Genomic DNA, 57,671 nt, shown 5'->3' with positions numbered 1-57,671 from the left:
AAGTCAGAGTGAGGGGGGGATGTTGGCGAATGTTGGCTTAGTGCCCAGGGTTCCCTCTCACCCTAACCCTCTCCCCGGTGGGGCGAGGGGACTGACCGAGCGCGTTGATAGCATTTGTAGGCCGGATAAGGCGTTCACGCCGCATCCGGCACTCTTTCAGCAACATGGTTAGCGGAGGCCAAGATGTTTGATTCACTGGCAAAAGCCGGAAAATATTTAGGTCAGGCGGCGAAGCTGATGATTGGTATGCCTGATTACGACAACTATGTCGAACATATGCGGGTTAACCATCCCGATCAAACGCCGATGACCTACGAAGAGTTTTTCCGTGAGCGGCAGGACGCGCGCTACGGTGGAAAAGGCGGCGCGCGCTGCTGCTAAATTTGTACGTCAGGCTTTAAACGATTCCACTTTTTTGAACGCTGCACGCAACGTATCTGGTGTCAGCGTGACTGGCAGGTAATGAATGGACTCCACCGGACGCAGGGTGTGGGCAATCACTTTGTCGATCTCCGCCTGATTATTGATATCCACTTCCAGCTCCGCCAGTGTAGTCGGCAGATGAAAACGCTGATACGCTCCAGTTAATTGCGCCAGCACATCATCCTGACCCAGCAAGGCGCTTTGCACCAGAATTCCGTAGGCGACTTTGGTGCCGTGGAGAAACTTCTCGGTTTGCGGCAGCACGGTCAGACCGTTATGCACGGCATGAGCTGCCGCCACACGCGTAAAACGATCGCCCAGACCACCAACCATCCCACCACCAGCAATAATAGCATCCACCACATCGCAAAATGATTGCGTTAACTGTTGATTTTGCTGATCGCTCAGCGCCTGTTCGCTACTGTTTAACAAGACGTCGCGAATGGCTTGCGCATTATTGATCCCCAGTCGCACGGTTAGCGGCAACGTTTCTGGTTGCGGAGCCAGCACCACCGCTTCATACCATTTCGCCAGCGTGTCACCGATCCCCGCCAGCAGATATTGTTGCGGTGCATTGAGGATAATCTCCGGTTCCACCAGCACCATAAAATTGGCGTCGTCGAAAATCTCATAATGCAGCGCCTGTCCGGCATCATTATACCAGACGGAGAGCGGTGTCCAGGCGGCGCAGGTGGCGGCGATCGTCGGAACGGCAACAAACGGCAGACCGAGACGGCGGGCGAGGGCTTTCGCGGTGTCGAGCAGTGCACCGCCACCGACGCCAATCACCACGCTGCGGTCGTCACCGGACTCAGCCGCCAGTTGTTGTACATCGCTTTCGCTGCAATGACCGCGAAACAAAATATGCTTTGCCCCTGGCAGTCCAAACGCTGGCGGAAGTTTGGTTTGCGCCGCAGCAATGGCGCGTTTGCCGTAGATCCACACCGCGCGAGAAAGTTGTTCATCAGTGAAAAAATCGTGCAGGTGATTGAAACTTCCTGGATGTGAAAAGTAGTTAGCCGGGCCGACGACCACGCGGATAGGATTGTGAGGCATGTTGTGTTGTCCTTATTGTTTTATTTAGACATCTAAACGTCTTGATTGCCAAATACTAGCATCGTGTTATAGTGCCTTCAACACGCAACTTCGTCAGGTACAATAAAAATGACAAATAACCCTCTGATTCCACAAAGCAAACTTCCACAACTTGGCACCACTATTTTCACCCAGATGAGCGCGCTGGCGCAGCAACACCAGGCGATTAACCTGTCGCAAGGCTTTCCTGATTTTGATGGTCCGCGCTATTTACAGGAGCGGCTGGCGCACCACGTTGCACAGGGGGCAAACCAATACGCGCCCATGACCGGCGTGCAGGCCTTGCGCGAGGCGATTGCTCAGAAAACGGAACGTTTGTATGGCTATCAACCAGATGCCGATAGCGATATCACCGTAACGGCAGGGGCGACGGAAGCGTTATACGCGGCGATTACCGCACTGGTGCGCAATGGCGATGAAGTGATTTGTTTTGATCCCAGCTATGACAGTTACGCCCCCGCCATCGCGCTTTCTGGGGGAATAGTGAAGCGTATGGCACTGCAACCACCGCATTTTCGCGTTGACTGGCAGGAATTTGCCGCATTATTAAGCGAGCGCACCAGACTGGTGATCCTCAACACTCCGCATAACCCCAGTGCAACTGTCTGGCAGCAGGCTGATTTCGCCGCTTTGTGGCAGGCGATCGCCGGGCACGAGATTTTTGTCATTAGCGATGAAGTCTACGAGCACATCAACTTTTCACAACAGGGCCATGCCAGTGTGCTGGCGCATCCGCAGCTGCGTGAGCGGGCAGTGGCGGTTTCTTCATTTGGCAAGACCTATCATATGACCGGCTGGAAAGTGGGTTATTGTGTTGCGCCAGCGCCCATCAGCGCCGAAATTCGCAAGGTACATCAGTATCTGACCTTTTCGGTGAATACCCCGGCACAGCTGGCGCTTGCTGATATGCTACGTGCAGAACCTGAGCATTATCTTGCGTTACCGGACTTTTATCGCCAGAAGCGCGATATTCTGGTGAATGCTTTAAATGAAAGCCGGCTGGAGATTTTACCGTGTGAAGGTACATACTTTTTGCTGGTGGATTACAGCGCGGTTTCTACCCTGGATGATGTTGAGTTTTGCCAGTGGCTGACGCAGGAGCACGGCGTAGCGGCGATTCCGCTGTCGGTGTTTTGCGCCGATCCCTTCCCACATAAACTGATTCGTCTCTGTTTTGCCAAGAAGGAATCGACGTTGCTGGCAGCAGCTGAACGCCTGCGCCAGCTTTAGCTATTTAACCGTCCAGGCGCGGGAATATTGACGGTCGGCAAACAACTCTTGCAGGCCGTTAATTTGCTTCAGGCGCAGCACTTCGTCGCTGTCCATTCCCAGCTCTTTGCCAATTTTATTATCGTCCCATCCCAACTGGCTAAGTTCACGGACGATTTCCGACATGGCGGTGATTTGATGGCGTCCACGAGCGCGATTATGACGAATAGTCGCGGCGATGCGTTGATTACGCGTACCTTCCAGACAGGTCACCGGCAAATAACCTTTTAAGCGTAATTTTAATGATGATGAGCCTTTACCAATTTCATGGCGGTGAAAACCATCCACGATTTCCATGGCATTTTTATCCGTATGTGTGACCACAATGGGTTGGGTAAAACCATCTATTTCAATGGATTTTTGCAGCAGTTTTTTTTCGGGTGGTGCCACGTTGTTTGGGTTGTAATCATTAGGCATAAGTTGGCTGTTTTTAACCCACAGAACGCAATCCACTGGCTCTTCACGAAAGGGGCTAACCTGATGGATCGCCATGCGGATTTCATTAATCGCTTTGATGCGATCATCTTCCGGCAAGCTGGCGAGAAATTGCGTTAAATCCTGCGTTAATCGTTGTTGCATAGTATCCCCCATTCCTGACGTTTTCCTTTTATCCGTTCGTTATAACGCTGATAGTTCTTCGATTTTGTGGGGCTAAATGATAATGCCCGACACCAGTAATCGTTATTGAGTAAAACTTTGCATATCCGCCGCCAGGAGGGGATATCTTTCGCGCCAATGTCCCCTTGCTGGGTTTGTGGAACCTCGATGCCTTTTTTCTGATACCAGTGCAAATAAATGGCGATTTTATTGCGGTAATGCTCAGCTGTTTTTTCCGGCATGCTATTGAGCAGCAATAATGCATATTCTTGCCAGTCTAAATGTTCTGGCTTGAGGATTTTCCGATGCCCATAGAAATGATTGTCATGTCCGGCGTAAATGCCGCCACTTTTTACCCCGCTGACTCGTGCGCACATAGCAGCCCAGCGATCCGGTTCGATAACGTGATAGAGCCATAATCCTTGTCGTTGCTCCGGGCCAAAAGGTTCGCAAATTCGCATATGACGCAGAGGAACGCCTGCCTGATACATTAGGTTATACAGTGGGTTGCAGAGACTTTGATGATTTGCATACCAGGTCCAGATATCAGCCACTTTCCAGTCGTAAATGGGGTAAATGTACCAGCTATGACCGCCTGGTGCGGCCGTAGTCCAGGGTTTATCGTCGGCAAAACGTTGTTTATTTAAACTGGCGATGGCGACAAAACGGTTGTAGGACTCATCCGCACGGATGCCGATCATCATCGCCGCCGGACGTTTTTGTGAAAACCATTCGGCAAACTCACGTACAAATTGTTCGAAGGTCATGCCTGGCTGGTAAAAGGAGAAAAAGTCAGGGTCGGTTATCGCATCTTGGAGAGGTTGACGTACCCATTCGACATCAGGTTCCCAGCACTGCCATTCGGGTTGGTATTGTGAAAGGGAATTTTGCGTCGTAAGCGGGAGCGCAACCCAGTAAAACTCTTCGATGACATCGGTGTACAACTCGCGCAGGGACTGAACATAGTTAATGGTGCAAGAGAATTGCGCCTCCCAGTCGATAAACAAAACGCAGATTTTTTTGCCCATTTGTCGGGCAAGTTCGGCTGTCAGATGCAGCATTAAACCAGAGTCTTTGCCGCCAGAAAATGAGACACAAACGCGGGGTAGGGTATTGAGTGTCCAGGTAATACGCTCTCGTGCAGCTTCCAGAATATTGAGCGGAAGAGGAATTTTATAAATAGACATCTGAAGACGCTCTCTGAACGTTACAGGGTGATCAGTGAGATAAGTCTGTTAATTATAAAGTAAACACTGTAAAGCAGAGTGTTTTATTTTTCATTCGCGCTGTGAATAAATAGATGAAAGTTATAGTAGCTGTCTGTAGTTATATATCAAAAACTCTCATTTAGACGGTCAATAAATCGGGAGAACACCAAATTATTTAAAGAAGATTTATTATAGGAAATGTAAAGCTTTATTGAAGGTAACGGATGTTCTAGTTTTATCTCTTTTAAGTTAAGAAAGTCACGGTAGGAATTATAAAGTTCATAGGGGGCTATTCCCAGTAAATCTGTAACTGCAATGCTATTAATGATTGTCAGCAAAGAGGAACCACGAAATGAGATTTTGCGATTCATAAATCTCTCGTCTATTTCCATTTGAATATCATCAACCCCTGCTGATTTAGATATTAATTGGGTGAACTCTTCTGCCATAATTTGTTCATAAGTGCTATTGTCAGTAATTCGTGGATGCCTATTACTACAAATTAGAGTATTGCGAATCGTATGCAATGGCATGCAAATGACGGAACGGCTGATCACTGGCATTTGGGTGATCACCAGATCGGCTTTGCGGTGAACCAACAGTTCTTCAGCATTCTCTGCTGACATGAGGATATCATGGCACTCAATCTCGACAGAGGAATCTTGCCGTAGGCAGCGGATCAGCATACTATTATTAGAGCAAGAAATGAGCTGAGGGCCGTAGATAATAAAGTTTTTCTTTAGTTCGGACTTATTGACTATATTAATTGTTTGTTCAAGGCCTCTGAGATTTTTCTCAAGATGGTGATGCAGATTTAACCCTGTTGTCGTCGGCGCGATACCTTTTCCTGAGCGAATGAATAAAGGGTCATTAAATTGCGCACGTAAGCGTTGTAACGACTGGCTCACGGCTGATGGGGTGATATATAGTGATTCAGCAGCTTTGCTAATGCTTAAATGCTGGTAAATACACTCAAATATGACAAGAAGATTTAAGTCGAACTTTTTCAAGTCGTAGAGATTGGCCATACACTACTCCGGTTATATTTTTCTTCCATGATATATTCACTTAATCAATGTTTTTTGCGTATATATTTTTATTGATTATGTTTTTTTGCTTAACTCAGGATTAAGTTTTTCTAAAATAGCACAGCCACTTAGGGCAGAGCGAGCAATTCATGCTTTTTTAGGATGGTTGAAAAGCAGGGATATAGTTCAACCATCCATGAATTACCTTTTATTTATTCCCCATAATGATATTAAGCGTTTTCTGATCGGGCAACCCCACGGCCTGTTGTAGCGTATTTTCCTTACTCATGTAATAGATAGCCGGCGTGACATTTGCCCCCAGATCGTCCATCAGTTTCTCATTGTCACTTAACACTTTCATTTGCTCTGTACTTACGTTTGCAGGCACGTTTAGCTTAAGCTTGCCACCAGAGGCTTCATATTGTTGCCAGGTTTTTGCGGGATCTTTGGAGGCAAGAATTGCCGCTGCTGTCGCCGGGCTTTCTGGCTTGATAACCCCAACCAACAATGTTCTTAATTGCACTTTGCCAGAATCTACCCACGGGCGCGCCTGCTGCCAGAACTGTTTACAATATGGGCAGAACGGATCGGCGAAGACGTAGACAATGACCGGCGCATCTTTTTTACCGTCGAGGAGCCAGTGGGATTGTTCCATCCGTTGCCACATTTCGCGTCCGGCTGGTGCGTAAATTTCTTTTTCGATAAGTGTGTTACTCAGGTTTTCACCTTTCTCGTTGTACATGTAACCAGAGATAGCGTGCTTACCATCTGGAGTCAGGTAGATGGTGACGCCCATATCCTGATACTTTCCGAGATAACCTTTCATTCCTCCGGGGGCATCGAATGTTTTGATGATTGTAATGCCCTGTTTTTCAATCGCTTTTACTGGAGCAGGAAGTTCCTCTGCGAAGGCGATTGCAGGAAGCAGAGCCAGTAAAAGTATCTTTTTTAACATTAATTTGTCCTTTTCAGTCAGTGCAAAAGTCGAGTAAAAGGCATAACCTATCACTGTCATAGGTAAGAGCTTAGATCAGGTGATTGCCCTTTGTTTATGAGGGTGTTGTAATCCATGTCGTTGTTGCATTTGTAAGGGCAACACCTCAGCCTGCAGGCAGGCACTGAAGATACCAAAGGGTAGTTCAGATTACACGGTCACCTGGAAAGGGGGCCATTTTACTTTTTATCGCCGCTGGCGGTGCAAAGTTCACAAAGTTGTCTTACGAAGGTTGTAAGGTAAAACTTATCGATTTGATAATGGAAACGCATTAGCCGAATCGGCAAAAATTGGTTACCTTACATCTCATCGAAAACACGGAGGAAGTATAGATGTCCTTGATTAACACCAAAATTAAACCTTTTAAAAACCAGGCATTCAAAAACGGCGAATTCATCGAAATCACCGAAAAAGATACCGAAGGCCGCTGGAGCGTCTTCTTCTTCTACCCGGCTGACTTTACTTTCGTATGCCCGACCGAACTGGGTGACGTTGCTGACCACTACGAAGAACTGCAGAAACTGGGCGTAGACGTATACGCAGTATCTACCGATACTCACTTCACCCACAAAGCATGGCACAGCAGCTCTGAAACCATCGCTAAAATCAAATATGCGATGATCGGCGACCCGACTGGCGCCCTGACCCGTAACTTCGACAACATGCGTGAAGATGAAGGTCTGGCTGACCGTGCGACCTTCGTTGTTGACCCGCAGGGTATCATCCAGGCAATCGAAGTTACCGCTGAAGGCATTGGCCGTGACGCGTCTGACCTGCTGCGTAAAATCAAAGCAGCACAGTACGTAGCTTCTCACCCAGGTGAAGTTTGCCCGGCTAAATGGAAAGAAGGTGAAGCAACTCTGGCTCCGTCTCTGGACCTGGTTGGTAAAATCTAAATTTCCTTCGTCTTTCACGCCATAGCGGCGTTGGCGTCGCCCGCTCACCCCGGTCACTTACTTGTGTAAGCTCCCGGGGATTCACAGGCTAGCCGCCTTGCTCTGACGCGAAATACTTCGGAAATTCACCTAATTCTTCGGGTGCTGCGGCACCCGATTTTCTTCCCCGCACCATGATGCAAGCTGCATCCAGGTAGCCGCAGAGGCCGCTTGCATGATGATGTTTAAAGCCCAGGAGATAAACATGCTCGACACAAATATGAAAACTCAACTCAAGGCTTACCTTGAGAAATTGACCAAGCCTGTTGAGTTAATTGCCACGCTGGATGACAGCGCTAAATCGGCAGAAATCAAGGAACTGTTGGCTGAAATCGCAGAACTGTCAGACAAAGTCACCTTTAAAGAAGATAACAGCTTGCCGGTGCGTAAGCCGTCTTTCCTGATCACCAACCCAGGTTCCAACCAGGGGCCACGTTTTGCAGGCTCCCCGCTGGGCCACGAGTTCACCTCGCTGGTACTGGCGTTGCTGTGGACCGGTGGTCATCCGTCGAAAGAAGCGCAGTCTCTGCTGGAGCAGATTCGCCATATTGACGGTGATTTTGAATTCGAAACCTATTACTCGCTCTCTTGCCACAACTGCCCGGACGTGGTGCAGGCGCTGAACCTGATGAGCGTACTGAACCCGCGCATCAAGCACACTGCAATTGACGGCGGCACCTTCCAGAACGAAATCACCGATCGCAACGTGATGGGCGTTCCGGCAGTGTTCGTAAACGGGAAAGAGTTTGGTCAGGGCCGCATGACGTTGACTGAAATCGTTGCCAAAATTGATACTGGCGCGGAAAAACGTGCGGCAGAAGAGCTGAACAAGCGTGATGCTTATGACGTATTAATCGTCGGTTCCGGCCCGGCGGGTGCAGCGGCAGCAATTTACTCCGCACGTAAAGGCATCCGTACCGGTCTGATGGGCGAACGTTTTGGTGGTCAGATCCTCGATACCGTTGATATCGAAAACTACATTTCTGTACCGAAGACTGAAGGGCAGAAGCTGGCAGGCGCACTGAAAGTTCACGTTGATGAATACGACGTTGATGTGATCGACAGCCAGAGCGCCAGCAAACTGATCCCAGCAGCAGTTGAAGGTGGTCTGCATCAGATTGAAACAGCTTCTGGCGCGGTACTGAAAGCACGCAGCATTATCGTGGCGACCGGTGCAAAATGGCGCAACATGAACGTTCCGGGCGAAGATCAGTATCGCACCAAAGGCGTGACCTACTGCCCGCACTGCGACGGCCCGCTGTTTAAAGGCAAACGCGTAGCGGTTATCGGCGGCGGTAACTCCGGCGTGGAAGCGGCAATCGACCTGGCGGGTATCGTTGAGCACGTAACTCTGCTGGAATTTGCGCCAGAAATGAAAGCCGACCAGGTGCTGCAGGACAAACTGCGCAGCCTGAAAAACGTCGACATTATTCTGAATGCGCAAACCACGGAAGTGAAAGGCGACGGCAGCAAAGTCGTTGGTCTGGAATATCGAGATCGTGTCAGCGGCGATATTCACAACATCGAACTGGCCGGTATTTTCGTCCAGATTGGTCTGCTGCCGAACACCAACTGGCTGGAAGGCGCAGTCGAACGTAACCGCATGGGTGAGATTATCATTGATGCGAAATGCGAAACCAACGTCAAAGGCGTATTCGCAGCGGGTGACTGTACGACGGTTCCGTACAAGCAGATCATCATCGCCACTGGCGAAGGTGCCAAAGCCTCTCTGAGTGCTTTTGACTACCTGATTCGCACCAAAACTGCATAAGAAGAAGTAAGATTCACCTGCAATTGCTTAGCCGCCGGGGTCAAACCTGGCGGCTTTTTTATGGCATTAAAAAGCCCTGCCGGGATGGCTCCGGGCAGGGCGGGATATTTATTCTGGCAATTAACGCACAACCAGCACCGGCAGATTGGCATGGCGGATCACGCTCGAGGCGTTAGAACCTAACAGATGGGTCGAAATCGATGGGTTGCGAGAACCAATAACTACAACATCAGCCCCCAGTTCTTCTGCCAACTCATTGACTTCATCCCGCACGCTACCAAAACGGACATGTTGTTTAATGCGGGAAGGATCGATGGTGAAGTGGCTGACCATCGTTTGCAGACGTTCTTCTGCTTCATGTTGCAGATGCTCTTCAAAACGACGCACATCAGCGGCAAAACGGTGCAGGCTCAGGCTGGCTGACCCGGGTAGTACGTGAAGTAGATGAATAACTCCGTCATCCTGGGCGAGGAATTCAGCGTGGCGAACAGCTTTGTCGCTCAATTCCATTTCAAATACATCAACTGGCATAATGATTGTCTTATACATAACCCTTTCTCCCTGTTAATCATGAACAAATCATTCGCCATGATTATAATATTTATCCCTGATATTTGTCTGGTTCTTTTTCCTTACGAACGGTTTCTGTGATTAATATATTCTCACTGAACACCAGGAATTCTCCCAAAACCTGCGGTACCGCCCGTTTTCCCGCTGTGATAGCTACCCTTAAAGACTGACTCTTTTTTGAACTGTCTCTGGAGGTTGCATGAAAGCATTGACTTATCACGGCCCACATCACGTTCAGGTAGAAAATGTTCCCGATCCGGGCGTTGAACAGGCAGATGATATTATTCTGCGTATTACGGCAACGGCGATCTGTGGCTCTGACCTCCATCTTTATCGAGGCAAAATACCTCAGGTTAAACATGGCGATATTTTTGGTCATGAATTTATGGGGGAAGTAGTTGAAACCGGAAAGGACGTAAAAAATTTGCAAAAAGGCGACCGAGTGGTAATTCCGTTCGTCATTGCTTGTGGCGACTGTTTTTTCTGTCGATTGCAACAATATGCCGCCTGCGAAAATACCAATGCGGGTAAAGGCGCTGCGCTCAATAAAAAACAGATACCAGCTCCAGCGGCATTGTTTGGTTATAGTCACCTGTATGGCGGCGTTCCTGGTGGGCAGGCGGAATATGTCCGCGTCCCTAAAGGGAATGTGGGGCCGTTTAAAGTACCGCCTTTGCTTTCAGATGATAAAGCGCTTTTCCTTTCTGATATTCTGCCAACGGCATGGCAGGCAGCAAAAAATGCGCAGATCCAACAAGGTTCAAGCGTTGCAGTCTATGGTGCTGGTCCTGTGGGATTGTTGACAATCGCCTGTGCACGGTTGCTCGGTGCGGAACAGATTTTTGTTGTTGATCATCATCCCTACCGCTTGCATTTCGCCGCCGACCGCTACGGCGCGATCCCGATTAATTTTGATGAAGACAGCGATCCGGCACAGTCAATTATTGAACAAACGGCAGGTCACCGGGGCGTGGATGCAGTAATAGACGCCGTCGGTTTTGAAGCGAAAGGCAGCACCACGGAAACGGTGCTGACTAACCTGAAACTGGAGGGCAGCAGCGGTAAAGCGTTGCGTCAGTGTATTGCGGCGGTCAGGCGTGGCGGCATTGTTAGCGTACCGGGCGTCTACGCTGGATTTATTCACGGTTTCCTGTTTGGCGACGCCTTTGATAAAGGGTTGTCGTTTAAAATGGGACAGACCCACGTTCACGCATGGCTGGGAGAATTATTACCGTTAATTGAGAAAGGATTACTGAAACCAGAAGAAATTGTTACCCACTATATGCCGTTTGAAGAGGCCGGCCGGGGATATGAGATTTTCGAAAAACGTGAAGAGGAGTGCCGTAAGGTGATTCTGGTACCCGGTGCACAAAACGCAGAGGCGGCGCAGAAGGCGGTTTCAGGTCTGGTGAATGCGATGCCGGGGGGAACAATATGATCGTCAGGAGTGGTTTTCGAGGTAAAGGACAGCCATGACGATAATCGCCGCCATAATCAGAAATCCTATCAGGATGTAAAATGCTTCTGCCATGGTTATTCCCACAAACGAAACGGAATAATTTTGCAGCAAAAGTGAACAGTGAGAACCAGGAAAAATTGCTGATTTTGCGTAAAGAGGATGCGAGTGCATCCTCTGGGCAAAGCGAGTTATCGCTTGTGCAGATGGGATTAAAGCAGGTAGTCGCCAGCAGCTTCTGGCTGGTATTCGAGTTCCAGCACTTCAAGGTGGGTTGCAACGCCGCCCGGAAGTTCCCAGTGAATGGAATCGCCAACGCGCAGCCCCAGCAGTGCGGCACCTACCGGAGCCATAACGGAAAGCTGAGTATTGCTATCGGTCATTTTTGCCGGATACACCAGCGTGCGCACACGCACTTCGCCATCGCTAAGATTGCGGAATTTAACCCGGCTGTTCATTGTCACCACGTCGTGTGGCATCTCTTCTGGCGAACACATTTGGGCGCGATCCAACTCTGCGTTTAACGCGTCGGCGATTGGCAAACCAGCATAGGCGGGTTGCTCCAGCAGAATATCGATGCGTTCGGCATCCAGGTCGTTAATGATGATAGTTGGTCTGGACATTTTTACTCCATGTCGTCGGTACTGCGAGTGTCGCAGATAAACATACCCAAAAGAAAACCCTCACCGTCAGGCGGCGAGGGTTTAACTCACATGATGATACTGACTGTTGCTCACTCTTTGAAGTGATTTGCGTCACATTCAGGGAATTCCTCAATGCAGCGCATTATGTATAATTCTTAATCGTCATGGTTATGGAAGACGAATTAGCGTGTTTTGTAAATCAGAGGATTAATAACCCGCTTTATCAATCACAAAGGTTTTGCCACAGTTACCTGGGTGAGGTTGTGGCAAGAATGAGTTTGCAGAAAGCGGAGCGTTGATGGCGTCAGCTTTGATCGAGATCTGAATTTCAGTCAAATACGCAGGGTTACCCTGGCACGTTAGCTTAACTGCTTTCACGTTCTCTTTTCCCCAGCTTTTGGCAAAGGCGGCGTCAAAGTCACGGCGGCTCACTGTTTTACCGTAATTATCCGCAAGGAATTTTCCGGCTTCGCTCTCTTTAATTTCTTGATTCAGGCGTACCATAGTACCGAAGTATGCGTCCGGATCAAAACCAAAGCAGGCACCGTGTTTGGCATATTCGTAGCGTTCCAGGCAGGAACGTCCGCCAGCTCCTGGCATGACTTCACTTAGTTTAGCAGCCGTTTCCAGTGATAATCCGGTTTCCGGCGATGAACACATCCGGCTGGCGCGCGCTTCTGGTAGATTCGGGATTGGGCGAGTAGCGCAACCGAAGCGCATCCAGCGGCGTTCATCAACACCACGGGCAGCGACCGATTTAGGCAATCCTGGCCACAGACCATGTACGGTCAGAAAATCAGCTTTGTTGGTCGTTTCGGTTTGCAGGCGACATTCATCTCGTTCGTTACGATTTCGATCGTGTTGACTCTGGCAAAATCCGGTTTGCCAGGAGAGGGCCAGGACATAGCGATCAAAATCGCCATACTGTTTTGCCTGCAACGCTATGGCGTTGGCAGAAGAGAAGGGAAGCAGAGAAACCGCGAGCAACGCGGCGTTACGCCAGAATGCTTTCATAATGGGTGTGGAACTCATACATACACTGAATACTATCTATTAAATCATAAAAAAGCCCGCTAGGTGGGCTTACCTGGCGGGCGTGATGATTTATTCAGCGTTTGGCGAACGTATTAGTTCCACATGGCGAGAATCGGCCAGCCAACCAACAGCAACATAGAGATGTAAATCACCCCGAAGATTGCGCCAAGACGCCAGTAATCTTTTGATTTCACATAGCCACAGCCGTAAATAATCACCCCAGGACCGGTTGCATACGGCGTCAGACAGCCCATGATACCGATAGACAGCACCAGCAGGATACACAGTTGTTCCATTGGTACGCCCGGAATACCTTTACCGACGGCCAGAATAACCGGCAGCATGGTTGCGGTGTGCGCAGACAGGCTGGCAAACAGGTAGTGTGCAAAGTAGAACACCAGAACCAGTACAATCACCGTTGCGTTTGGTGAGAATCCTTCCAGGTGCGTACTCATGGTACCGGCGAACCAGTCAATAAAACCAGAACGAGTCAGGCCGTTAGCCATCACAACCAGAGTTGCCAGGTTGACCAGCGTGTTCCATGCGCTGTTATAGCGGGTAATGTCTTTCCACGGCACAACGTGCAGAGCCAGCATTAGCGAAACTGCCAGCAGACCAACCGCAGTAGCATTAATGACTTCACTGCCAAATACCCACAAACCTAAGCTGAGCAATACAAGGCCAATCAGCGTCCACTCTCTGCGTGTCAGCGCACCCATGGTTTTTAGTTCATCACCCGCCCAGGTTGCCACTTCTTCACTGTGTGTGATTTCCGGTTTGTACAGCACGTAGGAAAGCCACGGCGCAATGATAAGCAAGATAACCCCAACCGGCAGGAAGCAGAGGAACCACTGCAACCAGCTAATCTGGATACCGGCAATTTTGCTGACGAACTCCAGACCCAGCACGTTTGGTGCCGCACCGGTGACAAACATGGACGAACTCAGACTGGTACTAATGACCATCATCCACATCAAATAGCCGCCAATACGACGCGCGGACGGATCGTTGGGGAATGATTTAAACAGCGGCGGCAGGTTTTTAATGACCGGAAAAACCGTACCCCCGGTACGCGCGGTGTTGGACGGTGTAAACGGTGCCAGCAGAATGTCGATAATGACAATCGCATAACCCAACGTCAGCGTGCGTTTGCCCATGAATTTCACCAGGAAAAGGGCAATGCGACGACCTAACCCGGAAACTTCATACCCTAATGCAAAAATAAATGCGCCAAATACCAGCCATACCGTGGTGCTGGAAAAACCAGCCAGACCCCATTTCAGCGCCTGTTTTTGCGCATTAAACGCTGGGTCAGCTAATTCTTTGGCATCAAAGAGCAGGTAATTACTGCCAATAACGCAAATAGTAACCGCAATAAAACTGATCGCTGTTGCCGGAATTGGCTCGAGGATCATGCCGACAATCATTGCCACAAACACAGCGAAGTAATGCCATGCCTGTGGTGGCATACCGTCGGGGACAGGGATAAGAAACATGACACCCATCACCACCAGTGGGGCCAATAGTTTCCATATATTATCTTTTGCTAAAGACATACGGGTTCTCCGAAAATTAATATTTCAAAATTTATCAAGTGCTTAAATAATTAAATCTGTGCTAAAAACCAGGTAAGGATCAGCAGGTCGGCGCTGCCGCCTGGACTGAGATTTCGTTCGATACACTCCCTGTCGAACTGCCGGAGATAATCGAGATCGGCGGGGGTTCGAATGCCCCCTTTTTGCAATAATGTTTGCGCCTCGCGCTGTAGCCAGCGCAGGCCCCCCTCGCCACCGCGCGATGCAACGTTGGTATCGCCGTTGATCGCCATCAGTAGGAGCAAGGTATCGAGCAATGCCAGTTCAGGATCTAACCCCTGATCCAGCAGAGTGAGGTAATGCGGCAAGGCGTGATTGATCACCAGTGGATAACCCGCTTCGGCTTCACCGCGTGCGCCGGTAAGGCCAAGCTGTTGGTACAACCGTTGACCTGCCGTCAGTTGTGAATTATTGGTACGCAGTTCGCGATCGGTCAGGCCACGGCAGAAACTTGCCGCCGTAGAACAAACGGTTGTTGGCGTTACCGGTTGGTTGAGTTGAAGCAAACGGCCAATTGCCGCACATAGCAGCCCTAAAGAAAAAATGCTGCCTTTATGCGTGTTTACGCCCGCAGTGGCGCGGAACATATCACCTTCGCAAGCCATACCAATTGGGCGTAATCCGTGGAGTACCGCTTCTGGTGCCATTTCCGCACTACAGGCACCAAATTCAATGAAACGGGGTAGCCAGCCCTGAATCGCCAGCGCGCTGCGGTGGAAATCTTCCAGCGCCATATCTTTGTGCGCACCGCAGTTAATGCGATCCACGAGGCCTGGTTTCGGTGACAGATTGACTTCAGTCAGCATGGCGCGCCAGCCCAGCAGGGCGTACTCATCGATTAATGACGTCGCAAGCTTTGTGGTTTTAGTTGACGTTGCAGGCATCGACATCGTTCAGCAGTGCCTCCATGCGGTTGAGTAAATCGGTCAGTTGATGGGTTTTTCCACGCGCGCAGACGGCTGCGCTTTGCTCGCACAACAGGCAGCGGCGAGGCGGCAGTGAATAGTCGCGGCGGGAGAGAATTTCGCCTTCGGGCGTCAGGACATCGATATCCCATAACCGCCCGAGAGGATGACTATGTTCAAGCTCAATGGTGGCGAGCTTGAGGTCGCGAGCCGGGGCGGCAATGCTCAACATGCCCTCCGGCCCGCTGGCGGAAACCAGTGCAGCCTGCTCCTGAATTTGCCAGCCCTGTTTTGCGGCTAAGGCACGCAAGGCTGTCACGCCATGATTAAAAATTCGGCGTGTGACCTCGCAGTCTTTAATCGGCCCAGGCGCAACCACGGTAAAGGAGACCAGTGGAACAGGATGGCGCTTGAGCCAGACGTGTTGCCGTGCTTGCCTTTCATCCCGGCTGACGAGCAGCTCGGGAATTGATACCGCATGGTGGCTGGCGAGTTCAGGAAGCAGGTGCATGGCTTATTCCTTCACCTGATGCACAACATCGATCACCGAGCCATCGCGGTAACGCACAACGGCAACGACGCGGTCGGTGAATTCAATCGGCTGTGGTTCACCGGTCAGCAGACGCGCACGTTCGCGCAGCCACTCAATGGAAACCACTTTAATGCCCGCTTCCTGCAGACGTTCTGCCAGTTCCGGACGTGCCGGGTTAACTGCGATACCGTGGTCTGTGACCAGAATATCGACACTGGAGCCCGGGGTGATGCAGGTCAGCACGTTATCCACCAGAGTCGGAATACGACCGCGTACCAGCGGCGCGACGATGATGGAAAGCGCAGAGGCAATTGCGGTATCGCAGTGACCACCGGAAGCACCACGCAGTACGCCGTCAGAGCCGGTCAGCACGTTAACGTTGAACTGGGTGTCAATTTCCAGCGCGCTCAGTACCACCACGTCGAGACGATCAACCGATGCGCCTTTCGAACCCCAGTTAGCGTACTGGTTGGCGCTGATTTCGATGTGATTGGGGTTACGGGCCAGCGATTGCGCAGCATGGCTGTCAAAGCTCTGCACATCCAGCAGTTTGCGGATCAGACCTTTTTCGTGCAGGTCAACCATCGTCGCGGTAATACCGCCAAGGGCGAAGTCGGCGCGAATATCGCGGCTACGCATTTTGTCTTCCAGGAAACGGGTTACCGCCAGCGATGCGCCGCCGGTGCCGGTTTGCATGGAGAAACCTTCTTTGAAGTAGCCAGAGTTGACAATCACATCCGCAGCGCTACGGGCAATAAGCAGTTCGCGCGGGTTAGTGGTCATACGGGTAGCGCCAGCGCCGATTTTTGCAGCATCGCCAACGCGATCAACTTTGACGATCAGATCAACCTGATCTTGCTCAATGCTTGCCGGATTATGCGGATAAGGCAGCAGTTCTTCGGTAAGCATCACAACCTGTTTTGCGTTGTCGGCATCAACCATTGCATAGCCGAGGGAGCCGCAGCAGGCTTTACCGGTGTAGCCGTTGGCATTACCGAATTCATCACAGGACGGGACGCCGAGGAAAGCCACGTCGATATTCAGTTCGCCGCTCTGTACCAGATGCACACGTCCGCCGTGAGAGTGGATCTGCACCGGTTCCGCCAGCAGACCACGGGAGATCTCTTCCGCCAGTGGACCACGCAGGCCGGAGGTATAAATGCGGGTAACCACGCCCTGGCGAATGTGTTCTACCAGCGGCGCATGGCAATCACTCAGGGAGCTGGACGCCAGGGTCAGGTTTTTAAAGCCCATCTTCGCGATGACGTCCATCACCATATTGACGGTCAGGTCACCGCCACGGAAAGCGTGATGGAAGGAAACCGTCATGCCGTCCTGTAAACCAGAGCGACGAATCGCTTCTTCCAGGTTGGCGCACAGTTTGCGATCGCGCGCTTTTTCAGCCTGGTAGGTTTGCTTTGGTGAGTTCTGGAAAGCGGCAAGATCGCATTCAGCGCGACGATTCCAGGCCGCTACCCGTTCTTGTCGTTGAGATTGTTCAATTTTCTGCGTCATTTTGATTGCCTTATTCTTCGCGGATGCCGGAAAGTTCTGCACGGGAGAGCACCAGACGGGCGCGATCGATAACCGGACCGTCCACCATCTTGCCGTTCAGGGAAACCACGCCGAGGCCTTCGCGAGCGGCGGCTTCAGCGGCTTCTACGACGCGGCGGGCGTGATCCACTTCTTTCTGGGTCGGTGCGTAGAGGTTGTGCAGCAGATCAATCTGACGCGGGTTGATCAGCGATTTGCCGTCAAAGCCCAGCTGTTTGATGTGGGCGGCTTCTTGCAGGAATCCAGCTTCGTTGTTAGCGTCGGAATAGACGGTATCGAACGCCTGAATACCCGCAGAGCGCGCGGCCTGCAAAATGGAGCAGCGAGCGAACAGCAGTTCAGTTCCTTCCGGGGAGCGTTCTGTACGCAGGTTGCGCACATAGTCTTCTGCACCGAGGGCGATACCGATCAAACGCTCGGAAGCGTGAGCGATTTCCACTGCGCGGGTAATGCCCAGCGGAGATTCAATCGCCGCCAGCAGGCCGGTGCTGCCGGGTTCACGACCACAGGCTTTTTCGATACGCAGGATCTCTTTTTCGATATCCAGAACATCCTGAGCGGTATCGGTTTTCGGCAGACGCACAACGTCCGCACCACCGCGAACGACGGCTTCCAGGTCGTTGACACCCCATTCGGAATCCAGCGCGTTGACACGCACAATGGTTTCAATATCGCGATACAGCGGATGTTGCAGCGCGTGGTAAACCATGCGGCGGGCGGTGTCTTTTTCACGCAATGCTACGGAGTCTTCGAGGTCAAACATCAGGGCATCAGCCGGGTAGATGAAGGAGTTGCTGACCATCGCGGCATTGGCACCAGGCACAAACAACATGCTGCGGCGGGTGCGAGTTTTACGTTGTTGCAGCGAAGCGGAAATCATTGGCAATCCTCCCATGGCAGAGCCGGGATACCGCTGGCGCGTGCCAGCAGGGCTTCCAGTCGTGCACGTAAAATGCAGTCCAGTGCGCCTTTGTCATCGACATTCAGCTGTACGCCGCGCACGTTGTAGCGGGCGAGAACGTCCAGAATGGTGGTGCGAATTGCATCGCCAAACTGTTTCTCAACGCTGCTGTTAATTTGCAGGTCGATATCCTGCGTATCGAGTGGGGCGATGCGTATCATCACATCCCCAGACTCAAGGGTGCCTGCAACGGCGGGCTGGTTTATTTTCATTTTTCACCTGTTTCTCATGCGGGGGTCTTTTGACGAGCTGCCGCGTCCTGGCGGGAGTGCTCAAGCAGGTTCTGCAAATAATGCAGCGTGACTGCAGGGACCAGCGGCGCGATAGCCGTGAGATCGTTTTTCGCCAGCAGTTGACGTACCCGGGAAGCGGATATCGGCATCTCCTGGTAACGCAGCCGCTCAATTTCAACCAGTTCGATGGGCGGTGCGGAGATAGTCGGCGTTTCCAGCCAGTAGCGCATATCCTGGTTGTACTGGGCGGTAACGCGACAAAAGGGTTCAGTACCGACAAAGCGGTGAGTTACACCCAGTGCGGGAGCGAGGTACTGACGGAAAATCTTCAGATCAATTTCGGTGTAACAATGGTTAATGACGCTCTGTTCTTTAATGAAGTAGCAAGGGAACGTAGCGCGGGAGATGATGTATTCGGAGCCGCGATGCACAGTCAGGCGTGGAATATCGGCGGTGCCTTTTAACACCAGATCCAGCCGGTCTTCATAGGGGAAGCGTGAAGAATCTTCTTTGACTAAAAACAGATGCAACCAGTCGCACTGTGCCGCAGCCTGTTGAATCAGATAACGGTGACCATTCGTAAAGGGATTGGCGTTCATCACAATGCAGCCAATCTTGTTCCCTGGATGACGAAATTTTTTCAGCGATTCGGCATAGCGTTTCAGTCGCGTGGCGCTGTTTTCCATCAGCACCATCACGCCGGGTACGCTGGTCAGCGTGGAAAAACCGCACTGGCGGAACAGCGCCTCGTATTCGGTTTTGGTATAAATAAACAGATGCGTGCTGTGCCGCTCATAGGCGAGGTTTATCAGTTCAGTGGCTAATGTCAGCGCCAGTCCTTCACCGCGAACGGATTCACTGATAGCAACGCATTTAATAATATTTCCGGCAATTCCACCGCACGCGATAAGCTTTTCATCGCGGGTTACGGTAATAAATACTTCGACTGTGGTGTCAACGCTCAAATCATTTTCATGCAGGAATTGGGCGATTTCCGCCATTTTTTTATTTTCTGAACGTTTTACGCGGGTGAAAATATCATTGCCGAACATAATAAATAGTATCCTGAAGGTGCATGTTGTTATCGATTTGCAACGAATGTTGTTCAATGTTGCAAACTGATAACTTTTTATTTTCACTTGGGAGAAAGGTGGGTGATCGAGGTATATCTTTTTCTCCTTTCGCTATACATCCTAAGGAGTATTTCGGCGTGAAATTTTGATTTATTTCACATAGAGTTAGTGGTTTTTTATTTATTTAATGGTTTTAAGTTTTTTAATTAATGTAATTACGAAATGACTCGCAGGTTTAAGTGATTTAATTGATTTAATGAATAAAATTTGCCACGATCATAATTAATATCTATGTATTTTGATTCAACATTTTAATTACATCCGTCAAAGAGGCTCGGGACAACCCGCAAGGAAAACAATGTTGCAGCTTAACGAGAATAAACAGTTTGCATTTTTCCAAAGACTGGCATTTCCGCTGCGTATCTTTTTGCTGATTCTGGTGTTCTCAATATTTGTCATTGCAGCCCTGGCACAATATTTTACGGCCAGTTTTGAGGACTATTTAACGCTTCATGTACGCGACATGGCAATGAATCAGGCGAAAATTATTGCCTCCAATGACAGTGTCATCTCTGCGGTGAAAACGCGTGACTACAAACGGCTGGCGACCATCGCTAACAAATTACAAAGAGATACCGATTTTGATTATGTGGTGATTGGGGACCGGCACTCGATCCGCCTTTACCATCCTAATCCGGAGAAAATTGGTTATCCTATGCAGTTCACCAAACAGGGCGCGCTGGAGAAAGGGGAGAGCTACTTCATTACCGGGAAAGGGTCAATGGGGATGGCGATGCGCGCCAAAACGCCAATCTTTGATGACGATGGAAAAGTCATCGGCGTGGTGTCGATTGGCTACCTGGTGAGTAAAATCGATAGCTGGCGGGCTGAGTTTTTATTACCGATGGCAGGTGTGTTTGTCGTGCTGTTAGGGATTCTGATGTTGCTGTCGTGGTTCCTGGCCGCGCATATCCGTCGGCAGATGATGGGCATGGAGCCAAAGCAAATCGCACGCGTGGTCCGTCAGCAAGAGGCGCTGTTTAGTTCGGTTTATGAAGGGCTGATTGCGGTGGATCCGCACGGTTACATTACCGCCATCAATCGTAACGCAAGAAAGATGCTGGGGCTGAGTTCCCCCGGACGGCAATGGTTGGGTAAAACCATTGCTGAAGTGGTCAGGCCCGCCGATTTCTTTACCGAACAGATTGATGAAAAACGTCAGGATGTGGTGGCTAACTTTAACGGTCTGAGCGTTATTGCCAATCGGGAAGCTATTCGTTCAGGTGATGATTTGCTGGGGGCCATTATCAGCTTTCGCAGTAAAGACGAAATTTCCACCCTCAATGCGCAACTGACGCAAATAAAACAATACGTTGAGAGCCTTCGTACATTGCGACACGAGCATCTCAATTGGATGTCGACGCTCAATGGTCTGTTGCAGATGAAAGAGTATGATCGCGTGCTGGCGATGGTGCAGGGGGAGTCTCAGGCCCAGCAACAGCTTATTGACAGCCTGCGCGAGGCGTTTGCCGATCGCCAGGTGGCGGGGCTGCTTTTTGGTAAAGTGCAGCGCGCCCGGGAACTGGGGCTAAAAATGATCATTGTCCCCGGTAGCCAGCTTTCGCAACTGCCGCCAGGACTGGATAGCACCGAGTTTGCAGCCATTGTGGGCAATTTACTTGATAACGCCTTCGAAGCCAGCCTGCGTAGCGATGAAGGAAACAAGATCGTTGAATTATTCCTCAGCGATGAAGGCGATGATGTGGTGATTGAAGTCGCCGATCAGGGCTGCGGCGTTCCAGAGTCTCTACGAGACAAAATATTTGAGCAGGGGGTCAGTACGCGTGCTGACGAGCCCGGTGAACATGGCATTGGGTTGTACTTGATTGCCAGCTACGTAACGCGCTGCGGTGGTGTTATCACTCTCGAAGATAATGATCCCTGCGGTACCTTATTTTCAATCTATATTCCGAAAGTGAAACCTAATGACAGCTCCATTAACCCTATTGATCGTTGAGGACGAAACGCCGCTGGCAGAGATGCATGCGGAATATATTCGTCACATTCCCGGATTCAGTCAGATATTACTGGCGGGAAACCTGGCGCAGGCCCGAATGATGATCGAGCGTTTTAAGCCGGGGCTAATCTTGCTCGATAACTATCTTCCTGACGGCAGAGGGATTAATTTATTGCATGAACTGGTGCAGGCGCATTATCCCGGCGACGTGGTGTTTACCACTGCAGCCAGCGATATGGAAACGGTGTCTGAAGCCGTACGTTGTGGTGTATTTGATTATCTCATTAAGCCCATTGCCTATGAACGGCTGGGGCAAACGCTAACCCGTTTCCGCCAGCGTAAACATATGCTGGAAAGTATTGATAGCGCCAGCCAGAAGCAAATTGATGAGATGTTTAATGCCTATGCTCGCGGTGAACCTAAAGACGAACTGCCGACCGGCATTGATCCCTTGACGCTAAACGCGGTGCGAAAACTGTTTAAAGAGCCTGGTGTGCAACATACGGCAGAAACGGTGGCGCAGGCACTGACCATCAGCCGCACCACTGCCAGACGTTATCTTGAATATTGCGCCAGCCGCCATCTGATTATTGCTGAAATTGTTCACGGCAAAGTTGGCAGACCACAACGCATATACCACAGTGGGTGACATGATAAAGCCGGAGGAAACTTGCCTCCGGCATTACTATTTACTTGCCTGTGACCGCTGCTGCCGTTCCTGGCACCATCAGCTCTGTAGCAACGATAACAATCACCAAACCAACAAGCACCGGTACCGAGGTGCGTTTTACGACTTCAAACGGCGAGATCTTCGCCATCCCGGCAACCGCAACGACTACGCCAGAAACGGGCGAAAGGGTACGGCCAAGGTTTGACGCCTGCAGCATCGGGATAGTCAAATACGCCGGGTTAATGCCGGAAGAGTGCGCCAGTTTCGGGATCATCTCAACAAACGCATAAAACGGCGCATTGCCTGAACCGGTCGTGACTGCCGCCAGCATTGTCAGAATCACCAATACCAGCATCAGGATGATACTCGCCGAACCAAACGAGGTAGCGATAGAAATCAGACTTTGAATAAAGCCGATGGTGCTAAGCCCCTGAGCGAATACCCCAGCGGCAACCAGCAGCATCACCACGTTAGCAAACGCATCTGCCATCCCGCGATAAGCCACTTCCAGACCAGAGAAAACTTTCTGGGTATTAAAGCTGCGGAGGAACTCCAGAATGGAGGCAATCAGCATACAAATCACCAGAATAGTGATGATGTGTAATTGCGGACCCCATTTACCGTCAAAAATCAGTACACCGATGATCGGCGTGAACGGCAAAATGGCATAAAACGCAGGAGCAGTGGTGGTGATTTCACTGACATCTAACATTTCATGAGAGATGTGCTCTTTTTTATCCAGATAACGTTGCCAGAAGAAGTGGGCGATCGCCATGCCGATAATTGCAGCAATTGAGATAGGCAGCGTCGTTTTGAAGGCGAAGTCAATCAGCGACATTTCGGAAGCTTGCGCCGCCAGCACCACATCCCCTGAAGTCGGTGCGAGAATAATCGCCGCCGGGGAGGCACAAATGGCAGCAGCTGCGCCACGACTGATACCAACGTTTACCATCACCGGAAATAGGGTTGCCATCAGCAAAACACCCAGACCGGTTGCGGAAGAGACGGCCAGAGACATCAGACAGGCGACAAAATAGGCGGCAATCATCAGCAGGTAAGGGGAGTTAATATACTGCAATGGTTTTGACGCCAGCTTGACCACCATATCATTCGCGCCGATATGGGTCATGTAAGCGGCAAATCCACACAGCATCATAATCATCATGCCGAGGTCGCCGCCGCGGCTCATTAGTAATATTTTAACGTATTCAACGATATCCGTGGCGCTGTAGCCTGTTGAAGCCTGGCTGGACGGTAACACTTTGTGCCCCATAATGGCACTGATAATCAGCAATAACAGGCCACCGACAAATAACACACCAGTGGCGGAATACCCTTTAATGATGTAGCGAGCTACACCCACAATAACCACAACCCCAATAAGGAGCTCAATGAATGTCAGCATAATTTTTCCTGTCTCCAGGCCCCAAAGTAAATAATAAAAAATTCCTAAAGCTTAAGGAAAAAATATGCCCAATAAATTGGCGATGAATGCTGATTAAAATCAAGAAAAACTGCCATTAAGACATTGAAGTTGCTGTTTTTATACATAGATAACAAAACGCATATTTAGCGGTTGGCAATTATCACATAATAATGTGTGCAAATTGATGGTGGATTGATGCAAATTTGTTAATTGCAATGGTGTTAGCTGCGGCTGTGCGCTCAAAAAATAATCTAATATGAGCATAGGTTGACGATATATATTATATGCTTCGTTAAGATGATTGTTGTATCTCGTTAAAAAATAAAATAATTTTTCCTTGATTGCATTTTGTCATCAAAAAAGACTTGGTTTTTCTTTTTTGACTATTCCCATCGCAGAAAACGACGCATCATCTTTAATCGATGCGCGGAAATATTTAACTTGAACAAGCGGAAATAAATAGAGCAGCTATTCAGATTATTCTTTATGTTGGGTCTATTAAGGTTATGTTAATTGTAGCTTTGCTATGCTAGTAGTAGATTTTTGATAAATGTTTTATGGTCACAAATGAACGTGAGTAAATATGTCGCTATCTTTTCCTTTGTTTTTATTCAGTTAATCAGCGTTGGTAAAGTTTTTGCTAACGCAGATGAGTGGATGACAACGTTTAGAGAAAATATTGCACAAACCTGGCAACAGCCTGAACATTATGATTTATATATTCCTGCCATCACCTGGCATGCACGTTTCGCTTACGACAAAGAAAAAACCGATCGCTATAACGAGCGACCGTGGGGTGGCGGTTTTGGCCTGTCGCGTTGGGATGAAAAAGGAAACTGGCATGGCCTGTATGCCATGGCATTTAAGGACTCGTGGAACAAATGGGAACCGATTGCCGGATACGGATGGGAAAGTACCTGGCGACCGCTGGCGGATGAAAATTTTCATTTAGGTCTGGGATTCACCGCTGGCGTAACGGCACGCGATAACTGGAATTACATCCCTCTCCCGGTTCTACTGCCATTGGCCTCCGTGGGTTATGGCCCAGTGACTTTTCAGATGACCTACATTCCGGGTACCTACAACAATGGCAATGTGTACTTTGCCTGGATGCGCTTTCAGTTTTGAGACAAATGAAGTTTTAGTAACTTCTTTAAAATCAATAACTAAAATAAGTAGCATCAAAAATAACGCGACTTTTATCACTTTTTAGTAAAGTTGCACTGGACAAAGCGTACCACAATTGGTGTACTGGTAACCGACACAGCATTTGTGTCTATTTTTCATGTAAAGGTAATTTTGATGTCTAAGATTAAAGGTAACGTTAAGTGGTTTAATGAGTCCAAAGGATTCGGTTTCATTACTCCGGAAGACGGCAGCAAAGACGTGTTCGTACACTTCTCTGCAATCCAGACTAATGGTTTTAAAACTCTTGCTGAAGGTCAGCGCGTAGAGTTCGAAATCACTAACGGTGCCAAAGGCCCTTCTGCTGCAAACGTAATCGCTCTGTAAGATACGTCAGCAAGAATTCAAAACCCGCTTAATCAGCGGGTTTTTTTTTGGTCTTTAGTGTGCGGTTGAGGCCGAAAACAGCCAGAAAGCCAGTGCTGTCATGGCAAAAGACCCCAGAAGGTTGACGAAAACGTTCAGTAACGCCCAGCCAAAGCGGCCCTCTTGTAACAAAAACACCACTTCTGCCGAAAATGTTGAGAAGGTTGTTAGACCGCCACAAAATCCGGTGGTGATTAATACTTTCCACACTGGATCAATGTTCGTCATCCTGCTGAACCAGGCGAATCCCATTCCTATGATGAATGCCCCAATCAGGTTTGCTGCCAGCGTCCCCAACGGAATCGCCTGATGCAGCGGGTTAAATCGCATACTTAACAGCCATCTCGCCACGCTTCCCGTACCACCGCCAATAAAAACTGCTAAAAGAAGTTGTAACACTGCAAAATCCTGCTATTTGATTTGTATGAGTGATAAGTGTAACGCCGAATAATCGTCGTTGGCGAATTTTACGACTCTGACAGGAGGTGGCAATGCTGGTTGCCGCAGGACAGTTTGCTGTTACATCTGTGTGGGAAAAGAACGCTGAGATTTGTGCCTCGTTGATGGCGCAGGCGGCGGAAAACGACGTATCGCTGTTCGTCCTGCCGGAAGCATTGCTGGCGCGCGATGATCATGATGCAGATCTATCGGTTAAATCAGCACAGCTGCTGGAAGGCGAATTCCTCGGACGTTTACGGCGAGAAAGTAAACGTAACATGATGACGACAATTCTGACGATTCATGTTCCTTCAACGCCGGGGCGCGCATGGAATATGCTGGTGGCGCTACAGGCAGGAAACATCGTCGCCCGTTATGCCAAATTGCATCTCTATGATGCATTTGCCATTCAGGAATCACGCCGTGTTGATGCTGGTAATGAAATCGCTCCGTTACTCGAGGTGGAGGGGATGAAGGTCGGTCTGATGACCTGTTATGACTTACGCTTTCCAGAGCTGGCGCTGGCACAGGCATTACAGGGAGCTGAAATCCTGGTACTTCCTGCCGCCTGGGTTCGCGGGCCGCTCAAAGAGCATCACTGGTCAACGTTGCTTGCCGCTCGTGCGCTGGATACCACCTGTTATATGGTGGCGGCGGGGGAGTGCGGGAACAAAAATATCGGTCAAAGCCGGATTATAGATCCCTTTGGAGTCACCATTGCGGCAGCGTCAGAAATGCCTGCACTCATTATGGCGGAAGTGACGCCCGAACGTGTGCGTCAGGTGCGCGCGCAACTGCCCGTCTTAAACAACCGTCGCTTTGCGCCGCCGCAATTATTATGATGTTTTTTTACTCGGCGCTTGATTCACCTTGTTACAGATTGCTATTGTGTGCGCGCGTCGAATGACCGTTAATATTCTCTGGTTTTTAAGGCGCGTTCTGTTGCCGGTTATATGTCAAGAAGGTATCTATGGGTGAGATTAGTATTACCAAACTGCTGGTAGTTGCGGCGCTGGTCGTTCTGCTGTTTGGGACTAAGAAGTTACGTACGCTGGGCGGAGACCTTGGAGCGGCCATTAAAGGGTTCAAGAAGGCGATGAATGATGATGATGCTGCGGCGAAAAAAGGCGCAGACGTTGATCTTCAGGCTGAAAAGCTCTCTCATAAAGAGTGACGTGGCGAGCAGGACGCTCCCTCAATATCTTGTTCGATACAAAAAACCCGCTTCAAAAAGCGGGTTTTTTATCAGACAGATGTAAGTAATTATTACAGGATTACTTAACTTCCATCCCTTTCGCCTGCAAATCGGCGTGGTAAGAAGAGCGGACAAACGGACCGCATGCAGCATGGGTAAAGCCCATCGCCAGCGCTTCGGCTTTCATTTCGTCGAACTCATCCGGGCTAACGTAACGTTGAACCGGCAGGTGATGGCGGCTTGGCTGCAAATATTGCCCCAGCGTTAACATCGTCACACCATGACGGCGCAGGTCGCGCATTACCTCAATAATTTCTTCATTGGTTTCACCCAGTCCCACCATCAGACCAGACTTGGTCGGGATTTCCGGATGCGCTTCTTTAAAGCGTTCCAGCAGCTTCAGCGACCAGTTGTAATCTGCACCAGGCCGTACCTGACGGTAAATACGCGGTACGTTTTCCAGGTTATGGTTGAACACATCTGGTGGCGTTGCAGTCAGAATATCCAGAGCACGATCCATACGACCACGGAAATCCGGCACCAGAGTTTCAATTTTGATTTGCGGGCTTTTTTCCCGAATGGCAGTAATGCAATCCGCAAAGTGCTGGGCACCGCCATCGCGCAGGTCATCACGGTCAACGGAGGTGATAACCACATAACGCAGCGCCATATCGGCAATGGTCTGCGCCAGTTTCACTGGTTCATTGGCATCAGGAGCTACCGGGCGACCGTGGGCAACATCACAGAACGGACAACGGCGGGTACAAATAGCGCCGAGGATCATAAACGTTGCTGTGCCGTGGTTGAAGCATTCCGCCAGGTTAGGGCAGGAGGCTTCCTCGCAGACAGAATGCAGGCCATTTTTGCGCATTGCGGCTTTGATGCCCTGGATACGTGTAGAGTCCGCTGGAAGCTTGATTTTCATCCATTCCGGCTTGCGCAGCAGGGCTTCGCGCTCTGTTGCCACGTTTTTAACCGGGATAAGGGCCATCTTATCGGCATCGCGGTATTTAACACCGCGTTCCATCACAATGGGTTTACTCATAGCGTGCGTGTTCCAGTTGCGAATTACGAAGGAAAGCGTTTCAATTCAATAGATTGTTGTAATTATCAACTATTTTTGAATTAACGACTGGCAGTATATCATTGAAACGGACCTGAAAGCAGCCAAAGCGGTCGCGAAAATGTAAAATTGTTGTTGGATTGTGCCATTTTATCGTTCTGCGCTGTGATCTGGCTGTAACAATACTTTTTCAAAATGCATTACGGATAACATCTATTACTCCGTGCAGGATGGGATCACGCAGGCTGAATTTGTTGTAGTGGATAGAGAAATCTATTTGCTCCTCATTTAAGGACGGAAAAGGCAGTTTTTCCAGCGGCCAGCAGCGGCTAAACAGGTTATAAAAACGGCTGGGAATAATCGCTAACATGTCACTGTTGGCAACCAGTGCAGCGATTGTCAAAATGTTGTAGCTGGTGAAATTGATTTGCCGGTCCGGAAACATTTCTTGAACTCTCTGCCGCAGACCGCTGAAATTTTGCTCTTCCGGTAACAGAAGTACATGCGCAGCGTTGTCGATAGTCTCTCTGTCATCTTCTAAAGAGAGTAGTGGATTTCCCTCGCGGCAAATTAACACCATATTGTCGGTGAACAGAACATGATGTTGCACCGTACGATTGGTGCAAAACATGTTATCGATGATGAGATCGGTTTGAAACTGACTGAGTTGGTTTTCCGCGTCGCTGATGGGCGGGTTGCGCAGTAAAAGCTGCGGATAGTGAGTTTTAATCGCCCGATAGATGACAGGAAGGACCAGGGCTCCGACCGAGGGAGTGGTCGCAATAGTTATCGTTCGTTGCTTATCATAGCTTCCTTCGATATCCAGCGCGCCAAGAATGGACTCAAGGCCCTGACTGATATACTCATGTAGATGCATCGCAAATGCGGTAGGAGTGACACCCTGGCCTTTGCGAATAAACAATGGGTCAGGGAATATAACGCGCAGTTTCTGAATAGACTGACTGATTGCCGAGGGGGTCAGATTAAGCACTTTCGCTGCATTAACGATCCCTTTATGTACATATACAGCTTCAAAAATAGTCAGAAGGTTAAGATCAATATTTCGTAAGGTTGTAAATATTTGTGGTTTACCTTCTGACGACTTTCTGCTTAAACAGGGTTCAATTTGATTATTACTATCCACGCACTTACTCCAATTTTATTCATGGAAAAATAATATTTAAAAAATTACAATAATCTTATGTCTAATTGGAACGGAACGCTTTTGCTCACCATAATCAACTATTTCAATAGGTTAATCAATGGGGTGAGTTACGGAGCAAGGCGTGGCACCGCATTTCTGCAAGTGATAAAGAAAATATACAAACGCGAAGGAGATGTAAAGCATTAGCAGGTATTATGAGTAATGACCCAGTGTAAATTGGGCCATTGATGTATGGAATTAAGCGGTAATATATTCGAAGTCCGGATTGTTTAGTAGCGCTAAAATATTTTCCAGTAAACGTGGAGCAATATTATTAGTCGTCGCTTCGGGTTTCCATTGTGATATTTTAGCCATTTCCATTCCGGCATACCCACAAGGATTAATACGTAAAAATGGTGAAAGATCCATATTGACGTTTAATGCCAGACCGTGGAATGAACAACCGCGTCGAATACGTAAACCCAGTGAGCAAATTTTCTTTTCCCCAACATAGACACCTGGCGCGTCAGCCCGAGGATGCGCTTCTATACCCAGTTCAGCCAGGGTATTCACCACTGTTTGCTCAAGCAAGGTCACCAGTTCACGCACACCGAGTTTACGGCGTTTCAGGTTAAGCAACACATACATCACCTGTTGCCCCGGCCCGTGATAAGTCACCTGCCCACCGCGATCGCTCTGGATCACCGGAATATCACCCGGCATTAAAATGTGCTCCGCTTTTCCTGCCTGACCTTGGGTGAATACCGGATAGTGCTCGACCAGCCAGATTTCATCAAGGGTACTATCATCGCGGGTATCGGTGAATTCATGCATAGCCTGGGAGATTGGCTCGTAAGGCTGAAGACCGAGCTGGCGGACAAGAATTTTATCCTGATACAAAACGGCATCTCCGTGGAGAATGAGTAAAAGTGGGGGAAAAGTATATCACAGCGAGGAGAGGGGAGTTACCCGACCAGGAGCCGGGTAACGGAGAAGCGAGTTACAGAACCATGCGGACAATATCGATTTTGCCCAGTTCTTCATACAGTGTTTCAACCTGCTCGATATGAGTGGCGTTGATAGTGATAGATACCGAGTGGTAGTTGCCTTTGCTGCTTGGTTTTACCGTTGGGGTGTAGTCACCTGGCGCATGGCGCTGTACCACTTCAACCACCTGATCAACCAGCTCAGGTAACGCCTGCCCCATAACTTTGTAAGTAAAAGGAGTAGGGAATTCAAGCAGTTCGTTAAGTTTGGTTTTCATGTCAGCTCCGGCGTAACGTAATTAAATAGCAACTCCCGCCAGAAGGCGGGAGTTTTTTTACTGATGCTTAGTATATGGGGACGGAAATTACACTTTCAAGTGTTCAATTTTTAACCAAACCAGTGATGGAACATTAATTTAATGTAATCAATGATTTTGCCGAAGAAGTTACCTTCCGGGATTTCTTGCAACACAACCAGCGGGCGTTGCTCGATCGTTTTGCCATCAAGCTGGAAGTTGATAGTTCCGACGACCTGATTCTTTTGCAGCGGCGCATGCAATTCACTGCTGTTCAGCACATAGCTGGCTTTCAGATCTTTCATGCGACCACGCGGAATGGTCAGGTACACGTCTTTATCAACCCCTAACGAAGCGCGATCAGAATCACCAAACCAAACCGGTTCAGAGGCGAACTCTTTACCTACTTTCAGTGGGTTAACGGTTTCGAAGAAACGGAAGCCCCAGGTTAGCAGTTTTTTACTTTCGGCTTCACGGCCTTTAAAAGTACGTCCGCCCATCACCGCAGAAATCAAGCGCATCTGGCCTTCAGTCGCAGAAGCAACAAGGTTGTAACCTGCTTTGTCAGTGTGTCCGGTTTTGATGCCGTCGACATTCAGGCTGTTATCCCATAACAGGCCGTTACGGTTCAGCTGGCGAATACCGTTAAACGTAAATTCTTTTTCTTTATAGATCGAGTATTCATTCGGTACGTCACGGATCAATGCCTGGCCGATCAGCGCCATATCTCGCGCGGAGCTGTACTGACCATCAGCATCCAGACCATGTACCGTCTGGAAGTGGGTGTTTTTCAGGCCCAGGGCGTTAACGTAGCTGTTCATCAAGCCAACAAAAGCGTCCTGGCTACCAGCGGCAAAATCAGCCATGGCGACACAAGCATCGTTACCCGATTGCAGGTTAATACCGCGGATCAGCTGAGAAACCGGAACCTGCATGCCCGGTTTGAGGAACATCAGCGAAGAACCTTTAAACACCGGGTTACCGGTGGCCCATGCGTCGTTGCCGATAGTGACTAAATCAGTTTCTTTAAATTTACCGGCTTTCATTGCTTGGCCGATAACGTAACTGGTCATCATTTTGGTCAGGCTGGCTGGATCGCGGCGGACATCTGCGTTCTGTTCGGCGAGCACTTTGCCGGAGTTATAGTCAATCAGGATGTAGGACTCCGCATCGATCTGCGGTACACCCGGGATCATAGTTTTGATATTCAGGTCATCGGCATGTGCAGCAGAGATAAAGGCTGTGCAAAGAGCCGTGGTGAGCGCCAGGCGCTTCATGATACGAGCGGAAAAAATGGTATTCATGGTCTGAACTACGACATCCGTGATGGAATTAAAAAAAGTGCCCTACTATAGCAAATGCACTACCGGCAGGCATCTGACTTTCCGCGTGACTTTGTTAACGTCATTTACAGAAATTGACACATCAGATGCCTGCTTTACGCTACTGCGCGGTGGTAATAAATGACTGTAATTGGGCTTCGGTTTGCAAACGTTGCTGCAAGGTACTGGCTTCGGCTTTGCTGGCGAAGGGGCCAAGCTGGATCCGCCAGACCGCGCCATTTTGAGTTACGCGACCGGGGACGCCGAACTTCTGTCCCAGTTGCTGTTGGTACTGTTGCGCACGAGCCTGATCGCTAACGGCCCCGACTTGCACCATAAAGTTGCCGCTGGCGCTTTGCGAGGCGGCTTGCGGTGTCACCATTGCAGGCGAGGTTGCAGGCGTTGTCGACGGAGCTGTAACAACGGGCTGTGGCGCAGGCGTCGGTTCGCTGCCTTCCAGTACACCAGGCGCTAAGGTCGTTGGTGCGCCGAGGAAACCGCTACTGGTTACCGGCGCGCCGGTCGGATCTTCGCTTTTTAGCGTCGAATTACTGACCGGAAGAATGTCACCCTGCGGGCCAGACACTGAACTTGTTCCCGCGCCACCGCTTAAATCGGGAGGTGCAGGCAGGGCGTAAGTCTGTTTGGCGACTGTGGTACAAGCCATACCAGGACCAGAAAGCGAACCATCCTGGGCGACAATAATCGGATCGATACGAACTTTGGTGTTGTTTGACGTGTTAAGACGGTCAGCTGCCGCGCGAGAAAGCGAAATAACGCGGTCGTTGCCGTAAGGGCCGCGATCATTAATGCGCACCACGATCATTCGCCCGTTAGCCAGGTTAGTGATTCTGGCGTAGCTGGGGATCGGAAGCGTTGGATGGGCCGCCGTCAGCTGTGTCGGATCGAAAGCTTCGCCAGAGGCCGTCAGGTTACTGCCTGGTTCGGCATCATAGATTGCCGCCAGTCCCGCCTGGCTAAATCGAGACGGATCCTGCACGATTTTGTAGCTTTTACCGTCGCGCTGGTAATCCTGATTTGCCGTCGCGTTCAGTGGTTCGAAACGCGGGTCCGCCCCGCTAATTTCAACTATGGGGCCGTTACATACCGCAGGCTGCGGTACACTTACCGTCTGTTGCTGACCATCATCGCTTGTACATGCCGCGAGCATTCCTGCCGCGATGCAGATCCCGAGCCACTGCTTACGCATTGCGCACCTCTTACACGCTTTTCGACAACATTTTCCTGTGGGTGTGGATTGACATTACAATCCCGAACCCAGCCATCAGCACAATTAGCGCCGATCCTCCATAACTGACCAGTGGGAGCGGAACCCCTACAACCGGCAGAATACCGCTTACCATACCAATATTTACGAAGACATAAACGAATAATATCAGCATTAAGCCACCAGCCATGACGCGACCAAAGGTGGTTTGCGCTCTGGCGGCTATCCACAGCCCGCGCATGATCAGCAGAATGTAGAGAGCGAGCAGAATCAGAATGCCCACTAATCCCAGCTCTTCCGCCAGTACCGCGAAGATAAAGTCGGTATGGCGTTCGGGGAGAAATTCAAGCTGTGACTGAGTGCCGTGCAGCCAGCCTTTGCCGCGTAATCCGCCGGAGCCAATAGCAATTTTAGACTGAATAATGTGATAGCCCGCGCCGAGTGGGTCTGATTCCGGGTCCAGGAGCATCATTACGCGCTGGCGCTGGTAATCATGCATCAGGAAGAACCACAGAATCGGAATGAACGCCGCCACCAGCACTACTGCGACGCCAATCAGACGCCAGCTAAGGCCAGAGAGGAACAGTACAAACAGACCGGAAAGCGCAACGAGGATTGATGTTCCCAGGTCAGGCTGTGCAGCCACCAGCAGCGTGGGCATAAATATCAGCACCAGCGCGATGCCAGTGTTCTTCAACGATGGCGGGCAAACGTCGCGGTTGATAAAGCGCGCAACCATCAGTGGTACGGCTATTTTGGCAATTTCCGACGGCTGAAAACGAACAATACCGAGGTCCAGCCAGCGTTGAGCACCTTTAGAGATGGCACCGAAAGCATCTACCGCCACCAGCAAAATAATACAGATGATATAGAGATAGGGGGCCCAGCCTTCATAAACGCGTGGAGGAATTTGCGCCATCACCACCATGATGACCAGACCCATCGCGATTTGGCCGATTTTACGCTCCATCATGCCAATATCCTGACCGCTGGCGCTCCAGATAACCAGGGCGCTGTAAACCAGCAATGCCAGTAAGATCAGCAGCATTGTGGGATCGAGATGGACTTTATCCCAGAATGTTTTTTTATTCGGATTATCCGTCATGATTAATGGTCCTCCGCTGCGGCAACCGCTGGATTTTCCGCAGGCAGATCGGTGTTGTTATCACCCAGCATAATGTGGTCGAGGATCTGGCGCATCAGTGTACCAACCGCCGGACCCGCACCACCGTTCTCCAGAATCATGGCGACAGCCACTTGCGGATTGTTGTATGGCGCAAAGGCGGTCATCAGTTTGTGGTCACGTAAACGCTCGGCAATTTTGTGCGCATTATAGGTTTCGTTCGCTTTCAGACCGAAGACCTGAGCGGTACCGGATTTCGCCGCAATTTTGTACGGTGCGCTGGCAAAGTATTTATGCGCCGTACCGTTAGGGCGGTTAGCAACACCGTACATACCGTCTTTCGCCAGCTCCCAGTAACCGGAATGAATATCGCCGACGGGCGGTTCATGCGGCTGTACCCATGGCACCTGTTTGCCGTCTTCGGCGGTGCTCATCAGCAAATGAGGAACCTTCACGATACCGTCATTAATCAGGATCATCAGTGCCTTACTCATCTGGATTGGGGTCGCTGTCCAGTAACCCTGACCGATACCAACCGGAATGGTGTCACCCTGATACCACGGTTTTTTAAAGCGTTTCTGTTTCCATTCGCGGGTAGGCATGTTGCCGGAACGTTCTTCCGCCAGGTCGATACCGGTGTAATGACCATAACCGAATTTACCCATCCATTCGGAGAGGCGATCGATCCCCATATCGTAGGCCACCTGATAGAAGAAGGTATCCGCAGATTCTTCCAGCGATCTTGTGACATTCAGACGCCCGTGGCCCCATTTTTTCCAGTCACGATAACGTTTTTCCGAACCTGGCAGTTGCCACCAGCCTGGGTCAAACAGCGTCGTATTGCGCGTGATCACCCCGGCGCTCAATGCCGAAACCGCCACATAGGGTTTAACTGTAGACGCGGGAGGATAAACCCCCTGTGTGGCGCGGTTCACCAGCGGTGTATTCGGGTCGTTCAACAAGGCGGAATAATCTTTGCTGGAGATACCGTCAACAAACAGGTTTGGGTCATAACTAGGCGTGGAAACCAGCGCCAGTACCCCACCTGTACGCGGATCGGTGACAACCACAGCTGCGCGGCTACCCGCCAGCAGCGTTTCAATATATTGCTGGAGTTTGAGATCCAGCGTCAGGTAAATATCGTGTCCGGCTTGCGGTGGTACTTCTTTTAACTGGCGGATAACACGCCCACGGTTGTTAACTTCAACCTCTTCATAACCGGTCTGACCGTGCAGCACGTCTTCATAGTAACGCTCAATGCCCAGCTTACCGATATCATGCGTTGCCGCATAGTTGGCCAGTTTGCCGTCATTATTCAGGCGTTCGACGTCTTTATCGTTGATTTTCGACACATAGCCGATGACGTGGGTCAACGCCGAACCGTAAGGATAGTAACGACGTTTATAGCCTTTAACTTCGACACCCGGAAAACGGTACTGATTGACGGCAAAGCGAGCTACTTGTACTTCGGTCAGGTTAGTTTTCACCGGAATAGAGGTGAAACGGTGTGAACGTGCGCGCTCTTTTCGGAATGCAGCAATATCGTCATCGGTCAGATCAACCACGCTGCGCAAAGCGTCCAGCGTTTGCTGCACGTTATCGACTTTCTCTGGCATCATTTCTATCTGGTAGATAGTGCGGTTGAGGGCCAGAGGGATACCATTACGGTCGTAGATAATGCCGCGGCTGGGCGCGATAGGCACCAGCTTAATGCGGTTTTCATTAGAGCGAGTCTGGTAGTCGGTAAAGCGAACAATTTGCAGATTATACAGGTTGGCGATAAGCACGCCGGTCAGCAGCAAAATCCCCAAAAAGGCGACCAGCGCCCGGCGCACAAACAGCGCGGACTCTGCCGTATAGTCGCGAAAAGAGTTCTGTAGTTTCATCCGCTGCGTTTTCTACTCAAAGCTCCCTTATCACTCACGGTGATAAGGATGGTTGGTGGTGATGCTCCACGCCCGGTACAGACTCTCTGCGACCAGCACGCGAACCAGCGGATGGGGGAGGGTAAGCGCCGACAGCGACCAGCTCTGCTCCGCCGCCGCTTTACAGGCAGGCGACAACCCTTCAGGCCCGCCAATCAGTAGACTGACGTCGCGACCATCCAGCTTCCAGCGTTCCAGCTCAGCGGCTAACTGCGGCGTATCCCAGGGCTTGCCTGGAATATCGAGGGTGACAATGCGGTTTTTGCCTGCGGCCGCCAACATCTGCTCACCCTCTTTGTCGAGTATGCGCTTGATGTCCGCATTCTTGCCGCGTTTTCCGGCCGGAATTTCAATCAGCTCGAAGGGCATATCTTTCGGAAAACGACGCAGGTACTCGGTAAAACCGGTTTGTACCCAGTCCGGCATTTTCGTTCCCACGGCGACAAGTTGCAGCTTCACGCATTAACTCCAGAGTTTTTCCAGTTCATACAGGCGACGGCTCTCTTCCTGCATGACATGGACAATCACATCGCCCAAATCCACGACAATCCAGTCGGCGCTGTTTTCACCTTCTACGCCGAGCGGTAACAGGCCCGCTGCGCGAGACTCCTGCACAACGTGGTCAGCAATGGACATAACATGACGGCTGGACGTACCCGTACAGATGATCATGCAGTCGGTGATGCTGGATTTGCCTTGAACGTCTAAGGCGATGATGTCCTGACCTTTGAGGTCATCAATTTTGTCGATAACAAAATCCTGGAGTGCTTTACCCTGCAAGTTTTCCCCCTGGGTGAATCAAATAGATAAAAATGGTCTGTCAGTATACCTGAACCAGAGGCGATTTCGGGACAATTGTCGCCGAATCGGCTTTCGAAAGTGGGCTATCATCCCACCCCGCGCCGCAGATTGCATCGCCATTTTTGTAAAACAATTTCTACAAAGTCGTGTCTGGCGGAAAAAGTCTGGCTGCGGAGAATATCAGCCTGCCCGGGGCTGTCAATGGTCGTTGCGGCTTACCCGTAAAAAAACAGAAAAGTCATGCATTCTCGACCCCGATGGCACGGCTATTGAGGACGCGTAGCGTCGCGAATTTTTGGTTGATATCAATGGCGCTCCAACACCCCTGGTCAACGCGAAAATGCCACATAGACTCGGCAGGCATGCCAATTAAACGAGCAATTAACAGACTCAGTACGCCCTGATGGCTGACGATTAAAATATTCTGATAGTGCTGATATTCACTAAGCCTTGCGATAAAGCGTTCCACACGTTGTGAAAATGCCTGAAATCCTTCACCGTTCGTGGGGATAGCATGCTGCCAGTCATTGCACCACGCGCTATAGTTTTCGGCATCTTCTTGCATGAGGTCGCGATGATGTCGCATCTCCCAGTCACCAAAAAACATTTCGTTGAGTTCAGGGATGATATGAACGGGGAGCTGGCGGTCACTGAGAACCAGTCGCGCGGTATGCTGTGCCCGTTCCAGTTCACTGCATAAAACCAGGTCAAAGGAAACATCATGTAGCAGTGTATGCAGATTTTGCGCTTGCTCAATACCGCGTGCGGTCAGGGGTGTGGGCGCATGACCGCTGTACAGACCATCGACATTCGCTTGTGTTTCGCCATGACGAATTAACCACAGTCGCATCATGCCCTCCGTAACGACAGGTATCAGCGATACAAGCCTTGTTGGTTAATGTAAGTCAATACCGGTTCCGGCAATAAATCCTCACACGATTCACCGTTTTGCAAACGTTCGCGGATGATGGTCGCCGAGATGTTAAACCACGGTGTTTCAGCCAGATAAATTTTACCGGCAGGCTGAAGGTGAAGATCTTCCGGGTTATGTGTCAAATGATCTTCCAGCCATTGCTGGTATTGCGGTTGCGCCATTTCAAGTGGGTAACCTGGACGCCGACAGACGATCAAATGTGCATTGTCGAGTATCGTTTCGTATTCGTACCAGGTCGGAAAGGTCAGCAATGAATCCTGACCAATAATAAACGCCAGCGGCACGTCCGGCCCTTGTTCCTGCCGCCACTCTTTCAGTGTTTGCGCAGTGTAAGAGGGGGCATTGCGCTTTAGCTCGCGTTCATCAAGAGTAAATAATGGCTTGTCGGCAATCGCCAGTTCAAGCATGTGTTTACGCTGCACGCTGTTCGCTTCCGGCTGGGGACGATGCGGAGGAACATTATTAGGGATTATTGTGACCCGCGTCAGACCAATCAAATTCGCCAGCGTTTCCACGGGTTTAAGATGACCATAGTGCACCGGATCAAAGGTGCCGCCAAACAGAGCCTGTAAAGATTTCATATCAACCGTCGATAAATACGTCCGCCAGGGGTTTATGGCACAACAGAAGAGATAACCCTTCCAGCTCTGCCCACACTGACTGACCGTAATCTTGTTTGAGGGTGAGTTCCGTTCGTGTCAGGAGTTGCACAGCCTGACGTAACTGCGGCTGGCTTAAGCGATTTAACGCCTCGCCCATCATGCCCCGGCGGTTCTGCCATACCCGATGCTTATCAAACAACGCACGCAGTGGCGTATGGGCAGACTGGCGTTTCAGGTTAACCAGTAACAACAGTTCACGTTGTAATGTGCGCAACAAAATAACCGGCTCGCTGCCTTCCAGACGCAGTTGCTGAAGAATATGCAACGCGCGCTTACTTTTTCCCATCAACAAAGCATCAACCCAATGAAAAGGGGTGAAATGCGCGGCATCATTCACCGCCTGTTCAACGCGCGGTAATGTCAATTTGCCGTCTGGCCAGAGCAGCGATAAACGCTCCAGTGCCTGAGCCAGCGCCAGCAGGTTACCTTCATAACAGTAGCAGAGCACCTGATTCGCCGCGTCATCCAGTTCTAAATTGAGCTGTTTTGCGCGCGCAGCAACCCAGCGGGGAAGCTGAGCCTGCTCCGGTGTCTGACAGGTCACCTGCACGCTGCGATTCGCAAGAGCAGTAAACCAGGCGGAATTTTCTTGCGCTTTGCTTAATTTATTACCGCGGACGATCAACAGCAGGTCGTCATGCAGAAGTCCGGTGAGTGTGAGAAGTTGTTCATTGATCGCCGCATTCGGTCCGTTTTCTGGTAACAACAGCAATAGCGTTTGTCGACTGGCAAACAGACTCATGGCCTGGCATAACGAAAAGATCGCATTCCAGTCAGTGTTGGGATCAATGGAAAAAGTGTGGTGTTCTTCGAATCCTTGTGCCGCAGCTACCTGACGAACAGCGTCCTGGCTTTCCTGCAATAACAGAGGATCGTTACCAAGTAAAAGATACGCCGCGCGCAGCCCTTCATTGAGCTGCGCGCGGAGTTGTTCCGGGTACAACCGAATCATCAGTTACCCAGCGTGGTGGAGACGCGTGCAGGCGTTGCCGGAGTATCCGTTGTGGTCGACGTCTGTTCTTCGTCGGAACGAATATCCGCAGCACGGATGCTTGGCAGCTTACGAATCAGCTGTTCGGCAGCACGGTCGTACATCTCTTTTACGATCATGTCTTGTTCGTTATCTTTCGCTAACGCCATTTGCGGGTTATCGAAGAACGAACGGAAGACTTTGGCGCTAATCGGGTAGATATCACGGCCGGGGATCAACACGGTCGCATTAACCGTCATGATCATCTGATACTCTGCTGTTTGACCGTTACGGAATACCGATGCGGTATCTTTCGCGATGCTCACTTTACCCAAACGCAAGGATGGAACGTCCTTACGCGTGGTTTCTTTATCAAGCAACTCGACACCATTCAGACGTAACTGGTTACGCACCGCACGGCTTAATGGCCCGTTCGGATCGCCTGAGTCCAGGATCATGACCTTCATAGTGGAAGGAACCTGCGTGGTATCACGCAGATGCCAGCCACACCCGGCGGTGATTAACACCGCCAGAGATAACAACAATGTTGCCAGATATCGCACGCTTCCTCCCGCGCTTAGCCAACGACCAGATTGAGGAGTTTACCTGGTACGTAAATCACTTTACGTACAGTAACGCCATCAAGATATTTTGCTACCAGATGTTCCTGGCCAGCACGTTCGCGAACCTGTTCTTCCGTTGCGTCCACCGGAACGGTGATTTTGGCACGGACTTTACCGTTAACCTGCACCACGACCAGCGTGGAGTCTTCCACCATCGCTTTTTCGTCAGCAACCGGCCACGGCGCGTTGTCGATATCGCCTTCGCCTTTCAGTTCCTGCCACAGCGTGAAGCAGATGTGCGGGGTGAACGGGTTAAGCATACGGACAACGGCCAGCAGAGCTTCCTGCATCAGAGCGCGATCCTGCTCGCCATCGGTCGGTGCTTTCGCCAGTTTGTTCATCAGCTCCATAATCGCCGCAATTGCGGTGTTGAAGGTCTGACGACGGCCGATATCATCGGTCACTTTAGCGATAGTTTTATGCACATCACGACGCAGCGCTTTCTGATCTTCAGTCAGTGCATCAACGTTCAGTGTCGCAACATCACCTTTTGCTGTATGCTCGTACACCAGTTTCCAGACACGTTTCAGGAAGCGGTTAGCCCCTTCTACGCCGGATTCCTGCCATTCGAGAGTCATATCAGCCGGAGAAGCAAACATCATAAACAGACGAACGGTGTCCGCGCCGTAACGTTCAACCATCACCTGCGGGTCGATACCGTTGTTCTTCGACTTGGACATTTTGCTCATGCCGGTATAAACCAGTTCATGGCCTGCCGCATCTTTCGCTTTCACGATACGGCCTTTCTCGTCACGTTCAACGATAGCATCAACCGGGGAAACCCAGTTACGTTCGCCGTTTTCGCCAACATAGTAGAAGGCATCTGCCAGCACCATACCCTGACACAGCAACTGTTTCGCTGGTTCGTCAGAGTTCACCATGCCTGCATCACGCATCAGTTTGTGGAAGAAGCGGAAGTAGAGCAGGTGCATAATGGCGTGTTCGATACCACCAATGTAGATATCCACCGGCAGCCAGTAGTTAGCCGCTTTAGAATCCAGCATACCTTCTTTGTACTGCGGGCAAGTGTAGCGCGCATAGTACCAGGAGGACTCCATAAAGGTGTCGAAAGTGTCGGTTTCACGCAGCGCTGGCATACCGTTAACGGTAGTTTTTGCCCACTCCGGATCTGCTTTAATCGGGCTGGTAATGCCGTCCATCACCACATCTTCCGGCAGGATCACCGGCAGCTGGTCGTCCGGGGTCGGCATTACGGTACCGTCTTCCAGCGTCACCATCGGAATCGGCGCGCCCCAGTAACGCTGACGAGAAACACCCCAGTCGCGCAGGCGGTAGTTCACTTTACGCTCGCCAACGCCCATCGCAGTCAGTTTATCGGCGATGGCGTTGAAGGCCGCTTCATGGTCAAGACCGTTGAACTCGCCAGAGTTGAACAGCACGCCTTTTTCAGTCAGGGCTTGCTGGGAGAGATCCGGTTCAGAACCGTCAGCCGCCAGAATAACTGGCTTGATGTTCAGGCCATATTTAGAGGCAAACTCGTAGTCGCGCTGGTCGTGACCCGGAACCGCCATAACTGCGCCCGTGCCGTACTCCATCAATACGAAGTTTGCTGCCCAAACGGGAATTTCTTCGCCCGTTAATGGGTGAACCGCTTTAAAGCCAGTATCGACGCCTTTTTTCTCCATCGTCGCCATTTCAGCTTCGGCAACTTTGGTATTACGGCATTCGTCAATAAAGGCTGCCAGTTCAGGATTATTTTCTGCCGCTTTCTGCGCCAGCGGATGACCCGCCGCTACCGCCAGGTAGGTACAACCCATAAAGGTGTCCGGGCGGGTAGTGTAAACGGTCAGCGTGTTGTCATAGTTGTTAACGTTGAAGGTGATTTCCACGCCTTCGGAACGACCGATCCAGTTACGCTGCATGGTTTTAACGGTGTCTGGCCAGTGATCCAGTTTATCCAGATCGTTGAGCAGCTCGTCAGCGTAAGCAGTGATTTTGATAAACCACTGCGGGATCTCTTTACGTTCAACTTTGGTATCGCAGCGCCAGCAGCAGCCGTCGATAACTTGTTCGTTCGCCAGTACGGTCTGGTCGTTCGGGCACCAGTTGACCGCAGAAGTCTTCTTATATACCAGGCCTTTTTTATACAGCTCGGTGAAGAATTTCTGTTCCCAACGGTAGTATTCCGGCGTACAGGTTGCCAGCTCGCGGCTCCAGTCATAACCAAAGCCCAGCATTTTGAGCTGGTTTTTCATATACGCGATGTTGTCGTACGTCCACGGTGCTGGCGCGGTGTTGTTTTTCACCGCCGCGCCTTCCGCAGGCAGACCAAACGCGTCCCAGCCGATCGGCTGCAGGACGTTTTTGCCCAGCATACGCTGGTAGCGGGCGATCACGTCACCGATGGTGTAGTTACGTACGTGGCCCATGTGTAGTCGACCAGAAGGATAGGGAAGCATAGACAGGCAGTAATACTTCTCTTTGCTCTCGTCTTCGGTTACTTCAAATGTGCGCTTCTCATCCCAATGAAGCTGTACTTTGGATTCTATCTCTTCCGGGCGGTATTGCTCTTGCATGGCAGCCAGTGGTCCTGTTTTCAATACGGCTACAAATGTAGCGTTGAGGTGGTTTTTCAGATCCGCATAGCATAGCCCAAACGTCCGCGTCAAAACAGCCTTTCGCGCACTCGACGTTGAAATGATGCCCGGATTATTCATACATTAATTTACAGAGTTTGTGGGCGTATTAGCAAAGCAAGGAACAAAGAACGTCTATTATTATAGTCAGTTAACGACCCGGGAGATGAAACGATGAACAAGGTTGCTCAATATTACCGTGAACTGGTCGCGTCACTGAGCGAACGCCTGCGTAATGGCGAACGTGATATCGACGCACTGGTGGAACAGGCGCGCGAGCGCGTAATAAAAACAGGGGAGTTAACGCGAACCGAGGTCGATGAGCTGACGCGAGCTGTCAGACGTGACCTGGAAGAGTTCGCCATGAGCTATGAAGAGAGCCTGAAAGAAGAATCTGACAGCGTCTTTATGCGGGTGATTAAAGAAAGCTTGTGGCAGGAGCTGGCAGACATCACCGATAAAACGCAGCTTGAATGGCGCGAAGTTTTCCAGGACCTCAATCATCACGGGGTTTATCACAGCGGAGAAGTGGTAGGGCTGGGAAATCTGGTCTGCGAGAAATGTCACTTCCATCTCCCGATCTACACACCGGAAGTGCTGATGCTATGCCCGAAATGTGGTCATGATCAGTTCCAGAGACGCCCGTTCGAGCCGTAATGAATGGTGCCGGATGACGTAATGTCATCCGGCGAGTTGTTAAGCGTAAAATTTCAGACGATCAGCCAGTAAATCAACAAAGCCCTGACGATCAACATCGACCATTACAGTTGCATTCGGTTTATTGCCAGTCAGATAATAATAATCAACAACCGTCATACCCTGGGTATATTTCCCTTGTGTTTCCACGCCAACCCAGCGCTCAACAGTGGTAAACAACTCCGGTTTCAACAGCCAGGCGATGGTGCATGGGTCATGCAGCGGTGCGCCGACAAAGCCCCATTTTTCGTCTTTATGATATTCGAGGAAGAAATCCAGCAGTTCGGCAACAATGGTTGAAACAGGGTTGCCAATCGCGCGGAAACGCTCAGTGTCTTCAACGTGGATTTGTGCTCTGTGAGTAACATCCAGACCGGCCATCACCACCGGGATCCCTGACTGGAAGACAATTTCTGCCGCTTCCGGGTCAACGTAAATATTAAATTCAGCCGCAGGCGTCCAGTTACCCAGCCCCATTGCGCCGCCCATAATCACGATACGGGCAATTTTGCTATGCAGTTCCGGATGGCTATTGAGCAGCAAGGCAACGTTAGTTTGCGGTCCGGTAGACACAATCGTGATAGGTTCCGCACTTTCACGCAGCGTTTTCGCCATTAGCTCTACCGCCGTACAGTTTTGCGGTGCGAACGCCGGTTCCGGTAATGCCGGGCCGTCGAGACCGCTTTCGCCGTGCACATTGTCCGCGATAATCAACTCACGCATTAACGGTTTTACCGCGCCGCCTGCTACCGGAATATCGGTGCGATTAAGCAAGGTCAGCATACGCAGAACATTGCGTAAGGTTTTTTCTGGTGTCTGGTTTCCGGCGGAAGACGTAATTGCTTTGACATCAAGCTCTGGTGAGGCGAGGGCGAGAACTATTGCGATAGCGTCGTCATGACCTGGGTCGCAATCTAACAGAATTGGCAGTGCCATTGTTGCTCCTTGTTGTGTGCTTCTTTGCGACAAGGGTAACGCCAGGATGTAACAGATACGAGGGGCGAAACGATAAAGCGTGAGATGGCGCGCAATTGGGTATGCGCGCCAGAGTGATTAATGCAGGATTTTCGCGAGGAAATCTTTTGCGCGGTCCGATTTCGGATCATCGAAGAAAGCGTCTTTCGGCGAGTCTTCGACAATTTTACCCTCGTCCATAAAGATCACCCGATTCGCCACTTTACGGGCAAAGCCCATTTCGTGGGTCACCACCATCATGGTCATTCCTTCGTTCGCCAGTTCGACCATTACGTCCAGCACTTCGTTGATCATCTCCGGATCCAGCGCCGATGTCGGTTCGTCGAACAGCATGGCAATAGGATCCATACACAATGCGCGAGCGATCGCCACACGCTGCTGCTGGCCGCCGGAAAGCTGCGCCGGAAATTTATTGGCATGTGCGGAAAGTCCCACGCGCTCCAGCAATTTCAATGCTTTTTCACGAGCCGGTGCTTTATCGCGTTTAAGCACTTTCACCTGCGCCAGGGTCAGGTTTTCGATAATCGACAGATGAGGGAACAGCTCGAAATGTTGGAATACCATCCCGACGCGGGAACGCAGCTTTGCCAGATCGGTTTTCTTGTCATTAACCACGATACCATCGACGGTGATTTCACCTTGCTGCACTGGTTCGAGGCCGTTGACGGTTTTAATCAGCGTTGATTTGCCGGAACCAGACGGGCCGCAAACCACCACCACTTCGCCTTTTTTCACTTCGGTTGAGCAGTCGGTCAGCACCTGAAAGTGACCATACCATTTTGAAACATTTTTCAGGGTAATCATTATGCTGTCCTTCTTTTCAAGTAGCTGACCAACAACGACGCGCTAAGACTAATAACGAAATAAACAAATCCGGCAAACAGGATCATCTCAACCTGCGTACCATCACGCTCACCAATGGTTGAGGCGGTACGGAAGAAATCGGCCAGAGATAACACATACACCAGCGAGGTATCCTGGAACAGTACGATGCCCTGAGTGAGCAGCAGCGGCACCATCGCGCGGAACGCCTGCGGCAGAATAATCAGTTTCATCGACTGCCAGTGAGTCATTCCCAACGCCAGCGCGGCGCTCGACTGACCACGAGAAATACTTTGAATACCGGCACGGATAATCTCTGAATAGTAGGCCGCTTCAAACATCGAAAACGCCACCATCGCCGAAATTAAACGAATATCATTTTTTGGCGATAATCCCAGCACATTTTGCAGAAATCCCGGCACAATCAAGTAAAACCACAGCAAAACCATGACTAAAGGAATCGAGCGGAATACGTTAACGTAGGCTTTGGCAAACCACGAAACAGGCGCGAAGCTGGACAAGCGCATCACCGCCAGCATGGTACCCCACAAAATACCAATCACGACTGCCGTGACGGTGATTTTCAGGGTGATCACCAGCCCGTCGAGCAGATATGGCAGGGAAGGAACAATGGAACTCCAGTCAAACTCGTACATTATTTGCCCCCCATGTTGCCGGGCAGGCGAACTTTACGTTCAACCAGCGTCATCACCAGCATGATAAAAGCGTTAATCAACACATACGCAAGCGTAATGGCGGTAAACGACTCCCAGGCGTGGGCCGAGTAGTCGAGCAATTTACCCGCCTGCGCTGCCATATCCACCAGACCGATAGTCGAGGCGATGGCGGAGTTTTTCACCAGGTTCATCATCTCGGAAGTCATTGGCGGGACGATAACGCGATACGCGTTAGGCAACAGCACGTAGCGGTAAGCCTGCGGTAGCGTCAGACCCATCGCCAGCGCGGCATTCTTCTGCCCACGCGGCAGCGACTGAATAGCGGCGCGTACCTGTTCGCAAACACGGGCGGCGGTAAACAGCCCCAGGCAGAGCATGGATGAAAGGAAAAACTGAATATTGGGATCCAGCTCGGCCTTAAACCACATGCCGATTTTCTCCGGCAGCAGCTCCGGGATCACCAGATACCAGGTAAAGAATTGCACAATCAACGGCACGTTGCGGAACAGTTCGACATACAACGTACCCAGACCGGAGAGAAAACGGTTTGGAACGGTACGTAAAATGCCGAAAAATGAACCGACGAGGAAAGCGATAATCCAGGCGCAGATCGACAAAGCGATCGTCACCTGAAAACCACTCCAGATCCAACCAAGATAGGTGGTGTTGCCGAACGGGGCTTGTTGTAAAAAAATACCCCAGTTCCAGTCTATAGACATAAATCTACTCCAGAAAAAAGAGGGTAGCAGCGTTAACTGCTACCCTCGAAGATTGTTACCCAGCGTATTGCGGTTTTCAGGCCCGATGGGGAACGACCATCAGGCGTATAGTCTGTCCGTGCTACGTAACAATCGAGAGGGCTAGAATTTCCGCCCCTGGTTCTTGTAATTAGTTCAGTGCTTTGTCATTCGGTTCTTTGAACAGTGCTTTCATTTCGTCTGACAGTTCGAAATTCATGTTCAGGTTTTTCGGCGGAATTGGATTTTTGAACCATTTATCAAACCATTTTTCCGCTTCACCGGAAGTCTGCACCTGAGCGATAGTGTCATCCATCAGCTTTTTGAACTGCGGATCATCTTTACGCAACATGCAACCGTAGGCTTCCTGAGACTGCGGCTTGCCGACGATATCCCAGTTGTCTGGTTTCTTCGCTTTCGCACGTTCACCGGCCAGCAGAGCGTCATCCATCATAAAGGCAACGGCACGACCGCTTTCCAGGGTACGGAAAGAGTCACCGTGATCTTTGGCGCTAATGATGCGCATATTCATTTTTTGCTCTTCATTCAGTTTGTTGAGCAAAACTTCAGAAGTAGTGCCGGAAGTGACGACTACGGCTTTGCCTTTCAGGTCGGCAAAATCTTTGATATCGCCGCCCTTTTTGGTCAGCAGGCGCGTACCGACCACGAAAATAGTATCAGAGAAAGCCGCCTGTTTTTGGCGTTCGACGTTGTTGGTGGTAGAACCACATTCAAAATCGAAAGTGCCGTTTTGCAGCAGTGGAATACGGTTTTGTGAGGTAATCGGAATCAGTTTTACCTGCAAGTCCGGTTTGTTGAGTTTCTTTTTCACTGCTTCAACAATGGCGTTGGAGTAATCCTGCGAGTAACCCACCACTTTTTGCTGATTGTCGTAATAAGAGAAAGGTACTGAAGATTCACGGTGACCGACGACAATCACGCCGTTTTTGGCGATTTTGTCCAGCGTACTGCCCGCTACCGGGGCGGCGTCATCTGCCTGTGCCAGTCCTGCGGAAAGCGCCAGGGCGAGGATTGCTGTGGCAGGTTTACGTAATTGCATATCCAACTCCTTTATCTTCTGCGTTAAGAACGCATGGATACCCGTTGTGAGTGTTTGTGTTGTTATCGTCTGCAACTTTATTGTGCAGTGTTGTGCCTGTTAGGTAACATTTAGTTTGGCTAAATGTAAAGATATTGCTGTTTTATTGTTTGTTTTTGCGAGATGCGCCGCACCATTCCGAAGCAAAATTCTTAAACCGCACCTTTTTGGTGCTACCGCTGATTTGTGGTGGTGCAACCCGGTTGCGTCGCGGTTGATTTCATTGCTTACACAGTAAATAAAGCAACTTACATGCCAAAAAATACTTAGAAGTGAATTAATTACGATTGTAATTTCAGGCTGAAAAAGTCATATTTCGGACAGGGTTAACTTTTCGGTATGGGACGTTTGCCGGGATGATAACTGCACACGGGAAAATTGCTTTTTACCTGTCTTTTCAAGGAAGAATCATCTTATGTCTGCATCTTCGGTTAAGCCGTTAAATGTTCAATTACCCGCAATAACCCTTATCCTTTTTGCGCTCTGTGTTGGGATATTTTGTTACCTCGCACAATGGATGAGTTATGAAGAAGTCGATCAATCCGCACTTATCCATCTCGGCGCTAACGTTGCTTCTCTCACGTTGTCGGGTGAACCCTGGCGTTTATTGAGCAGTGTCTTTCTGCACAGCAGTGTTTCTCATCTGCTGATGAATATGTTTGCATTCCTGGTGGTGGGGGCAGTGGCGGAACGGATACTGGGGAAATGGCGACTCCTGATTATCTGGTTATTCTCCGGCGTCTTTGGTGGGCTCATCAGCGCCTGTTATGCGTTACGCGATAGTGAGCAGATAGTCATTAGCGTTGGGGCATCCGGAGCAATTATGGGAATAGCTGGCGCTGCGATAGCAACACAGCTTGCTTCAGGTACGGGCACGCACCATAAAAATCAGCGGCGAGTATTTTCTCTGTTAGGTATGGTGGCGCTGACACTGTTGTATGGTGCCCGGCAAACAGGAATAGATAATGCTTGTCACATTGGCGGCCTGATTGCGGGTGGCGCGTTGGGTTGGCTGAGTGCGCGTTTATCTGGGCAAAACCGGCTTGTTACGGAAGGCGGGATTATTGTTGCGGGCAGTCTTCTTCTTACCGGGGCTATCTGGCTTGCGCAGCAGCAGATTGATGAATCAGTTTTACAGGTCAGGCAAAACCTGCGTGAAGCGTTTTATCCGCAGGAGATTGAACAAGAGCGACGACAAAAAAGCAACAGTTAGCGGAGGAACGCAACGCCCTCAAAGAAACATTACCCGCTCCGGTAAGTCGTCAACAGGCCAGTGGTGATTTGCTCGCTGAGATTGCCGATATCCATGATATGGCGATCAGTCGGGATGGTAATACGTTATATGCCGCTATTGAAAACACAAACAGCATTGTTGTGTTCGACCTCGGACAAAAGAAAATCCTGCATACCTTTACAGCGCCCATAGCGAAAGAAAAGTCAGTCAAACATTGTGGTGGCTGGAAAGATCAGGGCGTCAGATCGCTGGCGTTAAGCCCGGATGAAAAGTTGCTTTATGCGACTTCATTTGAAGCGAATGCGTTATCGGTCATTAACGTGGCGACGGGGGAGATTATTCAGTCGATTACCACCGGTGCACATCCTGACAGCCTTATACTCTCGCGTGATGGCAAAAAAGCCTGGGTGATGAATCGCACCAGTAATAGTGTGTCAGCGATTGATCTGGTGACTTATCAGCATGTGGCGGATATCCCGCTGGAGAAATACGACGGGACGGGGACGAGCGGTAAACCTGGTGCCTGGGTTATGGCACTTTCCCCGGATGAAAAAACATTGTTGATACCCGGTATGGTCAGAGGTGACATTGTACGCATCAATACCATCACGCATCAGAAAGAAGACTTTCCCGCAGGTGATGCGCGTGGAACGATATCGGCGATGCGTTTTCGACCTGAAAACGGGGATGTAATTTTTGCCGACAGCCAGGGGATTTCACGTATAAGAGTTGGGGATCAGCAAGCCAGCATTATGACGCAATGGTGTAGCAGGAGCGTTTATTCCGTTGAGGGTATTAGCCCGGACGGTCAGTATTTAGCGTTGGTGTCATATGGCTTGCAAGGTTATGTCATCCTGCTCAATATTAATGTCGGGCAGATTGTTGGCGTTTATCCTGCCAGCTACGTTAATCACCTTCGTTTTTCGGCGGATGGTAGAAAGATATTTGTTATGGCGAAGAACGGGTTAATCCAAATGGACAGGACGCTCTCGCTTGATCCGCAGGCAGTTATTCGTCATCCCCAATATGGCAATGTGGCTTGTATCCCTGAACCGTAAGAAAAAGGGGCATGATAATCATGCCCCACAGCGTGTTGAGAAAGTACGCTTTATCCTACAAAATCACGTAAATTCAACATATTGCAAAAATCGCGTAGGCCTGATAAGCGTAGCGCATCAGGCACATCAACGTTTACGTGCTCGCAGACTCATCAGCACAGCGGCAAAACCAAACAGCGCCGTCAGCACCCACAGCGGCCAGTTGCCGGTTCGTGCGTACGGTGTGAGTCCGGTCGTCGGCGTCACGTTAGTGGTCAACACCTCGCGGGTGAACTGCGGGATCATCGCCTGAATCTCACCCTGCGGGCCAATCACCGCCGTAATGCCGTTGTTGGTGCTACGCAGCAATGGGCGCGCCAGCTCCAGCGCACGCATTCGCGCCATCTGGAAGTGCTGCCATGGACCAATAGACTTACCAAACCATGCATCGTTGGAGATAGTCAGCAGGTAGTCGGTATCCGGGCGGAAGTTATCGCGCACTTGCTCGCCGAGAATGATCTCGTAGCAAATAGCCGCAGTAAGCTCAATACCATTTACCGACAGCGGCGGCTGGATATATGGCCCACGGCTGAACGACGACATCGGCAGATCAAAGAACGGTGCTAACGGACGCAGAATCGACTCCAGCGGGACAAACTCGCCAAACGGCACCAGATGGTTTTTGTTATAGCGATCGGCTGATTCGTAGCTGTACGGTGCACCTTTACCCAGCGTGATGATGGTGTTGTAGGTATCGTAGCGGTTCTGCTTATTGAGACGCGCGTCGACAATCCCGGTGACCAGCGAGCTACCTTTATCACGCAACTCACCGTCCAGTGCTTTGAGGAACGGTTGCTGATTAATTTCCAGATCGGTTATCGCCGACTCCGGCCAGATAATCAACGATGATTTGCCCATCAGCGGTGCCGTTGCGTTGTAGTAAATCTTCAGCGTATTAAGAAGCTGGCCTTCGTCCCATTTCAGCGATTGTGGGATATCGCCCTGAACCATCGAAACCTGAATGGTTTTCTCCGGTTGCGGGGTAAACCATTGGATGTAACGCAGCGGGAAGGGTAGGGCAAACAGCACGACGGCCACCACCAGCGGACGCCAGTTGCGTTTGACCAACGCCAGTGCCAGCAGGCCACTAACCATCATCAGCAGGAAGTTAATGGCTTCCACGCCCATTATCGGTGCCAGCCCTTTTAACGGGCCATCAATCTGGCTATAGCCGAACTGTAACCACGGGAAGCCGGTCAGTACCCAACCGCGCAGAAACTCGGTCACTTGCCAGAGGGCAGGGGCAGCAATCGCCACGCGCAGCCAGGTGGTTTTCGGCCACAGACGCGACAGCACGCCAGCAAACAGTCCGGTATACAGCGACAAATACGCCGCCAGCAGCACCACCAGGAAGATGTTAACCGGGCCAGGCATCCCGCCAAAGGTCGCGATGCTGACATAGACCCAGTTAATACCGCTGCCAAAGAGGCCAAATCCCCAGCAAAAGCCAATAGCGGCAGACTGGAGTGGGCGACGGTTAAAGGTCAACGCCTGAAGCCCCATCAGCGAAATAATCGCCGCAGGCCAGACGTCGTAAGGAGAGAAGGCCAGCGTTCCGCAGGCACCGAATAATAACGCCAGCAGCAGGCGAATGCGCTGGCGTTCAATTAATGAGGCAAAAGCCATGTAGTTATCTATCCAGTTTCGGTTTTATTCATCCAGCTTTGGCTGGGGTGAGTCATCCGGGATTTTGACATGAACCTGAATAATACGCCGACTATCGGCCATCGCCACTTTGAACTGGTAACCGTCGATGTCGATAGTTTCGCCACGCGCCGGAAGATGCCCAAACGCCTGCATCACCAGACCACCGATAGTGTCGACTTCTTCATCGCTAAAGTGGGTGCCGAACGCTTCGTTGAAGTCTTCAATGGAAGCCAGTGCGCGCACGGTCCAGGTATGACGACTCAGCTGACGGAAGTCGATATCATCTTCTTCGTCATACTCGTCTTCAATCTCACCAACAATCAGTTCCAGGATGTCTTCAATGGTCACCAGACCGGAAACCCCACCGAATTCGTCAATAACGATCGCCATGTGGTAACGCTGAGAGCGAAACTCTTTCAGCATCCGGTCTACGCGCTTACTTTCAGGAACGACAACCGCCTGACGTAACACTTTGTCCATGCTGAAGGCTTCAGCATCGCTGCGCATAAACGGCAGCAAGTCTTTCGCCATCAGAATCCCTTCAATGTGATCTTTGTCTTCGCTAATCACCGGGAAACGTGAGTGGGCGGACTCGATGATGACATCAAGGCATTCGTCCAGCGTCTGGTTGCGTTTCAGGGTAATCATCTGGGAGCGGGGGATCATGATGTCGCGAACGCGTTGGTCTGCGATGTCCATCACCCCTTCGAGCATATCGCGCGTATCTTCGTCGATAAGGTCGTTCTGCCCGGAATCACGGATCAGCGCCAGCAGTTCGTCACGGTTTTTCGGTTCACCGTGGAAAAGTTGGCTGAGTAACAGGGAGAAAAATCCCTTCTTGTTGCTTATCGTGTCACTACTGTGTGAATTGTCGTCGCTCATGGCGTCGTATGGGTTCTCATGTTAGTTAATCAAAACGCCGTCGTTAATCACCAACGGCGGGGACGTCTGCCAGTCAAATGCCTGGCAAATTATTCTTTCTCGGCAATGTACGGATCCTCATAGCCCAGAGCAAGCATAATCTCTGTTTCGAGGGCTTCCATTTCTTCTGCTTCGTCATCTTCGATGTGATCGTAACCTAACAAATGCAGACTGCCGTGCACCACCATATGCGCCCAGTGCGCCTCCAGTGGTTTGCCTTGCTCCTGAGCTTCCTTCTCAACCACCTGACGGCAGATAACCAGATCGCCCAGTAGCGACATCTCCATGCCAGGCGGCACTTCAAACGGGAAGGAGAGCACGTTGGTCGGCTTATCCTTACCGCGATAGGTCAGATTCAGACTGTGGCTTTCGGCGGTATCGACCACGCGAATAGTCACTTCCGACTCTTCCTGAAACTGCGGGATCACCGCATTCAGCCATGTCTGAAACTGGCTCTCTTCCGGTAACCCGGAATTATCTTCACATGCCAGTTGTAAATCGAGGATCACCTGACTCATTTTTGTTCCTGTTCTTCGCGCTTGCGTTCTGCCGCCAGCGCCGCTTTACGTTTTTGTTCGGCTTCTTCCCAGGCTTCATAGGCGTTAACGATACGCGCCACCACCGGGTGACGAACCACGTCTTCGCTGTGGAAGAAGTTAAAGCTGATCTCTTCGACATCGGCCAGCACTTCGATGGCATGACGTAAGCCTGATTTAGTATTACGCGGCAGGTCGATCTGTGTGACGTCGCCGGTGATAACCGCTTTTGAGTTAAAACCGATACGGGTCAGGAACATCTTCATCTGTTCGATGGTGGTGTTCTGGCTCTCATCGAGAATGATAAAGGCGTCATTCAGCGTACGACCACGCATATAGGCCAGCGGCGCGACTTCAATAACGTTGCGCTCAATCAGTTTCTCGACTTTCTCAAAGCCCAGCATTTCAAACAGCGCGTCGTACAGTGGGCGCAGATACGGGTCTACTTTCTGGCTTAAATCGCCAGGCAGGAAGCCCAGTTTCTCACCGGCTTCGACCGCCGGACGAGTCAGCAGAATACGGCGAATTTCCTGACGCTCCAGGGCATCAACTGCTGCAGCGACTGCCAGGTAGGTTTTACCCGTACCCGCCGGGCCAACGCCGAAGGTAATGTCATGGTCGAGAATATTGGCGATGTACTGCGCCTGGTTTGGCGTGCGCGGCTTAATTACGCCGCGTTTGGTTTTGATATTGACCGCTTTGCCGTACTCCGGCACGCTCTCCGCGCTTTGCTCCAGTACCCTTGCTTCTTTAATCGCAAGGTGGATCTGTTCCGGTTCGATATCCTGAATCTGACCGCGCATCGGGGCTGTATCGACATACAGGCTACGCAGAATGTCTGCCGCAGCGGTGACGCAAATCGGACGGCCGGTCAGTTTAAAGTGGTTGTCGCGGCGATTGATCTCGATGCCGAGACGGCGTTCGAGCTGCTTGATGTTGTCATCAAACGGGCCGCACAGGCTCAACAGACGCGCGTTGTCTGCTGGCTCCAGGGTGATTTCGCGAGTGTCTATGTTCAAACCGTTCCTCTTATCTGTATGCCGCCGGAAGCTGAACATTCACCGGCCTATAAGGAAATTATTCACGCCACAGGAAAAAGGCGCAAGCATTGCGATAAAGATGGGGATAAAGAGAGAAAAAACAAGGCCCACCGGAACGGCGGGCCTGAGAATTACGGCTGATAATAACCCACGCCAAGGTCGTTTTCTTTGCGGGTACGGGCAATCACCGATTCCGGTGTTTCTGCCACGCGCAGACCCATTTCATCTTCAGTACGCACCACTTTACCGCGCAGAGAGTTCGGGTAGACGTCGGTAATTTCTACATCGACGAATTTACCGATCATATCCGGTGTGCCCTCGAAGTTGACCACGCGGTTATTTTCGGTACGCCCGGAAAGCTCCATGATGCTCTTACGCGAAGTCCCTTCTACCAGAATACGCTGGGTGGTGCCGAGCATCCGGCGGCTCCATGCCATCGCTTGCTGATTGATACGTTCTTGCAGAATATACAGACGTTGCTTCTTCTCTTCTTCCGGAACATCATCAACCATATCGGCGGCTGGTGTACCCGGACGTGCAGAGAAGATAAAGCTGTAGCTCATGTCGAAATTGACGTCGGCAATCAGCTTCATCGTTTTCTCGAAGTCTTCGGTGGTTTCGCCAGGGAAGCCAACGATGAAATCAGAACTGATCTGAATATCTGGACGCGCCGCACGCAGTTTACGGATGATCGCTTTGTACTCCAGTGCCGTATGAGTACGGCCCATCAGGTTCAGAATGCGATCGGAACCGCTCTGTACCGGCAGATGCAGGAAGCTCACCAGCTCCGGCGTGTCGCGGTACACTTCGATGATATCGTCGGTGAATTCGATCGGATGGCTGGTGGTAAAGCGAATACGATCGATCCCGTCGATCGCAGCAACCAGACGCAACAGATCGGCAAACGATCCGGTGGTGCCGTCGTAGTTTTCACCACGCCAGGCGTTCACGTTCTGACCGAGCAGGTTGACTTCACGCACGCCCTGAGCCGCAAGCTGGGCAATCTCAAACAGAATATCGTCGGACGGACGGCTTACCTCTTCACCACGGGTGTAAGGCACCACGCAGTAGGTGCAATATTTATTGCAGCCTTCCATGATGGAGACAAACGCGGTCGGCCCTTCGGCGCGCGGTTCCGGTAGACGGTCAAACTTCTCGATTTCCGGGAAGCTGATATCTACAACCGGGCTGCGGTCGCCACGCACGGAGTTGATCATCTCCGGCAGACGGTGCAGCGTTTGCGGCCCAAAAATAATATCGACATAGTGGGCGCGCTGGCGAATGTGCTCGCCTTCTTGCGATGCCACGCAGCCACCGACGCCGATAATCAGGTCTGGATTCTTCTCTTTTAACAGTTTCCAGCGGCCCAACTGATGGAAGACTTTTTCCTGAGCCTTCTCGCGGATTGAGCAGGTGTTCAGCAGCAGCACATCCGCTTCTTCCGCCACGTCGGTCAGTTGATAGCCGTGGGTGGCATCCAGCAGATCGGCCATCTTCGATGAATCGTACTCGTTCATCTGACAGCCCCAGGTTTTAATATGGAGTTTTTTGGTCATCGACTTGCTCTTGCGAAATAGTAGCCAGGAATGCAGGGCGCATAGTGTAATGCTTTGCTGCCGTTGTGACCAGTATGAGCGTTATCAGCCCTTAGGGGTAAAAATCCTGTAAACTTAAAGCATATTGCTAACAGGATGATTGACCATGACAAATCAACCAACGGAAATTGCCATTGTCGGCGGAGGAATGGTCGGCGGCGCACTGGCGCTGGGGCTGGCACAGCACGGATTTGCGGTAACGGTGATCGAGCACGCAGAACCAGCGCCGTTTGTCGCTGATAGCCAACCGGACGTGCGGATCTCGGCGATCAGCGCGGCTTCGGTATCATTGCTTAAAGGGTTAGGGGTCTGGGATGCAGTACAGGCTATGCGTTGCCATCCTTACCGCAGACTGGAAACGTGGGAGTGGGAAACGGCGCATGTGGTGTTTGACGCCGCTGAACTTAAGCTACCGCTGCTTGGCTATATGGTGGAAAACACTGTCCTGCAACAGGCGTTGTGGCAGGCGCTGGAAGCGCATCCGAAAGTAACGTTACGTGTGCCAGGCTCGCTGATTGCGCTGCATCGCCATGATGATCTTCAGGAGCTGGAGCTGAAAGGCGGTGAAGTGATTCGCGCGAAGCTGGTGATTGGTGCCGACGGCGCAAATTCGCAGGTGCGGCAGATGGCGGGAATTGGCGTTCATGCATGGCAGTATGCGCAGTCGTGCATGTTGATTAGCGTCCAGTGCGAGAACGATCCCGGCGACAGCACCTGGCAGCAATTTACTCCGGACGGACCGCGTGCGTTTCTGCCGTTGTTTGATAACTGGGCATCGCTGGTGTGGTATGACTCTCCGGCGCGTATTCGCCAGTTGCAGAATATGAATATGGCACAGCTCCAGGCGGAAATCGCGAAGCATTTCCCGTCGCGTCTGGGTTACGTTACACCGCTTGCCGCTGGTGCGTTTCCGCTGACGCGTCGCCATGCGTTGCAGTACGTGCAGCCAGGGCTTGCGCTGGTGGGCGATGCCGCGCATACCATCCATCCGCTGGCGGGGCAGGGAGTGAATCTTGGTTATCGTGATGTCGATGCCCTGATTGATGTTCTGGTCAACGCCCGCAGCTACGGCGAAGCGTGGGCCAGTTATCCTGTCCTCAAGCGTTACCAGATGCGGCGCATGGCGGATAACTTCATTATGCAAAGCGGTATGGATCTGTTTTATGCCGGATTCAGCAATAATCTGCCACCACTGCGTTTTATGCGTAATCTCGGGTTAATGGCGGCGGAGCGTGCTGGCGTGTTGAAACGTCAGGCGCTGAAATATGCGTTAGGGTTGTAGCCTTACAACATTGCCGGATGCGTGCCAACCGTAGGTCGGATAAGACGCGGCAGCGTCGCATCCGACATTGAAGGATAAGACGTGTCAACATCGCATTCGACATTGAATGAACGCAGAAAAGCAAAAAGCTCGCCGAAGCGAGCTTTTTTAATGTGGCTGGGGTACGAGGATTCGAACCTCGGAATGCCGGAATCAGAATCCGGTGCCTTACCGCTTGGCGATACCCCAACTGGGTGCACTTACAAGGTAAGCGTCTTGAATAAATTGGCTGGGGTACGAGGATTCGAACCTCGGAATGCCGGAATCAGAATCCGGTGCCTTACCGCTTGGCGATACCCCAACAAATTGGTTTTGAATTTGCCGAACATATTCGACACATTCAGAATTTGGTGGCTACGACGGGATTCGAACCTGTGACCCCATCATTATGAGTGATGTGCTCTAACCAACTGAGCTACGTAGCC

Annotated in this window: 57 protein-coding genes, 3 tRNA genes and 1 pseudogene (1 of these 61 running past the window's edge); 15 read left to right on the top strand and 46 right to left on the bottom strand. The window is 50.7% G+C overall.

Annotated elements, in window-relative coordinates; translation table 11 throughout:
- Together cstA and RTW80_RS08910 are read left to right on the top strand one after the other, a co-directional pair.
- Position 1, top strand: partial view of a pyruvate/proton symporter CstA gene (cstA, locus tag RTW80_RS08915; protein ID WP_001043156.1) — a 1-nt sliver only. The gene continues 2,105 nt to the left of window position 1, outside the view; only 1 of the gene's 2,106 nt is visible here; its start codon lies beyond the left edge, outside the window; only part of the stop codon is in view: it crosses the left edge, with 1 base visible at position 1.
- A gap of 182 nt (positions 2–183) precedes the next feature.
- Positions 184–381 (top strand): YbdD/YjiX family protein, encoded by a 198-nt coding sequence (locus RTW80_RS08910; RefSeq protein WP_000460431.1) that lies wholly within the window; start codon positions 184–186, stop codon positions 379–381.
- 9 nt (positions 382–390) lie between these two features.
- Here the strand turns inward: RTW80_RS08910 and hcxA are convergent, their stop codons facing one another.
- A complete protein-coding gene (hcxA, locus tag RTW80_RS08905; protein WP_001120441.1) occupies positions 391–1,479 on the bottom strand; it encodes a hydroxycarboxylate dehydrogenase HcxA in 1,089 nt (362 codons plus the stop codon).
- A gap of 108 nt (positions 1,480–1,587) precedes the next feature.
- Between hcxA and ybdL the strand changes: the two genes are divergently transcribed.
- Positions 1,588–2,748 (top strand): methionine-oxo-acid transaminase, encoded by a 1,161-nt coding sequence (gene ybdL / locus RTW80_RS08900; RefSeq protein ID WP_000183907.1) that lies wholly within the window; start codon positions 1,588–1,590, stop codon positions 2,746–2,748.
- Here ybdL and RTW80_RS08895 read toward each other — a convergent pair whose 3' ends face one another.
- From RTW80_RS08895 to dsbG, 4 genes are all read right to left on the bottom strand, one after another.
- Positions 2,749–3,378: an IbrB-like domain-containing protein gene (locus RTW80_RS08895; protein ID WP_000502945.1), complete on the bottom strand. Its 630-nt coding sequence runs from the start codon at positions 3,376–3,378 to the stop codon at positions 2,749–2,751. It abuts the gene before it with no gap.
- On the bottom strand, positions 3,351–4,571 hold the full coding sequence (locus RTW80_RS08890) for a phosphoadenosine phosphosulfate reductase (protein ID WP_000029805.1): 1,221 nt from the start codon (positions 4,569–4,571) through the stop codon (positions 3,351–3,353). The genes RTW80_RS08895 and RTW80_RS08890 overlap by 28 nt, the downstream gene beginning before the upstream one ends.
- Before the next feature lie 146 nt (positions 4,572–4,717).
- Positions 4,718–5,620, bottom strand: coding sequence for a DNA-binding transcriptional repressor CitR (citR, locus tag RTW80_RS08885; RefSeq protein ID WP_032247749.1), 903 nt, complete (start codon positions 5,618–5,620; stop codon positions 4,718–4,720).
- A gap of 208 nt (positions 5,621–5,828) precedes the next feature.
- Positions 5,829–6,575, bottom strand: coding sequence for a thiol:disulfide interchange protein DsbG (gene dsbG / locus RTW80_RS08880; protein WP_000913829.1), 747 nt, complete (start codon positions 6,573–6,575; stop codon positions 5,829–5,831).
- A 371-nt stretch (positions 6,576–6,946) separates the two neighbouring features.
- On the opposite strand from dsbG, the gene ahpC reads away from it, so the two are divergent.
- Entirely contained in the window at positions 6,947–7,510 is a 564-nt protein-coding gene (gene ahpC, locus RTW80_RS08875) for an alkyl hydroperoxide reductase subunit C (RefSeq protein ID WP_000052796.1), read from the top strand.
- 244 nt (positions 7,511–7,754) lie between these two features.
- Positions 7,755–9,320 (top strand): alkyl hydroperoxide reductase subunit F, encoded by a 1,566-nt coding sequence (gene ahpF / locus RTW80_RS08870; protein ID WP_000887629.1) that lies wholly within the window; start codon positions 7,755–7,757, stop codon positions 9,318–9,320.
- Between the two features lie 120 nt (positions 9,321–9,440).
- On the opposite strand, the gene uspG is transcribed toward ahpF, so the two are convergent.
- Positions 9,441–9,869: a universal stress protein UspG gene (gene uspG, locus RTW80_RS08865; protein WP_000278505.1), complete on the bottom strand. Its 429-nt coding sequence runs from the start codon at positions 9,867–9,869 to the stop codon at positions 9,441–9,443.
- 220 nt (positions 9,870–10,089) lie between these two features.
- Between uspG and RTW80_RS08860 the strand changes: the two genes are divergently transcribed.
- Positions 10,090–11,328: a zinc-dependent alcohol dehydrogenase gene (locus RTW80_RS08860; protein WP_000646174.1), complete on the top strand. Its 1,239-nt coding sequence runs from the start codon at positions 10,090–10,092 to the stop codon at positions 11,326–11,328.
- Between the two features lie 3 nt (positions 11,329–11,331).
- On the opposite strand, the gene yldA is transcribed toward RTW80_RS08860, so the two are convergent.
- The 10 genes from yldA to citC all read right to left on the bottom strand — a co-directional run bounded on the left by yldA (position 11,332) and on the right by citC (position 19,857).
- The gene (yldA, locus tag RTW80_RS08855) at positions 11,332–11,421 is read right to left on the bottom strand and encodes a small membrane protein YldA (RefSeq protein ID WP_000796528.1); all 90 of its coding nucleotides are present in this window, start codon (positions 11,419–11,421) and stop codon (positions 11,332–11,334) included.
- A 137-nt stretch (positions 11,422–11,558) separates the two neighbouring features.
- Positions 11,559–11,969, bottom strand: coding sequence for a nucleoside diphosphate kinase regulator (gene rnk / locus RTW80_RS08850; RefSeq protein WP_000089731.1), 411 nt, complete (start codon positions 11,967–11,969; stop codon positions 11,559–11,561).
- 228 nt (positions 11,970–12,197) lie between these two features.
- Positions 12,198–13,004 (bottom strand): ribonuclease I, encoded by an 807-nt coding sequence (gene rna / locus RTW80_RS08845; RefSeq protein ID WP_001741336.1) that lies wholly within the window; start codon positions 13,002–13,004, stop codon positions 12,198–12,200.
- A 113-nt stretch (positions 13,005–13,117) separates the two neighbouring features.
- Positions 13,118–14,581, bottom strand: coding sequence for a citrate/succinate antiporter CitT (gene citT, locus RTW80_RS08840; RefSeq protein WP_000050323.1), 1,464 nt, complete (start codon positions 14,579–14,581; stop codon positions 13,118–13,120).
- A gap of 50 nt (positions 14,582–14,631) precedes the next feature.
- A complete protein-coding gene (gene citG / locus RTW80_RS08835) occupies positions 14,632–15,510 on the bottom strand; it encodes a triphosphoribosyl-dephospho-CoA synthase CitG (RefSeq protein ID WP_000062457.1) in 879 nt (292 codons plus the stop codon).
- Entirely contained in the window at positions 15,485–16,036 is a 552-nt protein-coding gene (gene citX / locus RTW80_RS08830) for a citrate lyase holo-[acyl-carrier protein] synthase (RefSeq protein ID WP_000550414.1), read from the bottom strand. The genes citG and citX overlap by 26 nt, the downstream gene beginning before the upstream one ends.
- A 3-nt stretch (positions 16,037–16,039) precedes the next feature.
- Positions 16,040–17,572, bottom strand: a complete 1,533-nt coding sequence (gene citF / locus RTW80_RS08825) for a citrate lyase subunit alpha (protein WP_000192245.1) — start codon at positions 17,570–17,572, stop codon at positions 16,040–16,042.
- A gap of 10 nt (positions 17,573–17,582) precedes the next feature.
- Entirely contained in the window at positions 17,583–18,491 is a 909-nt protein-coding gene (citE, locus tag RTW80_RS08820) for a citrate (pro-3S)-lyase subunit beta (RefSeq protein ID WP_000622357.1), read from the bottom strand.
- The gene (gene citD, locus RTW80_RS08815; RefSeq protein ID WP_000700703.1) at positions 18,488–18,784 is read right to left on the bottom strand and encodes a citrate lyase acyl carrier protein; all 297 of its coding nucleotides are present in this window, start codon (positions 18,782–18,784) and stop codon (positions 18,488–18,490) included. The genes citE and citD overlap by 4 nt, the downstream gene beginning before the upstream one ends.
- Positions 18,785–18,798: 14 nt before the next feature.
- Complete coding sequence (citC, locus tag RTW80_RS08810) at positions 18,799–19,857, bottom strand: [citrate (pro-3S)-lyase] ligase (RefSeq protein WP_000467705.1); 1,059 nt, start codon at positions 19,855–19,857, stop codon at positions 18,799–18,801.
- Between the two features lie 379 nt (positions 19,858–20,236).
- Between citC and dpiB the strand changes: the two genes are divergently transcribed.
- Positions 20,237–21,895: a sensor histidine kinase DpiB gene (gene dpiB / locus RTW80_RS08805; RefSeq protein WP_001338355.1), complete on the top strand. Its 1,659-nt coding sequence runs from the start codon at positions 20,237–20,239 to the stop codon at positions 21,893–21,895.
- Positions 21,864–22,544, top strand: coding sequence for a two-component response regulator DpiA (dpiA, locus tag RTW80_RS08800; protein ID WP_000126500.1), 681 nt, complete (start codon positions 21,864–21,866; stop codon positions 22,542–22,544). The genes dpiB and dpiA overlap by 32 nt, the downstream gene beginning before the upstream one ends.
- 40 nt (positions 22,545–22,584) lie before the next feature.
- Here the strand turns inward: dpiA and dcuC are convergent, their stop codons facing one another.
- On the bottom strand, positions 22,585–23,970 hold the full coding sequence (gene dcuC / locus RTW80_RS08795; RefSeq protein WP_000955063.1) for an anaerobic C4-dicarboxylate transporter DcuC: 1,386 nt from the start codon (positions 23,968–23,970) through the stop codon (positions 22,585–22,587).
- Positions 23,971–24,558: 588 nt separating this feature from the next.
- Here dcuC and pagP point away from each other — a divergent pair.
- Together pagP and cspE are read left to right on the top strand one after the other, a co-directional pair.
- A complete protein-coding gene (gene pagP, locus RTW80_RS08790; protein WP_001103094.1) occupies positions 24,559–25,119 on the top strand; it encodes a lipid IV(A) palmitoyltransferase PagP in 561 nt (186 codons plus the stop codon).
- Positions 25,120–25,293: 174 nt separating this feature from the next.
- Entirely contained in the window at positions 25,294–25,503 is a 210-nt protein-coding gene (gene cspE / locus RTW80_RS08785; RefSeq protein WP_000034825.1) for a transcription antiterminator/RNA stability regulator CspE, read from the top strand.
- Positions 25,504–25,557: 54 nt separating this feature from the next.
- Here cspE and crcB read toward each other — a convergent pair whose 3' ends face one another.
- Positions 25,558–25,941 carry a fluoride efflux transporter CrcB gene (gene crcB / locus RTW80_RS08780; RefSeq protein WP_000939738.1) on the bottom strand — a complete coding sequence of 128 codons (384 nt, stop codon included), beginning with the start codon at positions 25,939–25,941 and terminating at the stop codon, positions 25,558–25,560.
- A 92-nt stretch (positions 25,942–26,033) separates the two neighbouring features.
- Between crcB and RTW80_RS08775 the strand changes: the two genes are divergently transcribed.
- Positions 26,034–26,822, top strand: a complete 789-nt coding sequence (locus tag RTW80_RS08775) for a deaminated glutathione amidase (protein WP_000959109.1) — start codon at positions 26,034–26,036, stop codon at positions 26,820–26,822.
- Between the two features lie 128 nt (positions 26,823–26,950).
- Positions 26,951–27,154: a twin-arginine translocase subunit TatE gene (gene tatE, locus RTW80_RS08770; RefSeq protein WP_000503931.1), complete on the top strand. Its 204-nt coding sequence runs from the start codon at positions 26,951–26,953 to the stop codon at positions 27,152–27,154.
- Between the two features lie 100 nt (positions 27,155–27,254).
- On the opposite strand, the gene lipA is transcribed toward tatE, so the two are convergent.
- The 15 genes from lipA to leuS form a co-directional block, all read right to left on the bottom strand.
- On the bottom strand, positions 27,255–28,220 hold the full coding sequence (gene lipA, locus RTW80_RS08765) for a lipoyl synthase (protein ID WP_000042632.1): 966 nt from the start codon (positions 28,218–28,220) through the stop codon (positions 27,255–27,257).
- 208 nt (positions 28,221–28,428) lie between these two features.
- Positions 28,429–29,382, bottom strand: coding sequence for a YbeF family transcriptional regulator (locus tag RTW80_RS08760; RefSeq protein WP_000378026.1), 954 nt, complete (start codon positions 29,380–29,382; stop codon positions 28,429–28,431).
- Positions 29,383–29,640: 258 nt separating this feature from the next.
- Positions 29,641–30,282 (bottom strand): lipoyl(octanoyl) transferase LipB, encoded by a 642-nt coding sequence (lipB, locus tag RTW80_RS08755; RefSeq protein WP_000284027.1) that lies wholly within the window; start codon positions 30,280–30,282, stop codon positions 29,641–29,643.
- 100 nt (positions 30,283–30,382) lie between these two features.
- Positions 30,383–30,646, bottom strand: a complete 264-nt coding sequence (gene ybeD / locus RTW80_RS08750) for a DUF493 family protein YbeD (protein ID WP_000850550.1) — start codon at positions 30,644–30,646, stop codon at positions 30,383–30,385.
- 110 nt (positions 30,647–30,756) lie between these two features.
- On the bottom strand, positions 30,757–31,968 hold the full coding sequence (dacA, locus tag RTW80_RS08745; RefSeq protein ID WP_001092082.1) for a D-alanyl-D-alanine carboxypeptidase DacA: 1,212 nt from the start codon (positions 31,966–31,968) through the stop codon (positions 30,757–30,759).
- A 139-nt stretch (positions 31,969–32,107) separates the two neighbouring features.
- Positions 32,108–33,196 (bottom strand): endolytic peptidoglycan transglycosylase RlpA, encoded by a 1,089-nt coding sequence (gene rlpA / locus RTW80_RS08740; RefSeq protein ID WP_001231428.1) that lies wholly within the window; start codon positions 33,194–33,196, stop codon positions 32,108–32,110.
- A 10-nt stretch (positions 33,197–33,206) separates the two neighbouring features.
- A complete protein-coding gene (gene mrdB, locus RTW80_RS08735) occupies positions 33,207–34,319 on the bottom strand; it encodes a peptidoglycan glycosyltransferase MrdB (protein WP_000131719.1) in 1,113 nt (370 codons plus the stop codon).
- 2 nt (positions 34,320–34,321) lie between these two features.
- A complete protein-coding gene (gene mrdA, locus RTW80_RS08730; RefSeq protein WP_000776191.1) occupies positions 34,322–36,223 on the bottom strand; it encodes a peptidoglycan DD-transpeptidase MrdA in 1,902 nt (633 codons plus the stop codon).
- A gap of 30 nt (positions 36,224–36,253) precedes the next feature.
- A complete protein-coding gene (gene rlmH, locus RTW80_RS08725) occupies positions 36,254–36,721 on the bottom strand; it encodes a 23S rRNA (pseudouridine(1915)-N(3))-methyltransferase RlmH (RefSeq protein WP_000776104.1) in 468 nt (155 codons plus the stop codon).
- A 3-nt stretch (positions 36,722–36,724) separates the two neighbouring features.
- Entirely contained in the window at positions 36,725–37,042 is a 318-nt protein-coding gene (gene rsfS / locus RTW80_RS08720; protein ID WP_001161664.1) for a ribosome silencing factor, read from the bottom strand.
- Between the two features lie 259 nt (positions 37,043–37,301).
- A complete protein-coding gene (locus RTW80_RS08715) occupies positions 37,302–37,913 on the bottom strand; it encodes an adenosylcobalamin/alpha-ribazole phosphatase (RefSeq protein WP_001241892.1) in 612 nt (203 codons plus the stop codon).
- A 23-nt stretch (positions 37,914–37,936) separates the two neighbouring features.
- Positions 37,937–38,578: a nicotinate-nucleotide adenylyltransferase gene (gene nadD / locus RTW80_RS08710; RefSeq protein WP_000838889.1), complete on the bottom strand. Its 642-nt coding sequence runs from the start codon at positions 38,576–38,578 to the stop codon at positions 37,937–37,939.
- Position 38,579: 1 nt separating this feature from the next.
- Entirely contained in the window at positions 38,580–39,611 is a 1,032-nt protein-coding gene (holA, locus tag RTW80_RS08705) for a DNA polymerase III subunit delta (protein WP_000620549.1), read from the bottom strand.
- Positions 39,611–40,192: an LPS assembly lipoprotein LptE gene (gene lptE, locus RTW80_RS08700; RefSeq protein ID WP_001269673.1), complete on the bottom strand. Its 582-nt coding sequence runs from the start codon at positions 40,190–40,192 to the stop codon at positions 39,611–39,613. The genes holA and lptE overlap by 1 nt, the downstream gene beginning before the upstream one ends.
- A gap of 14 nt (positions 40,193–40,206) precedes the next feature.
- Positions 40,207–42,789, bottom strand: a complete 2,583-nt coding sequence (gene leuS / locus RTW80_RS08695; protein ID WP_001338359.1) for a leucine--tRNA ligase — start codon at positions 42,787–42,789, stop codon at positions 40,207–40,209.
- 234 nt (positions 42,790–43,023) lie between these two features.
- Between leuS and RTW80_RS08690 the strand changes: the two genes are divergently transcribed.
- On the top strand, positions 43,024–43,506 hold the full coding sequence (locus tag RTW80_RS08690) for a zinc ribbon-containing protein (RefSeq protein WP_001044879.1): 483 nt from the start codon (positions 43,024–43,026) through the stop codon (positions 43,504–43,506).
- Between the two features lie 39 nt (positions 43,507–43,545).
- Here RTW80_RS08690 and rihA read toward each other — a convergent pair whose 3' ends face one another.
- From rihA to gltI, 5 genes are all read right to left on the bottom strand, one after another.
- Complete coding sequence (gene rihA / locus RTW80_RS08685; protein WP_001207499.1) at positions 43,546–44,481, bottom strand: pyrimidine-specific ribonucleoside hydrolase RihA; 936 nt, start codon at positions 44,479–44,481, stop codon at positions 43,546–43,548.
- Between the two features lie 117 nt (positions 44,482–44,598).
- Positions 44,599–45,324 (bottom strand): glutamate/aspartate ABC transporter ATP-binding protein GltL, encoded by a 726-nt coding sequence (gltL, locus tag RTW80_RS08680; RefSeq protein WP_000631384.1) that lies wholly within the window; start codon positions 45,322–45,324, stop codon positions 44,599–44,601.
- Complete coding sequence (gene gltK, locus RTW80_RS08675) at positions 45,324–45,998, bottom strand: glutamate/aspartate ABC transporter permease GltK (protein ID WP_000272830.1); 675 nt, start codon at positions 45,996–45,998, stop codon at positions 45,324–45,326. The genes gltL and gltK overlap by 1 nt, the downstream gene beginning before the upstream one ends.
- On the bottom strand, positions 45,998–46,738 hold the full coding sequence (gene gltJ, locus RTW80_RS08670; RefSeq protein WP_000020941.1) for a glutamate/aspartate ABC transporter permease GltJ: 741 nt from the start codon (positions 46,736–46,738) through the stop codon (positions 45,998–46,000). Before gltJ ends, gltK begins: the two co-directional genes overlap by 1 nt.
- Before the next feature lie 169 nt (positions 46,739–46,907).
- The gene (gltI, locus tag RTW80_RS08665) at positions 46,908–47,816 is read right to left on the bottom strand and encodes a glutamate/aspartate ABC transporter substrate-binding protein GltI (RefSeq protein ID WP_001177088.1); all 909 of its coding nucleotides are present in this window, start codon (positions 47,814–47,816) and stop codon (positions 46,908–46,910) included.
- Positions 47,817–48,270: 454 nt separating this feature from the next.
- Between gltI and RTW80_RS08660 the strand changes: the two are divergent.
- Positions 48,271–50,147 (top strand): annotated as a pseudogene (locus RTW80_RS08660) (rhomboid family intramembrane serine protease).
- A gap of 126 nt (positions 50,148–50,273) precedes the next feature.
- Here RTW80_RS08660 and lnt read toward each other — a convergent pair.
- From lnt to miaB, 5 genes are all read right to left on the bottom strand, one after another.
- Positions 50,274–51,812 (bottom strand): apolipoprotein N-acyltransferase, encoded by a 1,539-nt coding sequence (gene lnt, locus RTW80_RS08655; protein WP_000853023.1) that lies wholly within the window; start codon positions 51,810–51,812, stop codon positions 50,274–50,276.
- Positions 51,813–51,836: 24 nt separating this feature from the next.
- Positions 51,837–52,715, bottom strand: a complete 879-nt coding sequence (gene corC, locus RTW80_RS08650; protein WP_001278605.1) for a CNNM family magnesium/cobalt transport protein CorC — start codon at positions 52,713–52,715, stop codon at positions 51,837–51,839.
- Positions 52,716–52,804: 89 nt separating this feature from the next.
- Positions 52,805–53,272, bottom strand: coding sequence for an rRNA maturation RNase YbeY (ybeY, locus tag RTW80_RS08645; protein ID WP_000084469.1), 468 nt, complete (start codon positions 53,270–53,272; stop codon positions 52,805–52,807).
- A complete protein-coding gene (locus RTW80_RS08640) occupies positions 53,269–54,309 on the bottom strand; it encodes a PhoH family protein (RefSeq protein ID WP_001018040.1) in 1,041 nt (346 codons plus the stop codon). Before RTW80_RS08640 ends, ybeY begins: the two co-directional genes overlap by 4 nt.
- A 152-nt stretch (positions 54,310–54,461) precedes the next feature.
- Positions 54,462–55,886: a tRNA (N6-isopentenyl adenosine(37)-C2)-methylthiotransferase MiaB gene (gene miaB, locus RTW80_RS08635; protein WP_000162740.1), complete on the bottom strand. Its 1,425-nt coding sequence runs from the start codon at positions 55,884–55,886 to the stop codon at positions 54,462–54,464.
- Positions 55,887–56,031: 145 nt separating this feature from the next.
- Here miaB and ubiF point away from each other — a divergent pair, with 145 nt between their 5' ends.
- A complete protein-coding gene (gene ubiF / locus RTW80_RS08630; RefSeq protein ID WP_000184541.1) occupies positions 56,032–57,207 on the top strand; it encodes a 3-demethoxyubiquinol 3-hydroxylase in 1,176 nt (391 codons plus the stop codon).
- A gap of 153 nt (positions 57,208–57,360) precedes the next feature.
- Here the strand turns inward: ubiF and RTW80_RS08625 are convergent.
- The 3 genes from RTW80_RS08625 to RTW80_RS08615 form a co-directional block, all read right to left on the bottom strand.
- A tRNA-Gln gene (locus tag RTW80_RS08625) sits at positions 57,361–57,435 on the bottom strand.
- 37 nt (positions 57,436–57,472) lie between these two features.
- Positions 57,473–57,547 (bottom strand) — tRNA-Gln (locus RTW80_RS08620).
- A 47-nt stretch (positions 57,548–57,594) separates the two neighbouring features.
- Positions 57,595–57,671 (bottom strand) — tRNA-Met (locus RTW80_RS08615).

Origin of the sequence: Escherichia sp. AM3 (assembly GCF_032029835.1) — a bacterium.
Taxonomy (GTDB): Bacteria; Pseudomonadota; Gammaproteobacteria; order Enterobacterales; family Enterobacteriaceae; genus Escherichia; species Escherichia coli.
This window is presented reverse-complemented; position numbering and strand designations above follow the sequence as displayed.

Coding starts and splice junctions, on each gene's coding strand:
- lipA (WP_000042632.1), bottom strand. CDS start 28,220: ATGAGTAAACCCATTGTGATGGAACGCGGTGTTAAATACCGCGATGCC.
- nadD (WP_000838889.1), bottom strand. CDS start 38,578: ATGAAATCTTTACAGGCTCTGTTTGGCGGCACCTTTGATCCGGTGCAC.
- gltI (WP_001177088.1), bottom strand. CDS start 47,816: ATGCAATTACGTAAACCTGCCACAGCAATCCTCGCCCTGGCGCTTTCC.
- RTW80_RS08860 (WP_000646174.1), top strand. CDS start 10,090: ATGAAAGCATTGACTTATCACGGCCCACATCACGTTCAGGTAGAAAAT.
- citX (WP_000550414.1), bottom strand. CDS start 16,036: ATGCACCTGCTTCCTGAACTCGCCAGCCACCATGCGGTATCAATTCCC.
- pagP (WP_001103094.1), top strand. CDS start 24,559: ATGAACGTGAGTAAATATGTCGCTATCTTTTCCTTTGTTTTTATTCAG.
- ahpC (WP_000052796.1), top strand. CDS start 6,947: ATGTCCTTGATTAACACCAAAATTAAACCTTTTAAAAACCAGGCATTC.
- RTW80_RS08715 (WP_001241892.1), bottom strand. CDS start 37,913: ATGCGACTGTGGTTAATTCGTCATGGCGAAACACAAGCGAATGTCGAT.
- ybeY (WP_000084469.1), bottom strand. CDS start 53,272: ATGAGTCAGGTGATCCTCGATTTACAACTGGCATGTGAAGATAATTCC.
- citT (WP_000050323.1), bottom strand. CDS start 14,581: ATGTCTTTAGCAAAAGATAATATATGGAAACTATTGGCCCCACTGGTG.
- rnk (WP_000089731.1), bottom strand. CDS start 11,969: ATGTCCAGACCAACTATCATCATTAACGACCTGGATGCCGAACGCATC.
- tatE (WP_000503931.1), top strand. CDS start 26,951: ATGGGTGAGATTAGTATTACCAAACTGCTGGTAGTTGCGGCGCTGGTC.
- dcuC (WP_000955063.1), bottom strand. CDS start 23,970: ATGCTGACATTCATTGAGCTCCTTATTGGGGTTGTGGTTATTGTGGGT.
- lnt (WP_000853023.1), bottom strand. CDS start 51,812: ATGGCTTTTGCCTCATTAATTGAACGCCAGCGCATTCGCCTGCTGCTG.
- rihA (WP_001207499.1), bottom strand. CDS start 44,481: ATGGCACTGCCAATTCTGTTAGATTGCGACCCAGGTCATGACGACGCT.
- mrdB (WP_000131719.1), bottom strand. CDS start 34,319: ATGACGGATAATCCGAATAAAAAAACATTCTGGGATAAAGTCCATCTC.
- miaB (WP_000162740.1), bottom strand. CDS start 55,886: ATGACCAAAAAACTCCATATTAAAACCTGGGGCTGTCAGATGAACGAG.
- ahpF (WP_000887629.1), top strand. CDS start 7,755: ATGCTCGACACAAATATGAAAACTCAACTCAAGGCTTACCTTGAGAAA.
- citC (WP_000467705.1), bottom strand. CDS start 19,857: ATGTTCGGCAATGATATTTTCACCCGCGTAAAACGTTCAGAAAATAAA.
- RTW80_RS08775 (WP_000959109.1), top strand. CDS start 26,034: ATGCTGGTTGCCGCAGGACAGTTTGCTGTTACATCTGTGTGGGAAAAG.
- rna (WP_001741336.1), bottom strand. CDS start 13,004: ATGAAAGCATTCTGGCGTAACGCCGCGTTGCTCGCGGTTTCTCTGCTT.
- dsbG (WP_000913829.1), bottom strand. CDS start 6,575: ATGTTAAAAAAGATACTTTTACTGGCTCTGCTTCCTGCAATCGCCTTC.
- citR (WP_032247749.1), bottom strand. CDS start 5,620: ATGGCCAATCTCTACGACTTGAAAAAGTTCGACTTAAATCTTCTTGTC.
- dpiA (WP_000126500.1), top strand. CDS start 21,864: ATGACAGCTCCATTAACCCTATTGATCGTTGAGGACGAAACGCCGCTG.
- RTW80_RS08895 (WP_000502945.1), bottom strand. CDS start 3,378: ATGGGGGATACTATGCAACAACGATTAACGCAGGATTTAACGCAATTT.
- RTW80_RS08690 (WP_001044879.1), top strand. CDS start 43,024: ATGAACAAGGTTGCTCAATATTACCGTGAACTGGTCGCGTCACTGAGC.
- ybeD (WP_000850550.1), bottom strand. CDS start 30,646: ATGAAAACCAAACTTAACGAACTGCTTGAATTCCCTACTCCTTTTACT.
- leuS (WP_001338359.1), bottom strand. CDS start 42,789: ATGCAAGAGCAATACCGCCCGGAAGAGATAGAATCCAAAGTACAGCTT.
- cspE (WP_000034825.1), top strand. CDS start 25,294: ATGTCTAAGATTAAAGGTAACGTTAAGTGGTTTAATGAGTCCAAAGGA.
- citE (WP_000622357.1), bottom strand. CDS start 18,491: ATGATTTCCGCTTCGCTGCAACAACGTAAAACTCGCACCCGCCGCAGC.
- gltK (WP_000272830.1), bottom strand. CDS start 45,998: ATGTACGAGTTTGACTGGAGTTCCATTGTTCCTTCCCTGCCATATCTG.
- rlpA (WP_001231428.1), bottom strand. CDS start 33,196: ATGCGTAAGCAGTGGCTCGGGATCTGCATCGCGGCAGGAATGCTCGCG.
- dpiB (WP_001338355.1), top strand. CDS start 20,237: ATGTTGCAGCTTAACGAGAATAAACAGTTTGCATTTTTCCAAAGACTG.
- hcxA (WP_001120441.1), bottom strand. CDS start 1,479: ATGCCTCACAATCCTATCCGCGTGGTCGTCGGCCCGGCTAACTACTTT.
- RTW80_RS08910 (WP_000460431.1), top strand. CDS start 184: ATGTTTGATTCACTGGCAAAAGCCGGAAAATATTTAGGTCAGGCGGCG.
- gltJ (WP_000020941.1), bottom strand. CDS start 46,738: ATGTCTATAGACTGGAACTGGGGTATTTTTTTACAACAAGCCCCGTTC.
- holA (WP_000620549.1), bottom strand. CDS start 39,611: ATGATTCGGTTGTACCCGGAACAACTCCGCGCGCAGCTCAATGAAGGG.
- corC (WP_001278605.1), bottom strand. CDS start 52,715: ATGAGCGACGACAATTCACACAGTAGTGACACGATAAGCAACAAGAAG.
- citF (WP_000192245.1), bottom strand. CDS start 17,572: ATGACGCAGAAAATTGAACAATCTCAACGACAAGAACGGGTAGCGGCC.
- citD (WP_000700703.1), bottom strand. CDS start 18,784: ATGAAAATAAACCAGCCCGCCGTTGCAGGCACCCTTGAGTCTGGGGAT.
- uspG (WP_000278505.1), bottom strand. CDS start 9,869: ATGTATAAGACAATCATTATGCCAGTTGATGTATTTGAAATGGAATTG.
- gltL (WP_000631384.1), bottom strand. CDS start 45,324: ATGATTACCCTGAAAAATGTTTCAAAATGGTATGGTCACTTTCAGGTG.
- citG (WP_000062457.1), bottom strand. CDS start 15,510: ATGTCGATGCCTGCAACGTCAACTAAAACCACAAAGCTTGCGACGTCA.
- ybdL (WP_000183907.1), top strand. CDS start 1,588: ATGACAAATAACCCTCTGATTCCACAAAGCAAACTTCCACAACTTGGC.
- dacA (WP_001092082.1), bottom strand. CDS start 31,968: ATGAATACCATTTTTTCCGCTCGTATCATGAAGCGCCTGGCGCTCACC.
- RTW80_RS08890 (WP_000029805.1), bottom strand. CDS start 4,571: ATGTCTATTTATAAAATTCCTCTTCCGCTCAATATTCTGGAAGCTGCA.
- mrdA (WP_000776191.1), bottom strand. CDS start 36,223: ATGAAACTACAGAACTCTTTTCGCGACTATACGGCAGAGTCCGCGCTG.
- ubiF (WP_000184541.1), top strand. CDS start 56,032: ATGACAAATCAACCAACGGAAATTGCCATTGTCGGCGGAGGAATGGTC.
- yldA (WP_000796528.1), bottom strand. CDS start 11,421: ATGGCAGAAGCATTTTACATCCTGATAGGATTTCTGATTATGGCGGCG.